Source organism: Pseudalkalibacillus hwajinpoensis, from assembly GCF_039851965.1.
GTDB classification, from domain to species: domain Bacteria; phylum Bacillota; class Bacilli; order Bacillales; family Guptibacillaceae; genus Guptibacillus; species Guptibacillus hwajinpoensis_E.
Genome location: NZ_CP156674.1, coordinates 3052591 through 3110261, shown reverse-complemented (window position 1 = coordinate 3110261; position 57671 = coordinate 3052591). Strand labels below are relative to the sequence as shown.

General features: G+C 39.8%; 64 protein-coding genes and 1 tRNA gene (2 of these 65 only partly in view). 20 read left to right on the top strand and 45 right to left on the bottom strand.

Translation table 11 applies throughout. The features are described 5' to 3' along the window. From ABFG93_RS16130 to ABFG93_RS16095, 8 genes are all read right to left on the bottom strand, one after another. Nucleotides 1–1076 carry the start of a VirD4-like conjugal transfer protein, CD1115 family gene (locus ABFG93_RS16130; protein ID WP_431522010.1) on the bottom strand. 1459 nt of this gene lie to the left of the window's left edge, so 1076 of the gene's 2535 nt are visible here — the first part of the coding sequence; it begins with the start codon at nt 1074–1076; the stop codon falls past the left edge of the window. Between the two features lie 12 nt (nt 1077–1088). Beyond that, entirely contained in the window at nt 1089–2198 is a 1110-nt protein-coding gene (locus tag ABFG93_RS16125) for a hypothetical protein (RefSeq protein ID WP_347552871.1), read from the bottom strand. Nucleotides 2199–2212: 14 nt separating this feature from the next. Then, entirely contained in the window at nt 2213–2476 is a 264-nt protein-coding gene (locus ABFG93_RS16120; protein ID WP_347549034.1) for a hypothetical protein, read from the bottom strand. A 13-nt stretch (nt 2477–2489) separates the two neighbouring features. Next, on the bottom strand, nt 2490–2663 hold the full coding sequence (locus ABFG93_RS16115; RefSeq protein ID WP_347549033.1) for a hypothetical protein: 174 nt from the start codon (nt 2661–2663) through the stop codon (nt 2490–2492). 66 nt (nt 2664–2729) lie between these two features. After that, nucleotides 2730–3167: a hypothetical protein gene (locus ABFG93_RS16110; protein ID WP_347549032.1), complete on the bottom strand. Its 438-nt coding sequence runs from the start codon at nt 3165–3167 to the stop codon at nt 2730–2732. A 404-nt stretch (nt 3168–3571) separates the two neighbouring features. Then, nucleotides 3572–3808 (bottom strand): hypothetical protein, encoded by a 237-nt coding sequence (locus ABFG93_RS16105; protein WP_347549031.1) that lies wholly within the window; start codon nt 3806–3808, stop codon nt 3572–3574. Nucleotides 3809–3843: 35 nt separating this feature from the next. Beyond that, a complete protein-coding gene (locus ABFG93_RS16100) occupies nt 3844–4860 on the bottom strand; it encodes a DnaD domain-containing protein (protein ID WP_347549030.1) in 1017 nt (338 codons plus the stop codon). Nucleotides 4861–4899: 39 nt separating this feature from the next. Continuing rightward, nucleotides 4900–5085 (bottom strand): helix-turn-helix domain-containing protein, encoded by a 186-nt coding sequence (locus tag ABFG93_RS16095; protein ID WP_098444748.1) that lies wholly within the window; start codon nt 5083–5085, stop codon nt 4900–4902. 384 nt (nt 5086–5469) lie between these two features. On the opposite strand from ABFG93_RS16095, the gene ABFG93_RS16090 reads away from it, so the two are divergent. Further along, the gene (locus tag ABFG93_RS16090; RefSeq protein ID WP_347549029.1) at nt 5470–5880 is read left to right on the top strand and encodes a helix-turn-helix domain-containing protein; all 411 of its coding nucleotides are present in this window, start codon (nt 5470–5472) and stop codon (nt 5878–5880) included. A 185-nt stretch (nt 5881–6065) separates the two neighbouring features. On the opposite strand, the gene ABFG93_RS16085 is transcribed toward ABFG93_RS16090, so the two are convergent. From ABFG93_RS16085 to ABFG93_RS16075, 3 genes are all read right to left on the bottom strand, one after another. Beyond that, complete coding sequence (locus ABFG93_RS16085; protein WP_347549028.1) at nt 6066–7376, bottom strand: hypothetical protein; 1311 nt, start codon at nt 7374–7376, stop codon at nt 6066–6068. 165 nt (nt 7377–7541) lie between these two features. After that, entirely contained in the window at nt 7542–7901 is a 360-nt protein-coding gene (locus ABFG93_RS16080) for a hypothetical protein (RefSeq protein ID WP_347549027.1), read from the bottom strand. A 120-nt stretch (nt 7902–8021) separates the two neighbouring features. Further along, nucleotides 8022–8585, bottom strand: a complete 564-nt coding sequence (locus ABFG93_RS16075; protein ID WP_347549026.1) for a hypothetical protein — start codon at nt 8583–8585, stop codon at nt 8022–8024. 317 nt (nt 8586–8902) lie between these two features. Here ABFG93_RS16075 and ABFG93_RS16070 point away from each other — a divergent pair, with 317 nt between their 5' ends. Continuing rightward, a complete protein-coding gene (locus ABFG93_RS16070; protein WP_347549025.1) occupies nt 8903–10342 on the top strand; it encodes an ATP-binding protein in 1440 nt (479 codons plus the stop codon). A gap of 763 nt (nt 10343–11105) precedes the next feature. Here ABFG93_RS16070 and ABFG93_RS16065 read toward each other — a convergent pair. From ABFG93_RS16065 to ABFG93_RS16055, 3 genes are read right to left on the bottom strand one after another with little or no spacing between them, the layout of a single operon-like run. Then, entirely contained in the window at nt 11106–13070 is a 1965-nt protein-coding gene (locus ABFG93_RS16065; RefSeq protein ID WP_347549024.1) for a DUF3732 domain-containing protein, read from the bottom strand. Next, nucleotides 13067–13555, bottom strand: coding sequence for a three component ABC system middle component (locus tag ABFG93_RS16060; protein WP_347549023.1), 489 nt, complete (start codon nt 13553–13555; stop codon nt 13067–13069). Before ABFG93_RS16060 ends, ABFG93_RS16065 begins: the two co-directional genes overlap by 4 nt. Then, complete coding sequence (locus tag ABFG93_RS16055; protein WP_347549022.1) at nt 13552–14775, bottom strand: ABC-three component system protein; 1224 nt, start codon at nt 14773–14775, stop codon at nt 13552–13554. Before ABFG93_RS16055 ends, ABFG93_RS16060 begins: the two co-directional genes overlap by 4 nt. 657 nt (nt 14776–15432) lie before the next feature. On the opposite strand from ABFG93_RS16055, the gene ABFG93_RS16050 reads away from it, so the two are divergent. Beyond that, nucleotides 15433–16659 carry a tyrosine-type recombinase/integrase gene (locus tag ABFG93_RS16050; RefSeq protein ID WP_347549021.1) on the top strand — a complete coding sequence of 409 codons (1227 nt, stop codon included), beginning with the start codon at nt 15433–15435 and terminating at the stop codon, nt 16657–16659. 66 nt (nt 16660–16725) lie between these two features. Here the strand turns inward: ABFG93_RS16050 and ABFG93_RS16045 are convergent. Both ABFG93_RS16045 and ABFG93_RS16040 read right to left on the bottom strand, forming a co-directional pair. Beyond that, nucleotides 16726–16798 (bottom strand) — tRNA-Ala (locus tag ABFG93_RS16045). Between the two features lie 237 nt (nt 16799–17035). Further along, nucleotides 17036–17347, bottom strand: a complete 312-nt coding sequence (locus tag ABFG93_RS16040) for a YggT family protein (protein ID WP_347549020.1) — start codon at nt 17345–17347, stop codon at nt 17036–17038. Between the two features lie 122 nt (nt 17348–17469). Here ABFG93_RS16040 and ABFG93_RS16035 point away from each other — a divergent pair, with 122 nt between their 5' ends. Next, nucleotides 17470–18462: a potassium channel family protein gene (locus tag ABFG93_RS16035; protein WP_347549019.1), complete on the top strand. Its 993-nt coding sequence runs from the start codon at nt 17470–17472 to the stop codon at nt 18460–18462. On the opposite strand, the gene ABFG93_RS16030 is transcribed toward ABFG93_RS16035, so the two are convergent. The 3 genes from ABFG93_RS16030 to ABFG93_RS16020 all read right to left on the bottom strand — a co-directional run bounded on the left by ABFG93_RS16030 (nt 18453) and on the right by ABFG93_RS16020 (nt 21854). Then, complete coding sequence (locus tag ABFG93_RS16030) at nt 18453–18863, bottom strand: YugN-like family protein (protein WP_347549018.1); 411 nt, start codon at nt 18861–18863, stop codon at nt 18453–18455. The genes ABFG93_RS16035 and ABFG93_RS16030 overlap by 10 nt on opposite strands. Nucleotides 18864–19094: 231 nt before the next feature. Continuing rightward, nucleotides 19095–20456: a glucose-6-phosphate isomerase gene (locus ABFG93_RS16025; RefSeq protein ID WP_347549017.1), complete on the bottom strand. Its 1362-nt coding sequence runs from the start codon at nt 20454–20456 to the stop codon at nt 19095–19097. A gap of 234 nt (nt 20457–20690) precedes the next feature. Next, nucleotides 20691–21854 (bottom strand): iron-containing alcohol dehydrogenase, encoded by a 1164-nt coding sequence (locus ABFG93_RS16020; RefSeq protein WP_347549016.1) that lies wholly within the window; start codon nt 21852–21854, stop codon nt 20691–20693. A 318-nt stretch (nt 21855–22172) separates the two neighbouring features. Here ABFG93_RS16020 and ABFG93_RS16015 point away from each other — a divergent pair, with 318 nt between their 5' ends. Beyond that, nucleotides 22173–22403, top strand: coding sequence for a DUF378 domain-containing protein (locus ABFG93_RS16015; protein WP_048312053.1), 231 nt, complete (start codon nt 22173–22175; stop codon nt 22401–22403). Between the two features lie 40 nt (nt 22404–22443). On the opposite strand, the gene yugI is transcribed toward ABFG93_RS16015, so the two are convergent. After that, entirely contained in the window at nt 22444–22863 is a 420-nt protein-coding gene (yugI, locus tag ABFG93_RS16010) for a S1 domain-containing post-transcriptional regulator GSP13 (protein ID WP_347549015.1), read from the bottom strand. A gap of 312 nt (nt 22864–23175) precedes the next feature. On the opposite strand from yugI, the gene ABFG93_RS16005 reads away from it, so the two are divergent. Both ABFG93_RS16005 and ABFG93_RS16000 read left to right on the top strand, forming a co-directional pair. Beyond that, nucleotides 23176–24516 carry a sodium-dependent transporter gene (locus ABFG93_RS16005; protein ID WP_347549014.1) on the top strand — a complete coding sequence of 447 codons (1341 nt, stop codon included), beginning with the start codon at nt 23176–23178 and terminating at the stop codon, nt 24514–24516. A gap of 301 nt (nt 24517–24817) precedes the next feature. Then, nucleotides 24818–25666 carry an alpha/beta fold hydrolase gene (locus tag ABFG93_RS16000; RefSeq protein ID WP_347549013.1) on the top strand — a complete coding sequence of 283 codons (849 nt, stop codon included), beginning with the start codon at nt 24818–24820 and terminating at the stop codon, nt 25664–25666. Nucleotides 25667–25726: 60 nt separating this feature from the next. On the opposite strand, the gene ABFG93_RS15995 is transcribed toward ABFG93_RS16000, so the two are convergent. After that, a complete protein-coding gene (locus ABFG93_RS15995) occupies nt 25727–26056 on the bottom strand; it encodes a hypothetical protein (RefSeq protein WP_347549012.1) in 330 nt (109 codons plus the stop codon). 429 nt (nt 26057–26485) lie between these two features. Here ABFG93_RS15995 and ABFG93_RS15990 point away from each other — a divergent pair, with 429 nt between their 5' ends. From ABFG93_RS15990 to modB, 6 genes are all read left to right on the top strand, one after another. Continuing rightward, nucleotides 26486–27205, top strand: coding sequence for a cell wall-active antibiotics response protein (locus tag ABFG93_RS15990; RefSeq protein ID WP_347549011.1), 720 nt, complete (start codon nt 26486–26488; stop codon nt 27203–27205). Between the two features lie 17 nt (nt 27206–27222). Continuing rightward, nucleotides 27223–28251 carry a HAMP domain-containing sensor histidine kinase gene (locus tag ABFG93_RS15985; protein WP_347549010.1) on the top strand — a complete coding sequence of 343 codons (1029 nt, stop codon included), beginning with the start codon at nt 27223–27225 and terminating at the stop codon, nt 28249–28251. Nucleotides 28252–28255: 4 nt separating this feature from the next. Then, entirely contained in the window at nt 28256–28891 is a 636-nt protein-coding gene (locus tag ABFG93_RS15980; RefSeq protein ID WP_347549009.1) for a response regulator transcription factor, read from the top strand. A gap of 98 nt (nt 28892–28989) precedes the next feature. Then, nucleotides 28990–29868, top strand: a complete 879-nt coding sequence (locus ABFG93_RS15975; protein ID WP_347549008.1) for a phosphatase PAP2 family protein — start codon at nt 28990–28992, stop codon at nt 29866–29868. Between the two features lie 139 nt (nt 29869–30007). After that, nucleotides 30008–30757, top strand: a complete 750-nt coding sequence (gene modA / locus ABFG93_RS15970) for a molybdate ABC transporter substrate-binding protein (protein WP_347549007.1) — start codon at nt 30008–30010, stop codon at nt 30755–30757. 6 nt (nt 30758–30763) lie between these two features. Next, a complete protein-coding gene (gene modB / locus ABFG93_RS15965) occupies nt 30764–31423 on the top strand; it encodes a molybdate ABC transporter permease subunit (protein WP_347549006.1) in 660 nt (219 codons plus the stop codon). A gap of 24 nt (nt 31424–31447) precedes the next feature. On the opposite strand, the gene ABFG93_RS15960 is transcribed toward modB, so the two are convergent. Then, a complete protein-coding gene (locus tag ABFG93_RS15960) occupies nt 31448–32167 on the bottom strand; it encodes a hypothetical protein (protein ID WP_347549005.1) in 720 nt (239 codons plus the stop codon). A 139-nt stretch (nt 32168–32306) separates the two neighbouring features. Here ABFG93_RS15960 and ABFG93_RS15955 point away from each other — a divergent pair, with 139 nt between their 5' ends. Together ABFG93_RS15955 and ABFG93_RS15950 are read left to right on the top strand one after the other, a co-directional pair. Then, complete coding sequence (locus tag ABFG93_RS15955; RefSeq protein ID WP_347549004.1) at nt 32307–32891, top strand: YiiX/YebB-like N1pC/P60 family cysteine hydrolase; 585 nt, start codon at nt 32307–32309, stop codon at nt 32889–32891. A gap of 102 nt (nt 32892–32993) precedes the next feature. After that, complete coding sequence (locus ABFG93_RS15950; protein WP_347549003.1) at nt 32994–34373, top strand: N-acetylmuramoyl-L-alanine amidase; 1380 nt, start codon at nt 32994–32996, stop codon at nt 34371–34373. Between the two features lie 62 nt (nt 34374–34435). Here the strand turns inward: ABFG93_RS15950 and ABFG93_RS15945 are convergent, their stop codons facing one another. From ABFG93_RS15945 to ABFG93_RS15935, 3 genes are all read right to left on the bottom strand, one after another. Then, entirely contained in the window at nt 34436–35170 is a 735-nt protein-coding gene (locus ABFG93_RS15945; protein ID WP_347549002.1) for a PAS domain-containing protein, read from the bottom strand. A 180-nt stretch (nt 35171–35350) separates the two neighbouring features. Further along, nucleotides 35351–35947 (bottom strand): sulfite oxidase-like oxidoreductase, encoded by a 597-nt coding sequence (locus tag ABFG93_RS15940; RefSeq protein WP_347549001.1) that lies wholly within the window; start codon nt 35945–35947, stop codon nt 35351–35353. A gap of 150 nt (nt 35948–36097) precedes the next feature. Then, nucleotides 36098–37417: a Na+/H+ antiporter family protein gene (locus ABFG93_RS15935; RefSeq protein WP_347549000.1), complete on the bottom strand. Its 1320-nt coding sequence runs from the start codon at nt 37415–37417 to the stop codon at nt 36098–36100. 338 nt (nt 37418–37755) lie between these two features. Here ABFG93_RS15935 and ABFG93_RS15930 point away from each other — a divergent pair, with 338 nt between their 5' ends. Next, on the top strand, nt 37756–38238 hold the full coding sequence (locus ABFG93_RS15930) for a divergent PAP2 family protein (protein WP_347548999.1): 483 nt from the start codon (nt 37756–37758) through the stop codon (nt 38236–38238). Nucleotides 38239–38251: 13 nt separating this feature from the next. Beyond that, nucleotides 38252–39052 (top strand): cobalamin-binding protein, encoded by an 801-nt coding sequence (locus ABFG93_RS15925; protein ID WP_347548998.1) that lies wholly within the window; start codon nt 38252–38254, stop codon nt 39050–39052. A 79-nt stretch (nt 39053–39131) separates the two neighbouring features. On the opposite strand, the gene ABFG93_RS15920 is transcribed toward ABFG93_RS15925, so the two are convergent. From ABFG93_RS15920 to ABFG93_RS15900, 5 genes are all read right to left on the bottom strand, one after another. Continuing rightward, a complete protein-coding gene (locus ABFG93_RS15920) occupies nt 39132–39749 on the bottom strand; it encodes a 3D domain-containing protein (RefSeq protein WP_431522009.1) in 618 nt (205 codons plus the stop codon). A 110-nt stretch (nt 39750–39859) separates the two neighbouring features. Then, complete coding sequence (locus tag ABFG93_RS15915) at nt 39860–40177, bottom strand: YuiB family protein (protein WP_347548997.1); 318 nt, start codon at nt 40175–40177, stop codon at nt 39860–39862. Between the two features lie 175 nt (nt 40178–40352). Beyond that, entirely contained in the window at nt 40353–40493 is a 141-nt protein-coding gene (locus tag ABFG93_RS15910; protein WP_347548996.1) for a YuiA family protein, read from the bottom strand. 140 nt (nt 40494–40633) lie between these two features. Next, nucleotides 40634–41104 (bottom strand): NUDIX domain-containing protein, encoded by a 471-nt coding sequence (locus ABFG93_RS15905; protein WP_347548995.1) that lies wholly within the window; start codon nt 41102–41104, stop codon nt 40634–40636. 213 nt (nt 41105–41317) lie between these two features. Then, nucleotides 41318–42520: an NAD(P)/FAD-dependent oxidoreductase gene (locus ABFG93_RS15900; protein ID WP_347548994.1), complete on the bottom strand. Its 1203-nt coding sequence runs from the start codon at nt 42518–42520 to the stop codon at nt 41318–41320. A 370-nt stretch (nt 42521–42890) separates the two neighbouring features. Between ABFG93_RS15900 and ABFG93_RS15895 the strand changes: the two genes are divergently transcribed. Then, complete coding sequence (locus ABFG93_RS15895) at nt 42891–43898, top strand: NAD(P)/FAD-dependent oxidoreductase (protein WP_347548993.1); 1008 nt, start codon at nt 42891–42893, stop codon at nt 43896–43898. A gap of 25 nt (nt 43899–43923) precedes the next feature. Then, a complete protein-coding gene (locus ABFG93_RS15890) occupies nt 43924–44052 on the top strand; it encodes a hypothetical protein (RefSeq protein ID WP_347548992.1) in 129 nt (42 codons plus the stop codon). Nucleotides 44053–44114: 62 nt separating this feature from the next. Here ABFG93_RS15890 and ABFG93_RS15885 read toward each other — a convergent pair whose 3' ends face one another. Continuing rightward, nucleotides 44115–44309: a hypothetical protein gene (locus tag ABFG93_RS15885; protein WP_347548991.1), complete on the bottom strand. Its 195-nt coding sequence runs from the start codon at nt 44307–44309 to the stop codon at nt 44115–44117. 259 nt (nt 44310–44568) lie between these two features. On the opposite strand from ABFG93_RS15885, the gene ABFG93_RS15880 reads away from it, so the two are divergent. Beyond that, complete coding sequence (locus ABFG93_RS15880; RefSeq protein ID WP_347548990.1) at nt 44569–45390, top strand: SDR family oxidoreductase; 822 nt, start codon at nt 44569–44571, stop codon at nt 45388–45390. 151 nt (nt 45391–45541) lie between these two features. Here the strand turns inward: ABFG93_RS15880 and ABFG93_RS15875 are convergent, their stop codons facing one another. From ABFG93_RS15875 to ABFG93_RS15810, 14 genes are all read right to left on the bottom strand, one after another. Continuing rightward, nucleotides 45542–46510: a sugar phosphate isomerase/epimerase family protein gene (locus tag ABFG93_RS15875; protein ID WP_347548989.1), complete on the bottom strand. Its 969-nt coding sequence runs from the start codon at nt 46508–46510 to the stop codon at nt 45542–45544. A gap of 25 nt (nt 46511–46535) precedes the next feature. Continuing rightward, a complete protein-coding gene (locus ABFG93_RS15870; protein WP_347548988.1) occupies nt 46536–47573 on the bottom strand; it encodes a Gfo/Idh/MocA family protein in 1038 nt (345 codons plus the stop codon). Nucleotides 47574–47577: 4 nt separating this feature from the next. Continuing rightward, a complete protein-coding gene (locus tag ABFG93_RS15865) occupies nt 47578–48606 on the bottom strand; it encodes a Gfo/Idh/MocA family protein (RefSeq protein ID WP_347548987.1) in 1029 nt (342 codons plus the stop codon). A gap of 24 nt (nt 48607–48630) precedes the next feature. Beyond that, nucleotides 48631–49350 (bottom strand): ThuA domain-containing protein, encoded by a 720-nt coding sequence (locus ABFG93_RS15860; RefSeq protein ID WP_347548986.1) that lies wholly within the window; start codon nt 49348–49350, stop codon nt 48631–48633. A 19-nt stretch (nt 49351–49369) separates the two neighbouring features. Next, the gene (locus tag ABFG93_RS15855; RefSeq protein WP_347548985.1) at nt 49370–50197 is read right to left on the bottom strand and encodes a carbohydrate ABC transporter permease; all 828 of its coding nucleotides are present in this window, start codon (nt 50195–50197) and stop codon (nt 49370–49372) included. A gap of 39 nt (nt 50198–50236) precedes the next feature. Beyond that, nucleotides 50237–51586: a carbohydrate ABC transporter permease gene (locus ABFG93_RS15850; protein ID WP_347548984.1), complete on the bottom strand. Its 1350-nt coding sequence runs from the start codon at nt 51584–51586 to the stop codon at nt 50237–50239. A gap of 64 nt (nt 51587–51650) precedes the next feature. Beyond that, the gene (locus tag ABFG93_RS15845; protein WP_347548983.1) at nt 51651–52973 is read right to left on the bottom strand and encodes an ABC transporter substrate-binding protein; all 1323 of its coding nucleotides are present in this window, start codon (nt 52971–52973) and stop codon (nt 51651–51653) included. Nucleotides 52974–53045: 72 nt separating this feature from the next. Next, the gene (locus tag ABFG93_RS15840) at nt 53046–54035 is read right to left on the bottom strand and encodes a LacI family DNA-binding transcriptional regulator (RefSeq protein ID WP_347548982.1); all 990 of its coding nucleotides are present in this window, start codon (nt 54033–54035) and stop codon (nt 53046–53048) included. A 122-nt stretch (nt 54036–54157) separates the two neighbouring features. Continuing rightward, nucleotides 54158–54916, bottom strand: a complete 759-nt coding sequence (locus ABFG93_RS15835; RefSeq protein WP_347548981.1) for a sugar phosphate isomerase/epimerase family protein — start codon at nt 54914–54916, stop codon at nt 54158–54160. 144 nt (nt 54917–55060) lie between these two features. Then, nucleotides 55061–55417, bottom strand: a complete 357-nt coding sequence (locus tag ABFG93_RS15830) for a HesB/IscA family protein (protein WP_347548980.1) — start codon at nt 55415–55417, stop codon at nt 55061–55063. Between the two features lie 72 nt (nt 55418–55489). Beyond that, nucleotides 55490–55690, bottom strand: coding sequence for an aspartyl-phosphate phosphatase Spo0E family protein (locus tag ABFG93_RS15825; protein ID WP_347548979.1), 201 nt, complete (start codon nt 55688–55690; stop codon nt 55490–55492). A gap of 75 nt (nt 55691–55765) precedes the next feature. Further along, nucleotides 55766–56626 carry a diaminopimelate epimerase gene (dapF, locus tag ABFG93_RS15820; protein ID WP_431522008.1) on the bottom strand — a complete coding sequence of 287 codons (861 nt, stop codon included), beginning with the start codon at nt 56624–56626 and terminating at the stop codon, nt 55766–55768. 21 nt (nt 56627–56647) lie between these two features. Next, nucleotides 56648–56887, bottom strand: a complete 240-nt coding sequence (locus ABFG93_RS15815; RefSeq protein WP_347548978.1) for a hypothetical protein — start codon at nt 56885–56887, stop codon at nt 56648–56650. A gap of 122 nt (nt 56888–57009) precedes the next feature. Further along, nucleotides 57010–57671, bottom strand: the 3' portion of a protein-coding gene (locus ABFG93_RS15810; RefSeq protein WP_347548977.1) for a NupC/NupG family nucleoside CNT transporter. 562 nt of this gene lie beyond the right edge of the window; the window shows 662 of its 1224 coding nt (coding positions 563–1224); its start codon lies beyond the right edge, outside the window — the gene reads right to left on this strand; its stop codon occupies nt 57010–57012.

The window sequence follows — 57671 nt, the reverse complement described above, 5'->3', positions numbered from 1 at the left end:
TCACTCATCGTAAATTTAGTAAGACCATTCATTGCTGTAGTAAAGATACTTGATCTCGTATTTCCTTTGGAAAAGTTACTAGTGGCATACTGTTCTTTAGCAATGTGAGATTGCGGCAACTTTTGAAAAAACTGATCTAGTGCATTGTATTCTTGACCACTTTCATCCATCTCATTTTTGATCCCCAACTCAGATAACATATTGGCAACAGTGTACATTGTGATTTTTTCCTTTGTTCCTTCCGTAATACTTTTTTCAGTTATGGCAAGAATCATGGCATTGACGAGGGACTTTGCTGAGTCATCCCACATGGGCTCCTTAGCTTGAGGGTTATGGTAAAGCATATGGGTGATGGTTTCACAAAGGGTTTGAGCAGTGGAATAGTCTCCATCTAAATAAGCCTGTTTGACAAGCTCAAGTAAATTGAAACTCATGCTTTGCATTGGATTCATTAAATTAAGAACTTCAACTTCATATCCACGTTTCACAAGAGTTTCCCGACTTGATGCAAAAAGCTCCCCTTTAGGATCATTGATCACCAGTGAAGGCTGCATTTCTGCCCGCGAATAAGCATCAATTGTAGGGATCACATACGTTTGTCCCTTCCCACTTCTTGTCGTACCGATAATTAAATTGTTCACTGGAGAAGGGTCAATGTAAGCTTTTCTGCCTTTTCTGGCTAATACTGGACCACCTTTTCCTTGATAAGCGTGCTTCCTATCTGGAATAATCTTATATTGTTTTTGAATTTCCTTTCGTGTAGCAAAACGCTGGGAGCCCTTTTCATCGGTTCCAATCGTTTTAAAGTTACTTTGCAGTTTATAAACCATCTGAGCGATACCAAGTAAACTAATAAAAGCTAGTAAGCCATAAGCTAATGGGAATTTTTTTATCTGAAACTCAGTAAAATACGAAAGCTGAACGACTAACGGTTGGCTAAATTCAGGAAACGTTTGAAGCGTATCCAACATGGCATATCCTAAATTCACTATAAACGTACCGATCAACATCATCATAATAAAAAAACAGATGCTTAATGGTATAAGCACCCGTTTTCTAGCAAGGATCGCTTTCAAAATCATCGCTCCTTAGATATTATTTTGCTCTTCTATGATCGCGTTTCTTTGCTCCTTTATTGATTTAATTTTCTCCTCGTCTTTATCCTTTGAATTTTCTTCTTCCTCTAATTGGCTGTTAAGCTGCGTTAGTTGCTGATCGAGGTCTTCATAAGTTGTGATTTTCTTATTCAATACATCACTTTTTGCTTCACTGGCCATTTTCTTAGCTTCATCTAATTTATCAAGATTCAAGTATGCCACTCCTTTTTCTTTATACCGTTCTGACGTCATTGGAACATCTTTTATCGCAATGGCCTTTTGGTAGTCTTCCGAATGATAAGCTATCTCAAATTCTCCTGCTGAACTAGGATAGGATTCTTGAAAGCTTTTCAGCTCCTCGATTCCATGGAGTTGCATAATCTGACTAGCTAGTATTGACACGTTTTCTTTTCCTGTCTCATTGACGGCTCCTTTATAGTTTTTGACCGACAAAAGAAAATGAATCAGAACTTCTTGTTCAGAGTCACTATGCTTTTCATTCGCCTGCAACTTAGTAATTGCATCATTCATGTCTCCAGTGATACCCATTTCATAGATATCTTTTATTGCTTTCACTTCAGCAACTTCTCCATTTGCTTCTTCAAGTGCGTTATTTTTACTGTTTGCAATAGCAGCTAATACAATTGATGACATCATAGCTACAACTAACAGACTTGCGAGAGTACAAGTAAAAATCTTCATGCGTTTACTTAATTGCTTCCAGCCGTTCTTTTTAACTGTATTCTGTTTTGCTAACTCAGTTAGATCCATTTGATAGGAAGCAGGAGTATTGGCATTTAAATTTTGAAGTAAAATATCACGCTCAGTTTCTTGTTGTTCATTCTCCATCGGTAGCTGCATGAGCTTCAGACAGATATGGTGATAAATATTCGTTGTATCGTCAGAACCCAATACATAAGTACCGGAATACAACTTATCCCCTTTGTCGTTTGAAATCATAAAATCTAGAGGAACTGGTTCTGAATTTTTCTTTTTCCATTTTTTATCTAAAGTAGCTGTTTTCTCTACGGCCTCTTGAAATGAGTAAGACTGAAAACTAGAAATCTCTCCATCTATTTTCGAGGTAAAAAACACTTTCATTTTTTTCACTCCCTTTAAAAAACCACCTGGCTATCAATGTATTCTGCAATTGCAGTAGCTCCCATTAAAACAACTAGCCCAGCTGCACCACCGATGAACCACACGATTGAACTTTGTCGTCCTCGAACGCCTCCCCATATCAAGTGATAGGCGCCAATACCAAAAGCGATAGCTGCAGATACAATACCGAGTAGTTGCATGGCAGTAAGAATAGCTGCACCCGTAGTTTTCAAATTACTTATTGCATCTAATAGAACCAAGTCTGTAAACATATTCATAACTAACACTCCTTTAATCATTTAATTTTTGGTAATGGATAAGAGATTTCATAACAACCTGTTGATTTTCTTGAATGTATTCCTGATGTTTATCATGTAACCAATCGTTATAGGATAGGTCCTGTATCGTAAGAAGCGTTTGAACAAGCTCTTTCGATTGTTTAAGCTCACGATTTGTTGCTCCCATGTTCATCACCTCCTGTTACTAGATGTAAGCATAAAAAAAGAAGCGATCTATAAAAGATCACTCCAATTAGGACGATTCATTAATGAATTGAGATACGGCCTTCTTTCTATCATCAAGCGATTCATACTTTTGAGTTCGTAGAGAAATACGTTTTTGTAATTCTCCATTTTTATAGTAACTTAGGGATTGAAATAGCTGTGTACCTTCAAGACCAATTTCGCTTAGTTGCATTTCGTTTTCAAGTATCTCAGAATTTTGAGCATTAATTTCATAAACAGTGTCGTTCTCAATATTCTCTTCAACTAGATCAATATATTCTTGCCTTTCTTGTTCCTCTGATGAATCGGTGACTAGAACATAGACATCGTCATTATTAGCAATTGTCTCTTTCATTTCATCTGGTGATAAAGACTCAACTTGACCCGTGGCTCCTTGCTCACCACAACTAACAAGAATGATGGCGATCATCGCAAAAAAGAAGCTGCCTATCCAACGTCTCTTCATCAGATCATTCCCTTCCAGAGTAGGATATAAAGCAATTTTAACACCTACCCATACAAAGAACCATAATTACCCAATAGATTAAGCTACTAATCATTTAATAGTAACGATTGTTTTTGGCTAGAAACAATCAACCCTATGCAGACTGCAAAAATGCTCTGCAATGCACATCGTTTTTAGCTTAAACGAAGAACTTTATGTATCTAGCAATACTAATTGAAAGCTTCATAGGTTCTTGCCTCACCCTCAAGAAGTACAACATCATCAATACAACGCTTATCTGGTCACTAGATGCGTTTTACGTCACACGCACCGAACGGTCGTCAACTGCAAGGGAAGTGCTGTGACCAATTCCTTTCCTTGCATAGATATAAAATTGTCAAAGTACAATTGGTTATTAAAAAGTGCTAATTAACAGATTTTAGTTCACAATTCGGGTTTTTACGTTTCGCAATCGTCTTAAATCCAGTGTCTTTTACAGTTCGAATACGATAATAAATCGCTGACAGTTTTTCAGCTACTCCCTCCTGATCAATCACCCATAAACCGCGTACATTGTACTTTTTTCCTTCAAAAGTTTTAACATAAGCTGCCCGAGACGAGATATCATAAAAAGCAAGATGATTTCGATTAGATTTCCTCATAGCACAAGCTCCTTTTTTGGAATTGAATTCTAAACTCAAGAATCACCAACTACTTTTAATTTGGTCTTTGATCGTAGAATTTCCTCAGCAGTCTTTAGGTCCTCTCGGATGTCCCTAATATCGTCTTTAGATAAGTTATATCCGAAACAATTTGCCTGGATGATTTCATCTGGCTCTTTTTTGTACTTGATCCTTAACTTGATCATAGTGGCAACATCTTCAAGCCTAAGTGGTTTATTCGCTGACTGCGTGGACTGAGATTCTTTTTGTTTTAACCATTCTGGCGAAGAACTTTTTGAACGCCTTCTAGAAGATGGACCTCTAAATTGGTTATGACTATGCTGAGGTTCTTCGATCTTTGCCTCCTCCAATGTGCCAACTCCTTTGTTTTTCCATGATTGGAGAATACTTTTCACATAACCCCAATTGGGTTTATTCCGATACAAAGACCTCTTCATAGCTTCTATAACCATTTCTTCCCCACTATCAGTTATATAAAATACTATTTCCTTATGAATGTGAGGTGGTACTTGCCCGAAATTCTTTTCATAAAAGCGAATGGCTTCTCTATTTGAATGCTCAGAAGTATTTGTATCTATTGATTCTTTATTATTCTTTAGTTCTTTAAGTTCTAGATCATTATTGTATGTGGCTTTTTGTTGATTTTCTGAAGGTGAAGTGCTGTCGTTTTGTTGTTCGATTGCTGGTGTTTTGTTGTCGGTTCCTTCGACATGAGATTGATAAACTCCCCAATTATTAACGGTTATAACACTAAATTTGTTGGTGGAGTTAATAGTAATCACATTATCTTCCTGCAACACCTTGAGATAATCTCGAACTGTTGATTCTTTCATATTTAACTCAGAAGAAGCTTTTTTCCTTCCGAAAACAAACTGCCCAGGTTCCAACTGAACTTTTTGCCTACCTACTCTACATTCAGTTCTTTTATGACTTGATTTCGTTAAACAGTATATAAAAATCTTTAATAACTTTTCATTCTGAAATAATTCACTATGAAGGATTTTACGATGAAGTTTTATCCAGCCCTGCATCTTTTACATCCTTTCAAACTTCGTGATGTTAAATTAAAGTCAAATCACCTGATGATTCATCTCTTGTTCTCGAACCCAAATATCTATCGTCTCTTTGGAGAAAAAAATTCTTCTTCTAATTCGAAAATGCGGAATTTCTTCAGTTCTAACCATTGTATAGATCGTGTCATTGCATACACCTAAATAATCAGCAGCTTCATTTACAGTTAAAGTTCTTCTTTCCATTAAAATCCTCTCCTAATTTAGTTTTGATAAATTTTTTATCTTTTTTGAGAAAAAAAATCCAATCAATAGACTTATTCCATTAGCATCAACTAAAATTTGTGCCATAAATAAATTCTCGATCAGGATTGGTAGTGAGTTATTATAATAGTAATTACTAGAGAATATGCTCTTGTCTCTGGGTTTAAGCAAGCTTCTTCATACGTTTTCAATATATAATCTTGTTGTTTGTATTTAGTCCCTCCCTACTGATAAATAATTTATCTAACTTAACTAAACCTTACACGATAAAAAACTTATCGTCAACGATTTTTGATAATTTTTTTATCAAAAATAGATAATGATAACTTTTTTATCTATACTAACGATAGAAGGGGTGTGAAAACCTTGTTAAGTAAACGTTTAAAAGTATTGAGAGGATCAAAGACTCAAAATGAAGTTGCTGATGCTCTTGGAATATCCAGGGCTAGATATTCTCACTATGAAAACGATCATGTTGAGCCAGATATTCAACTCCTAATAAAAATGGCTAATTATTTTAATACAACGATAGATGACCTGCTAGGGAATAAAGCGGATTTGTATTTAGGAGAAATAAAACCTCAGTATGGTACTATCCAAGAAAGTCCTGTAGATGAAATCTTGGATCTTCTGAACAAACACAATTTGAATGCTATGAGCTTCTTTGACATCAAAAAGTGGGAAGCACTAAAACCTGAACAAATTCGGGAATTAGTAAATTATTTTAATTATTTAGTTCAACAAGCTAAGGAAAACGAAAAAGAAGGAAATATGTAAACTTTTTTCTTATGAATAAAATAGACCCGCCAGTATTTCAGAAAAATACTGGCGGGTCTATTTACTCTCTGTTAATGGTTCAAATAAGTATACAGATCCTGTGGTCCTCGCAGCAGGACAGTCACATAAAACTTAGTTTGTTGTTCGAGTAAGTACCTTTAAGAAATAAATTATAATATGCAATTTTAATCTGGTGAAATTGGATAAATATTGACCAAATGGGTAAATAAACTGGATGATGAAAAATTAATATCCATCTCTGTAAAAACATTTTGATAATGATCAAGCCATTCACAAACAGATGTTGACTTATAACTTCTATCATCAACAAAGTTAACAAGGATTAGCCAGGTTGGGATATTAAACTTTATGTTTAATATATACAAATAGGCTAGACGATTTGATAACTGGTAGTAACGATTTAACCAAGTATCTAAAACTGCCTGAGATCCAACAGCTTCTTTGACATTGCCAATTGTTCTATGAATTAATTCTATGCTTCTATTATCTTTAGCTTTTATGGTTGACCTCATCTCGTGAAGATGTGCCTTAGCTTCAACTAATATCAACCCTTTTTCCCCATTTTTACCTTGAACAGTTGCGACACCATCCCACTGAGGACCTTTTTTGGGCCAATACATCTCTATTTTGCTTTTATTTGATTCCCAACTTTTATCAAGATCAAATATCTCGTTACTATATTCCCTATACCCATTTTCTAATAGTGGAGACTTCCATTGAATATCTTGACTTTTATCTGAAAAAGAAAGTAAAGACGGGGAACTCATAAAAATACTTTTATTAAGGCAATCCTCGTGTTTATTAACGTATTTTTCAATAAGGTACCTACTGCCTTTTTTCAATTTTTCAGCTCTAATTGAATTATAATTCTCTACTATCTGATTAACTATAATTTGTCTATCGCTTTGTTTTTGTGGACATACATGATAATAGTTTTTGCTACTTTCATGTTTTTTGCCAAAGATAGGAATTCCAGATTCGTTTATTAACTTTATCCAATCATCCCTAATGACTTGAAGGTTTGTCCATTTATTTTTTGGTTTAAGACCCCATCCAAGAAGTAACCATGGATGCTTTTGTAATTCACTTTTAGAAATTAAAGAACCTTTAATGTCGTATTCACCAGATTGGACTTGACTCTCAAACAATTCGATCGCATCAATTGCTCGCGTATGTTGCAAATTAAATAAATTATAGATATAAAGGCGCCCATTAATATCACCTTTACTATAAATACTCTCCACAATAGTGATCAGTTGCCGCATTGTAGGATCTACATTTTTAATGAAACCCTTCGCAGCTCCTTTCATTTCAAGAGTTGTTAATAAATCTTGGTCTAGCTTGGCGGAACCAGGATTAAGTAGTAAACATGCCCCTAAAGTTTTTTCAGACTCTCCCCATTGAATATAAGCAGTTTTTCGGTAAGTATGATTACCTTTTTTCGTGAAACTCCCGAATACTTTTACATTTACCACCAAGTTATTCACCTCACTAACTGAATTTTTCAAATCCTCGCTCTCATATGTTTAATAATAATACAAATATCTTCTTTTGCCCTCAAAAAAAGGTGGAATTTGCAAAGAATTTGATTGTCTCTAAAATCAAAATATATTTAAAACATAAGCTATTGTGAACAACTTCTAGTAATTAAAATTGTCATAAACATACCCTTGTTCAGGATCTACAGCAAACCAGCCCCAGGTTGCAGTATGACCTTCTTTTGTCTCAGGATCATCGATTACAACTTCATATACCTGATAAACCCAATCTCCATTATCATTATCATAACTGTAATCAATGTGAACGTTTGGATGGTCAGGTACCGAAGCATACACTTTCACCATTTGAACTGCCTCTTCTCTTGTTAATGAAACTGGTGGATAGTTTGCATCAGTATCAGTGTTTTCGGAGTTTGATTCTGTCATTTCTAAACTCTCTTCATCTACATCATCAGATGATTTCTGCTTTTTTTGTTCCTTTTTCTTTTCCTGCTCTGCCACCCTATTCTGTTCTTGCCTTATTTCCTCAGCAACTTTATCTTCTTCTGCCTTCCTTGCTTCTTTTTCTGCAACCCTACGCTCATTTTCTAATTTCTTTTCTTCTTCCCATTCTTTTCGTTGCTAATCTCTATGGTTTTGATACGCAAGCTTTTCTTCCAACAATTCAACCTTTAACTTATTAAAACCTTCAGAAATGATAGTTCCCCCTTCTAATTCTTCCTCGGTTTTAGCTAAAAGGTCGAATGCACTATCATATAAATGTAATTCGGCTAGGGATCTAGCACGTACTAGTCTAGTGTTATAAAGGACAACGTCCCTAGTTATTTCTGTGAGGCGAGATTGCAAAACCTTCATTTGTTTTTTGAATTCACTATTTTCATATTGGTCCGATAGCATATTTTCTGCTGTTTCAAGCCCGTATGTAGCTGCTTCTGTTTTTTGGGCATCTAATAACCCACTTACCTCGATTAACTTCCCTACAATATTTGTACTATATCTATCTTGTTCCTTTTCTGACTCTTCGTACGCTGCCTCATAAAATTTAAAAGATCCTTCAAGATCTCCTTCCGCCAAGAGTGTCTCTGCTTTTTTCCTATCCGTTACCCCTGCATTAACAGAACACCCGACTAAGACAACAATAATTACCACTAAAACATTGATATAAAAAGCCTTCCTCTTTTTCATTTGAACCCCCTCTAAAATTTTCCCCATTTTCATTCTAGCAATAAATTCCAAATAAACGTAGTTAAAAAAAGGGTTAAAAACAATTTTATCGAAAACTAAAAATTATGTAGTGGTTACCATTGAATATTAATTAGTTGAGACAGTTAAATGATTCGTTAATATTCAGGAATTCTAGTAAGATAGTTTACTGAAAAAACTCTATGTGGAATGAAATGACAAACGTTAGTACCCCTACTTTTAATCCTAGAGTTTAAAAAAGGAAGATTATAAAACTAATATCAGGTTTCTCAAAATAAAAATAGTGGAGGTTTATATACATGAAAAAATTTGATTTGAATATTGAAAAAGTATTGGAACATTGGACTGTTCCTCACGCATTAAGAGAGATAATAGCAAACGCATTGGATGAGGCAAGTCTAACTGGTAACGAAGAACCTGTTATTTTCAAGAACAAGGATGGAAATTGGCACATAAAGGACCAAGGAAGAGGATTAAGATATGAACATTTAACTCAAAATGAAAATGTTGAAAAAGTTAAAAATCCTAATAAAGTTATTGGTAAGTTTGGAGTTGGTTTAAAAGATGCTATGGCCACTTTCGATAGGAGAAAAATTGGAGTCCTTATCCAATCGAAATTCAGCGATATTACAATCGAAAAAGCACCTAAAGGGGATTTCGACGATGTAGTCACATTACATGCTATCGTAAACAGTCCTACATATCCTGATATGATTGGAACCGAATTTATCTTTACCGGTTTGTTAGATGAAGAGATAGAAAAAGCAAAAGATTTCTTTATAGTTTATTCAGGAGAACGTACAATCGAAAGCACAAAATATGGATCACTAATAGAAAATAAAAAGAACCGTTCAAGAATTTATGTAAATGGACTATGTGTTGCAGAAGAAGAGAATCTATTGTTTTCATATAATATCACTTCTACTACTAAGAAATTGCTACAGTCTTTGAATAGAGAGCGAACGAATGTAGGAAGAACAGCTTACACAGATAGAGTGAAATCTATTTTAATGGATTGCTCGAGTCCGGAGTTTGCAAGAAAGCTAGTTAATGATTTGGAAAAGATCCAAACTGGGAATGCTCATGATGAATTAGATTGGATCGATGTCCAACTACACGCTTGTAGAATTTTAAGCAGCCAGGAACAAGTAATATTTGTGAGGGCAGTGGATCTGATGGATGGTGGTAAGTTTTTAAGTTATGCTAAAAACGATGGAGAAAAAATTATAACTGTTCCCGATTTATTAGCAAGTAAGTTAGAAAGCAATCATGATCTTAAAGGTAACAATTTTAGAAATTTAAATACCTATGCTGAAGAATGGAATGAAAAATTTGAGTTCGAGTTCATTGATGTTAAAAATTTAACTAAAAAAGAGAGGGCAGTATTCGATACTAAGGATATTATTATGAACTGGTTTCCTAAGAAAAGCAGAATAATTAAAAGTATAAAGGTTTCTGAAAAAATGAGACCAGACGATCATACTGGTGGTGATGCCCTAGGCTTATGGGAACCTTCTAACCAGCGGATTATTATTAAACGTAGTCAATTAAAAGATTTGCAGTCCTTTTCCGGAACCTTTTTGCATGAACTTGTACACGCCTTCACTGGAACAGACGATAATACCTTAGAGTTTGAACACGCCTTGACTGAGATGTTAGGTGAATTGGCTGAAACAAGTTTAAATAGCTCAAGTAGTACAAAAGGTAAACTTGGTTTAAGATGGTTGCTAAAGGTATAGATAATAAGCATTAGATAATCTAGTTTTATCTATTCTGGACGCCGTCTTAATTCCCATTTTTTTCTTCTTATGAACTTAATAATTTTCTGTTTCATCCTTCTCAAAAGAATTGGATGTGAAGTAAAGTTACTAAAAACCAGGATATGACCTCTATCAAGGTTTTTAGTAGTTACTGGTGAATTATTTTACTATATATATGTTTTCTACAACATAAGAGACCTCACTCTTAGAGCGAAGTTCTTGTTGAAATATCTCTTCTCATGCCATTCCATTTGTATTGAATAGCTTAACCAAACCGATAATTGTCATATCAAATTCAATTTCCGAAAAATTTGATAAGTTCCTTTTCCTTCAAGATTCTTCTTAATAGCACTTACATTATAATCAGGGTGGTAAGTAACTGTTCGATCGCAAACCTTCTCTACATTAAAGTTTGTTTCTAGTTGTCTTATTTGAGTTCATTAAAAAATTTTTACACATAAAGCATAACCTCGCTCCAATTTTCACTCTGATGATAAAGGGATTCGTTGGCTCATTAATCACAAATCCCTTAATAATGGATTTAGGTGTCGCTTTTATTATTATTGGACTTATTCCATAACTGCTACTATTTGTTAGAGGTCTTACCGTTTTAGTTCACGTGTCAAACATTAAGTAGAATTTCTTCTTGCAGTTTAGATTCAGAACCCATAGTACTAATCACAATATCTTTAATGATTGCTTGATATTTTTTAATATTATGTGATCAAAGTTTTGACCATCTTTATTTGATTTTTTCTGGCCAATCTTTAGGAATAAGGCCAGATTCGTTTTTTTTCCATCTATATTTAACAGACTTTTTGTATCGATCATGATTCTTAAAAAAAGCATGTTCAATAATAATAATTTGTAGAGACTCATTTCTATCTACTTCATTAAATAATGCTTCAAAATATTTAATGAGTGAACTTCTTTCGCTATCTTCGTTCACCTCATCATCTATTTCCACTTCATTCGGTTCTTCATCAGGTGGAAAATATGGTCTACTAAGTTGGTCAAATAGTAAAACTCCTGGAACTGGTCTTTCCAAATTTGCAAAGTGTCTGTGCAAAGCCAACATTAATGATACATGTAAACTTAAATAGTTTTCATCTGAACCAACATCACGCATACTTTCACTGTGTGTTGGTAAGGAAACACCAACATCAAGGTTTTTTAAATTTATATAAACTGGACAATCCTTATAACGTTCCTCAAATGGCAAATTTGATATTATATTAGTTGCAATAGAAGAGATTCTACGCTCTGCGTTTTCCAATTTATTAACTTTACTCTCAAAATTAATCTCTTCCTTTAATTCCTCCAACCTATAATATAGTTCCTCTAGGATATTCTGGTCTTTAAGCTGTTTATCAGAATTAAGTGCATCTTTACTTTCTAAATATAGACTTATGCGACCGATAGTTCTAAACCTTCTTTGGAAGATATCTAAATTATTTTCAATTTGTTCATTTTCATTAACTAAAGTTGCTATTTCATCTTTGGTATTCTCAATTTCAAATTCTTTAATCTCTAGTTCTGTTCTTAATTTGTTAATATGACTATCCAATCTTGGTCTATCTTTCTCTATACTTTTCAAATCGTCTTGAACTTTTGTCATTAGATTTTTTATCGTACTCACTGGCTTTGAAGGAGACGTTAACTCATTGCTGCAAAGTGGACATGTACTAGGGTCGTGTGGATTTTTAAAGAGGTTAACAACCTCTAATTTTCTTTTTTGCCTATTTACTGTTCCATCAAATTCATCAACCGTTAAAATTTGTTGTTTAGCCTTTCTCAACTGATTCTTTATTTCAATAGCTTTAATTTGCTCATTAGCTAATTTTTCATATAAATGAGGAAGTTGATCTTCATTAACTTTATTTTGATCTGTTATATCCCAATTGGATACCTTTGTTAATTTAGTAAAAAGTTCATCATTACTACACTTTTCTAAATCGTCATCATTGTCTATCAAACCTAATTGTATTGCCTCTTGAATTAAACTCAAAGCTTTATTAGGTTCACCATAGATGATAGTTTTATTTGTATTAACCTTCTTTTCAATTCTAGAAATTTGTTTAGTGATCTTCTTAAACTCCAGTTCTTTGCCTAAAGTATCTTCATCTACAATTCCCAGAAAATATGGTAATGATTCAATAATGCTCTGCTTCCGTTCATCATTAGCACCTCGTAGTAATGTATTTTTACTAATGATTACATCATCATCTTGTAAAAGATAAGGCATTGTATTTCTAACCGATATTCTTTTGGACTCAAACTTCTTCCCAAAAGATTCTGTTCTTGCATCACCTATCCCTAATAATCTTTCAAACTGTGATAATCCACCTTCAAGATTGGTTTTTTTACTGAGTAATGATGATTTAGCTGGAATTCTAACATTTTTCCCAATTTCAAAGTATATATCTTGGCTAGATTTCTTTCCAATATTGGGTATCCTCCTATATAAAGAGAATTCAGTATCATCTTTCACCCATAATATCCCTACCCAACTCAAGCATGCCCTTGCAAAAGAAGGGATATGACATTCCCCAGCTCCCAATACATAATCAATAATCTCAGGTATAGCAGACTTTCCAGTTCGTGAGCCCCCTGTAATAATCGTAACATCCTCGAGATTAAACTCTAATTCTTTCATCTGTTCGTTATGACTATATAATAGTAATTTTTTAATATTCCATCGTTTCATAGTGACACTCCTAGTACATTAAATATTGTTTTTGTAGATTCTAATTGGCCACACCAACCACCTAACCTTCTTGCTGTTAGTAGCATTTCATTTCCTTCTTCAACATGATCCACTGAATATACCTTACTAACTTTAATTCCGCTTTTATTAGAGAAGATGAGCCCTTCATCATTAAAAGAAAAAATTTTATTAGGAACCCCGAATAAAATTGCTTCTTTAGTAATATCTTGGGTTACTTCTATTCTTTGACCTACATTAATCAAAACTGAAGGGTTTCGTGCTATCCATGTAAGTAAACCAGTTGTAGTATTACTCCCTGAAAAATTATTCCTTATACTTTTTGATAATATTAAAGGCAAGGGTAGAAATAATATTGGAAGTTCACATCCATCTTTCTTCACTTTTTCAAATCCATTAAGAAAAGACCATAATACTAATGAACAAAGGACAGGATTTGTTGACGTATAAGTATCTGCCGAAATCATTTTTCTCCCTCCTGATTAGATGAATTTTTTTTAAGAATTTCATCAAATTCTGGATGCCAGCCAACTACTAAATCTTCTGCAAGTTGCTGGTACGATCCCTGTACTAGATAAGGCTGTCTCCATCCTTCTCGAACTGGAATAACTTCCTGAAAAGCCTTTCTATGGGACCAATCTAAAAGTGAACGTCCATTTTCAGCAAGTACATTTTCGTCCTCATCCTCTAAATCATATTTCATTGTTTGAAAATAATCATCCCAAACATTAATTAACCTTTTATCTAATTTTTTTAATTCTATTCCATTAATTAAATCATCATCCAGCCATCTTTCTCTTTGATTTCTTGCTTGCCATCTAGCCACCGCCGCTCTTTTTTTTCTTGACTTCCCTCCATTTACTAGATCTATCTGAGCTTCCATATTCCCACCAAGTTCACCTAATATATCAGCTTCCTCGTTTCGGTCTCCATAATCATCTGTTAAATTTTCTTCAGATAATTCGTTAACTAGTGTTACTATGTACTGTATTAATTCATGTTTACTAATGTCCCTTGATGCCTCGTTTAACAACCCTAATACTACCCGTCTATCCCACCATTCAATTAGTCGTTCAACTAACTTTGGCCGAATTCCTAATGGTACCGTATTTTTAATTTTCAATGTTACTTCATTATGGATATCTTTTATATTAAAATTATTTGGGTGTATAGTAATTTTATTAACCAAATCGACTCTTTGTTCCGGGCACAAAGATAAATAAGCCTCACAACCAGGCCATCTTGTTTTATAAGGTAAGGCTTCTTGTTTACTTTTTGCTATTTTCCTCTTACCAGCAACACGTTTGGCTTCCATTAGAAGATCATCAACCACTCGACTCCTATTAGAATCATTTTTAGACAGTTCAGTAAGTGAACAATTTTCATCGATTAGAAGTGGAGTTACAAATATAAAAAAAGTGGCTTCGTCTACTTCTTCTTTCTCCACCATCTTTGCCCAAATTCTTATCGTCTTCCATAAGCCATCATTTTTTTCATTTAAATTCCCACCACTATTAAGACTATGTTTTAATTGATATAATGTTTTAACATCCCCATCAAGATAAACATCATCAAAAGTCTCTATACTAATTCTATCGTAATCATTTGCATCTAATAACTTTACCAAGGCGTACATACCTTGAAAATAATAACCTAAAAGCGAAGCATCTGCTGAGTGTTGACTCATATATTTCACCTACCAACCAACCAATTATTTGGTAAAATTACCTATTATCATAGTACCATTAAATATCAACAAGAGTCGCAAAATACTGAAAATTATTGGAATAACTGTTTTTTAAAAAGAGAGCGATAAGTCCAATCCTCACCTCTATGATCTAAAATATCTTCCTCAACAATTTGCGCCCTTTTATGGATTAAATATTACAATTACTCTTCCAAGAATCCGCTTTTCATTGGAATAAATTAGAAATTATATGTTTAGACTTTAATCCTCCTTCCTTTCTAAGCTTCTATCGTGCGTTACTTTTCTTTTTAAAGCTTTATTTTCGCAACTTTTTGAGTTTAATTTAATCTTAATTGATACCAAGAACTTTCGTTCGTATAATGATATAAAGAATGTTAAAAGTAACAAAGTCCCTCATAATACAACAACTGTTTTAGAAAATTGAAATTTTTAATCGTAACATAAGCTAAAAAAAGATAGCAATGAATCACAATTTGATGAATCGTCAAGGAATCTTTCACCTTTAGGAACTAGACCTAAAGGATTTTGAGCTAATTAAAAAGCGTTTTGCACAGTTTAATAAAATATTAAACCAACACATAGTACCGATCATATTACTCATTTCTATTATTAAAATTTTAATGGGAGGTATTTAATATGGGAAGTTACCAAAGACGGGGAGAGAATTCTTTTCTGTTGGTGGTAGAAGCAGGATATGATGCTAAAGGTAAGCGTAAAAAACGTACCAAGACAATACGGGTCACTGATCCACCTTTATTAAAAACGAAACGCAAATTAGAAAATTTCTTACAACAGGAGCTGGCAAAATTCCAGATTGAAATTGAGGCGGGTGAATATATTGCTCCTAACAAAAACTTGTTTAGTGACTTCGTTCAGGAATGGTACAAGCGTTATGCAATTAAAGAATTATCCCCCACTGTTGTTAAAAACTATATGAGCTCTCTACGTAGTCACATCCTCCCTGTGTTTGGAGCTAAAAGAATTGGAGATATTAAAACAATTCAAATCATACGGTTTTTAGATGATAAAGCAACCGGCGAGAATGAAAGAAAAGACGGACGTCCAGGTAAACTCTCATCTGATTCTATTCGGAAATTTTATGATGCGCTTTGTAATGTATTTAACAGAGCATACGAGTGGCGTATTATTAAAGATAATCCGATGACTGGCATTAAAAAGCCAGCAGTCAAACAAAGAGAAATGAGGTATTACACTAGTGAAGATCTTGGAGAAGTATTTGAAGCTTTGAACCAGGAATCACTGATGTGGCGTGTGTATTTTTTAGGAGCTTTATTTGGCGGATTTAGACGAGGAGAATTAACAGCTCTTGAGTGGTCTAACATCTTATTTGATACTAATGAAATAGAAATTATAAATAACATTGTAGGTAGCGAAAACGGTCAACCTATTATAAAGGATCCCAAAACGAAATCATCTAAAGCATCAGTCGTTATGCCTGAGTGGTACATGGATTTATTGAAAGAGTATAAAGTTGAGTGGCTAAATGAAAAAGAAAGTGCAGCTGAATATTGGGAAGGGAACGATCACCAGTATCTTTTTCATAAAGGATTAGGAAGTCCTCTCTATTTTACAACGCCTACAACAAAATGGAGTCGAATAGTTGAGAAATACAAATTGAAAAAAATTCGTCTTCATGACTTACGCCATAGCATGGTCGCTCTTTTAATGGAAGAAGACAACGTGAATTTACCAGCCATTCAGAAACGTGCTCGTCATTCAAGTTCGAAAATCACTTCAGATATCTATGGACATATTTCTAAAAAAAGAGCTACGCAAACTGCAAGTCAATTTGATAAATATGCTCCAAATAAAAATTTGGTCAACAAATCGTCAACAACCTAATAATTGTGGTGTGTATACAAAATTGCACACACAAGAAAAACCCTTGATACACAAGGGTTTTTAAGATGGAGCATAGCGGGCTCGAACCGCTGACCTCTACACTGCCAGTGTAGCGCTCTCCCAGCTGAGCTAATGCCCCGTATAATGACAGCGATTTCCTGTCGACAAGATTTATTTTATCACAGCAATTATGTGAACGGCAACTATTTTTTACAAGAAATACGGAAGTGACCGTTTAGATCCTAAAAGCGCTGGAACCATCTAAACTGAACACTGTCTTTGTATTCCGATTGATTGGTGAAGTGTCTCGTGGGCCTGGTTATTGAAGCTAGACACACAAAAGTAAGAAACGCTGTCCCCAGCGTCTCTCCTCTTCCTATCTTCTCTCCTTACCTGAACCTAACCCCATCGCCACAAACCTTACAATCAATGACCCAATAATACTATACACAATCAGTGCAAAGACCGCCGAGAATTCGACGACAAATCCACCGCTGAATTCAGTTGTTGGGAAGATGTTTCGAAACGGATATAGTAGTGGTGCTGATGTGTCGTAGATCCATTGCACGAATGGCGCAGCAGAGTTTGCGCTGAATAGTTTCAGCAATATACGAATTCCGAGAATCGCTTCGATGATGCCGAAGATCAGGCGTACGAGCGATACGAGGAATGATGATAGTGCTCTCATGTTTCTTCACCCTTTTTAAACAGTCATATCCTTTCTATACCCTGCTGTCTTTGATCACACACGTGGTGGTTTTTTCCAATCATTCGTGGGCATAATGGGAATGGAGAAAGGAGCGGTTTGTTTTGAGATTACGGGACGTAGTTTATTATATATCGCGCTACCCACCAGTATTACAACTTGGCGTATTAATTGTACTGATCCTTATCGCAATGGGGTTTGTGATGCATACGGTTGAGCCAAAAGTGTTTCCAAGCGTTTTTGAAGGAATCTGGTTTGCGATAGTGACGGCTTCTACAATCGGCTATGGGGATGTATCCCCTGAGACAACGGCAGGAAAAGCGCTGGCAATGGTCTATATTATGTTCGGTGCTGGTTTTATGACTTTTTATATGGCAAGGCTCGCTTCCACCTTTGTTATGACACAAGGGGCACTCGGCCGGGGCGAGCGTCGGTATGATCGTAGTAATCATGTGGTTGTCGTAGGCTGGAATTCTAGAAGCAGACATACCATTAAGGCTCTCCTTTCCAATCAACCGGAACGGTCTGTTGTGCTAATCGACAACTCGCTTACTGAGAATCCCCTTCAAAAAGAAGGGATCCATTTTATCAAAGGAAGCCCAGGTGAGGACAGTACATTAAGAAGTGCGAATGTCAGAGACGCTCAGACAGTTCTGATTACTGCTGATCAATATAAAAGTGAGATTGAAGTGGATATGCAATCGATTCTGACGCTTTTAACGATAAAAGGAATTAATCCTTCCGTCTACACAATTGTGGAGATCCTCTCCCCTGAACAAATTGTGAACGCTAAACGTGCAGGTGCAGATGAGATTATAGAGAGTGCTCATCTACTCAGTACGGTGATGACCAATAGTGTTTTCTCGCATGGGCTTTCAACGACGCTTCTAGAAATGCTGACACATTTAAAGCCAAATCAGCTGGATTTTATGAGTGCAGAAACGTTTAGTGAGGTTTCTTTTTGTGATGTAGCACAGCGACTGAACGAAAAAGACATTCTGATGATTGGTGTAAAAAGAGGGAATGACCTCGTGATGAATCCATCCCCATCGTTTACGATTCAATCAGATGATCGATTGCTTGTGATTCACACATAAGGAGTGAGCGCTGCGTCAAGATGTTTCACATGGCGTTCACCGAACTTCAACCACTTTTCATCGATTTCGGCATCCTTATTTGTAGGTTCCTGGAACTGATTAAATGACGCTGAAATATTGCCGATATTACCTTCTGGATCAACACCCGACTGATACATATGAGAGAGCAAGAACGGCTGACCGATTTTAACGATTGCGCCATCCGCATCAAGCTCTTTTTTCACGGCTTTAATTGGCACCCTAAGAAAGAGGTATCCATCTTCGTCGTCAATTTTATAGTCAAAATAACCGTGGTCATATTCCCAACCGCCGCCATAGCTGTATCCTAATTGACGGAGCTTGTCTTCCATAATGCTTAGTTCGATCGTTTTACCTTTGAGCACAGAGTCCATTGGAATCATAGGTGCTTCCTCCCTGTTTACGTAGTTCTACGCTTATCGTGTCCAATCAGGGAGATTTCATGATAAGAAAAGCGTAAGCGCCTTGTTCACCCGCGTCAAGCTTAAGACGAGCCACAATGAGGCTTGGCTTAAGACCTCGAGCGGGTAGGCGCTGGAGCTAGACTTCACTGAATTTTATACTTTCTTATCTTTAAATAGAAAAGAGAGTGCCGCAGCACTCTCTTTGAACTTCTATTCGTGAGATTTAAGGCGATCCTCAAGCTCAGCTTTTTCTTTTTCGAATCCTGGTTTACCTAGAAGCGCGAACATGTTCGTCTTGTAAGCTTCAACACCAGGCTGATCGAATGGATTCACACCAAGGAGGTAACCTGATACCGCACATGCTTTTTCAAAGAAGAAAGCAAGGTAACCGAAGTGGTATGGTGTCATTTCTGGAATGTTAACGATCAAGTTTGGAACATCACCGTCTGTATGGGCAAGCATTGTTCCTTCGAACGCTTTCTGGTTTACAAAGTCCATTGTTTCGCCAGCAAGGTAGTTTAGCTTGTCGAGATTCTTGTCGTCTTCTTCAATCGTGATTTCATGACGTGCTTTCTCAACGTTCAATACGGTTTCAAACAGGCTGCGACGTCCGTCTTGGACGTATTGACCCATTGAGTGAAGATCTGTTGAGAAGTCAACAGCAGCAGGGAATAGCCCTTTATTGTCTTTTCCTTCACTTTCACCGAAGAGCTGCTTCCACCATTCAGAGAAATAGTGAAGTGATGGCTCATAGTTCACAAGAAGCTCGATGTTCTTACCTTTATTGTATAGAGCATTACGAACAGCTGCATACTGATATGCCTGGTTTGAAGCAAGGTCAGATGTGTTTAAATCGTCTTGAGCATCCTGAGCACCCTTCATCATCTCTTCAATTGAAATTCCGCTCGCTGCGATAGGAAGAAGTCCAACGGCTGTAAGAACGGAATAACGTCCACCAACATCATCAGGAATCACGAAGCTTTCGTATCCTTCTTCGTCTGCAAGTGTTTTCAGTGCACCTTTTGATTTGTCTGTTGTTGCATAGATGCGTCTTCTTGCTTCTTCAACACCGTATTTTTCTTCAAGGAACTTTCTGAAGATACGGAATGCGATCGCAGGCTCAGTAGTTGTACCTGATTTCGAAATCACATTAACAGAAACGTCTTTTCCTTCAAGTACGCTGAAAAGATCTTTCACGTAAGTGGAACTAATGTTATTCCCGACGAAGAAGACCTGTGGTGTTTTGCGCTCTTCTTTCGTTAATACGTTGTAGAAGGAGTGGTTCAGCATTTCAATCGCTGCTCGAGCTCCTAAATAAGATCCACCAATACCTACAACAAGAAGAACGTCAGAATCTGACTTGATTTTCTCAGCAGATTTCTGAATGCGTGAGAATTCTTCTTTGTCATAGTCATGCGGAAGCGTTAGCCAGCCGAGAAAATCGCTGCCTGCTCCTGTTTGATTATGTAATGCCTCGTGTGCAGCTTTTACTGCGTCTGCCATGTATGTTACTTCATGCTCGCCAATAAACGACAATGCTTTTGAATAGTCAAAACTTACTTTTGAAGTCATAATTAGCCTCCAATTATCATTTTTTGTTCTTCACTCTAGTTTAACTTTAGCCGAAGAAGTATTCGAAATCAAGAACGCCGATCCATGTAAGCGTATACCTGACGATATTTCTTTTTAAAATCCATCAGATCAAAGTAAAATTCCTTTGACTGTTTAAACCGTTCTGTCATCCATTGCGTAAACACCCCAGGTTCATCTAAAAAAAGACCGCTCCAAAGGAACGGTCCTCACTTCTTATAGAGAAGCTTTCAAAATTGCGATTACATCGTCACGCTCAAGTGACTTAAAGTTACCGAATGCGCCATTAGCCATTGCACGGTCAGCCATAAGGTCAATCTGGCTTTCGTCAATGTCGTAATCAGCAAGGCGTTTTGGTGCACCAAGACTGCTCCAGAACGCACTTAGCTTGTCGATCCCTTCAAGCGCGATGTCGCGATCTGTTTTACCTTCTTCACTTACAGCGAAAACCTTAACTGCAAGACGCTTAAATTTATCAATGTTCACCTCAAGGTTGTGTCTCATCCAGTTCGGGAAGATGATCGCAAGACCACCAGCATGCGGGATATCATAGATAGCTGATACCGCGTGCTCGATGTTGTGAGATGCCCAGTCACCGCGAACGCCCATCTGTAGGGATTGGTTAAGAGCTACAGTACCGCTTAGCATGATTGTCGCACGGTGATCGTAGTTCTCCATGTCTTCAATAAGCTTTGGAGCTGTGTTCATCACTGTTTCAAGCACAGAGAATTGCATGTTTTCTTGTAGCTCTGTATTTGTTTCCGGATGAAAATATTGTTCAAGAACGTGAGTCATCATGTCAACCATACCGTAGACTGTATGATTTTTAGGAACAGTGTACGTATTCTCTGGATCAAGAATAGAGAATTTTGGGTGTACAAGCGGGTGCCCCCAGCCGTACTTCTCTTTTGTTTCCCAATTAGTGATAACAGAACCAGGATTCATTTCAGAACCGGTGGCTGCTAGAGTTAGAACTGTACCGAATGGAACAGCTGCTTTTGGTGCTGCTTTCTTCGTTACGAAGTCCCATACATCTCCGTCGTATTTAGCACCTGCAGAAATAGCTTTCGTGCAGTCAATGACACTGCCACCACCTACTGCAAGAATGAAATCAATATCGTTTTCTTTACAAATATCGACACCTTTATGAACGGTGGTTAAGCGAGGATTCGGTTCTACTCCGCCAAGTTCAAATACTTCTGCGTCGATTTCTTTTAATGTGTTCATAACGCTATCATAAACACCGTTTTTCTTAATGCTGCCTCCGCCATATACTACGAGGACTTTTTTTCCGTATTGTGGAATTTCATTCTTCAGCGCTTCGAGTTGTCCTTTGCCGAAGATCAATTTAGTTGGATTTTGGAAAGTGAAATTATTCATTGTAATGTCCCCTTTCATTTCAAATCACGTTTATTCCACCCTTAAGGCGCAGTTAAAAACCTCACCTTATAACGTAAGTAAATCAAGACGTTCAGGTGGGGGTTAACTGCCCCTAAAGGTCCGATTGGTTCAACCAACCATCAGAGAGGATAAAAAGACCTCTCTGACTGGAAGTTTCACTTTATTATGCCTCATTCTTTTTTTAAAATAAAGTAATCTGTTTGGACAAACTTTTTTGCCTTAAAATGTATAATGCATTGCTCGTAGAGTTATCTTATGAATGAATCGCTATGTTTCCTAATAAAAGGAGGTAGTTTCATGAGTACATTACAACGTGTTGCACTTGCACTTGTAATTATTGGTGCAATCAACTGGGGCCTCATTGGATTTTTCCAATTTGACCTTGTAGCTGCTATTTTCGGCGGGCAAAATGCTGCGCTTGCTCGAATTGTATATGGTCTTGTTGGGTTAAGCGGCCTTTATTGCCTAACGTTACTTTTCAAGCCTACTGAAGAGCTTTCACATGAACCCGATCGCGCAACAACTTAAAAAAAAGAAGGCAGCCATGTGGCTGCCTTCTCTCGTCTTATTACTTCTTAAGACGTTTGTTCAACTGAGCTTGACGGTCGTTAGACTCTTTCAACCAATCTTTAAGCTTGTCTTCAAGCGTGTTGAAGCCCTGTGGAGAAGAAGTTTGTTGTTGCTTCTTGTTGCCACCGCCACTTGGTGCAGCTGGACGTGGTTTTCTTTCCGGTCTTTCAGGTTTTGGCTGAGTAGCACGGATTGAAAGAGAGATCTTACCTGAACCTTCTTCAATGTTAAGGATTTTGACCTTTACTTCGTCTCCTACAGTAAGTTGATCTTCGATATTTTTTACGTAGCCGTGAGAGATTTCAGAAATGTGAACTAGACCTTGCTTTTGGTCGTCAATTGCAACGAAAGCGCCAAAAGGCTTAATACCAGTTACCTTCCCTTCTACGATATCACCGACGTTATATTGTTCTGCCATGAAAACACTCCTAACAAATTTTTTCAACTTAACTAGTATAACATAAATGTCGTATCAAGACAAAAAATCATACTGCTCTTCCTAAGAATCATACCTCTCTCCCTGAGGAATAGCAAGATTAGATATTTCCATAATACTAGCGTTTACTTTACAAATAAAAATAATGCCACTAATTCATTTAAAAGTCAGTCATAACAAGGCATACAACTGGTGGTAAATAAATACATGAATATTTGATATTGACTGAATACTTTCCGCTCGCTATAGTGATAAAATGCAATCCATAGGACTTATTACGTATGAGGTGACAATATGAAATCAAATGATCAATGGTCGTCCAGGTTCGGGTTTATTTTGGCTTCTGCCGGATCAGCTATCGGACTTGGGGCATTGTGGAAATTCCCATATATGGCTGGCACAAACGGCGGAGGCGCTTTTTTCCTTATATTTCTCCTCTTCACCTTCCTCGTTGGAGCGCCGATGCTACTAGCTGAGTTCGTTATTGGGAGACATTCGCAACAAAATGCAGTTTCTTCTTATGAAAAGATTTCAGGTAATCCAAGCTGGAAGTGGCTTGGTTATCTTGGGGTAATCGCTTCTTTTATTATCCTTTCTTTCTACAGTGTCATCGGAGGTTGGGTGATTACTTATCTCGTTCGAAGCTTTTCGGGTTCACTCACAGGGCTCCCTAACAGCAGGTATGAACAATTATTCGGGGATATCATTGGCAGCCCTGCTACATCATTACTGACGCAGGCTCTTTTCCTGGCCATTACAGTTGCTATTGTGCAATTCGGAATCCAGAAAGGTATTGAAACAGCAAGTCGATATATGATGCCGGCGCTCTTCGTGCTTTTTCTTGTACTCGTTGTTCGTTCCCTATCGCTGGATGGTGCGATGGAGGGCGTCGCCTTCTTCCTTCAACCCGATTTATCGAAACTAACGGCTGAAGGCGTACTTGATGCTTTGGGACAATCCTTCTTTGCTTTAAGTGTCGGCATATCCTTAATGGTTACGTACAGCTCGTACCTCGATAAAAGTGCCAACCTAACAGGATCTGTGATTTCCGTAGTCGGCTTGAATGTCTTGATATCATTCCTTGCAGGACTTGCGATCTTTCCAGCCGTCTTCGCGTTTGGCTTCGAACCAACTGAAGGACCCGGCCTCATTTTTACAGTTCTACCCGCCGTTTTTAACCAGATGGCTCTTGGTGGACTATTCTTCACTGTATTTATGGCGCTCTTGTTATTCGCTACGCTAACGTCGGCATTCTCCCTTATGGAGATTATCGTCTCCACCGTCACACGCGGAGCAGATAACCGGAAGAAAGTCTCATGGATTGCTGGCTTATTTGTCTTTGTACTTGGTATTCCATCAGCTCTCTCATTCGGTGTTCTAGCTGACGTTTCGGTCTTCGGACGTTCCATCTTTGATATGATGGATTTTCTGGCGAGTAACCTGTTAATGCCGATTGGCGCTCTTCTCATCTCCATTTTCGTATCGAAGAAGATGAAGCGTACTATTCTTGAAAGCGAGGTTATGATGTCTTCGAAAGCAGGACAGGTTATTTTCCCGCTCTGGTACGGTTTGATTCGTTTCGTCGTCCCAGCTGCAATTATCATTGTCTTGATTACATCATTACTTTCTTATTAATTTTTATTTTTCGTGTATATTTTTATGTTTTTCCGGGAATAAATGTAGTAGTAAGCTATCTATATTCCCCCTTTGATAGACGAGGCATGTGCCTCGTCTCTTTTTTTTGCCCATATAGTGAAACTTCCATCAGAGGGCTCTTAGCTATTTCCCTCTGATGGTTAGTTGAACCAATCGGACCTTTAAGGGTAGTTGATTCCCACCTAAACGTCTTTGATTGACCTACATTTGAAGCGGGATAAACGGCATGATTTTAAGCCACACTCTAAATACCAACGTTACGCGAGAGGAGCTTTGAATTATGTTTGCCAGAGTTCAGAAAAAGAAAAAAATCGCCAATGTCATTCTTTCCTATGAATACTACAAGCATGCGTTACCAAATCGGCAAACGCTCGTTTTTATTCACGGTTTCCTCTCATCGTCGTTTAGTTTCCGTAAGCTATTTCCCTTACTTTCCAAAGACTTCAATTTATTATGCTTTGATTTACCAGGATTTGGTGAAAGCGAGAAGAACTGTGATATCCACTATTCTCTTCATGACCATGGCGCTCTCACAAATGCACTACTTGAAGAGATGAACATTCAAAAAGCTGTGCTTGTCGGACACTCTATGGGAGGCCAGATCGCGCTACGAACATGCATTCAGCATCCTGAACGCATTGAGAAGCTCGTTCTTCTTTGTAGCTCGAGCTACATTAAATCCTCATCCCCTGCCCTCAGGATGTGTTCGTACTTCCCTTTCTTTCCTTATTGCTTGAGTATCTCAATGAGTGCCATTAACCTGCGGAAGAATTTTGAACACCTCGTTTATGACCATAAGCTTCTAACTAAGGAAGTCATTGATGGCTACACCACCAGCTTTAACGAGAAAGGCTTTTATCTAGCTCTTTGTCGATTGATCCGAGATCGAGAAGAAGATCTCTCCACAAGTGCATTAAATAAAATTAACTTTCCAGCCCTGTTAATCTGGGGGTCTGATGATCGTCTCGTTCCTCTTAGAGTAGGTGAACGAATGAAAAAAGACCTACCTGATGCAGATCTTCTCGTCTTTCCACATACCGGTCATTTAATTCCTGAAGAAAGACCAGAAGAAACAAGTTATGCCATCCGACAGTTTCTCATGAATCGATCTCACAGTCAGTCAGAATGAAAGATACCTCCTATAGATGTTTCTTTCCAATATAAAACCGCTCCCTAAAATCGGAGCGGTTTATTTGTTCGTAATAAGCTGTGTTTCTTCTTTCAAAAGAATGCTTAAAAATCCCGAGGTGACCAGAAATACAGCAGGAATAATATAGAAAATAGACAAGAAAATAATGCCACCCGCTGCCGAGACAAGCAAACTAAACCCACCAACAATAGGGCGGGATTTCACAAAATAACATCCTACTATCGCAATAAATGGAAAAATAAAAGCAGTTAGAAATGGGATATCTTTTACTTGAATTAGAGGTACCACATTAAACCTGGAGAGCACAGCCGCGATGATACCGAGAGCACTTCCGGCGAGTGCCAGTTTAAACATGCGTTTTTGTGTCATTCTATTCCCTCTCTCATATAAAGTGAAACTTCCTTCAGAGGGGGTTTTGTTTCTTCCCCTTTGATGGTTAGTGGAATCAATCGGACCTTTAGGGTGGGATAAACCTTATATTAGTTATTCGAGTTACAAACCATTCATCCTTCTCACTACGTTGACTTTATATTATTCCACTACATTCTAACATGAAATATCCGTCCCGAGACGGAGAAAACGTCAATCGTTAGCTACATGTCACTCATCGTCTTGTACCCTATAATTGGACTATATCAAACAATTTGTGGGATAGTCCTTCATCTTTATTCCAGAAATAACTCCCCCCGAAACTTCACGAAATAAGAATTAATCGTCATCACCTTGTTAAGCAGGATTCACCAATATAATTGTCAAATATGTTCAAACATAGGAGACAGAATGAATTGAGGAGATACCATGAAGCAAATACAAACAGGGCGATTTCTTGCTGCCATTTCATTCGTAGCACTGGGCATTTTTCTTCTTCTTATAAATATCGGCATTATTTCCATGGAAATGACGGAAGCGATTGTCTTTTTATATCCCATCCTGTTGGTTTTACTCGGCGGAAAGTATTTGGTCGAAGCGCTCCTTCCGTCCGTCCGACGAAAAAAATGGTTTACTGGCATTTTACTTCTGACACTCGGTCTTTTACTCGTTCTGGATCGCTTCTCCATTCTCTCGTTCAGTCTATGGAGTTTCTGGAAGCTATGGCCACTTATCTTCGTTTTATTTGGAGTAAAGTTATTGAGTAAATTTCGAAAAAACCAGGGGTTTAGCCTTGTTCGTAGTAACTCCTATAAGAAACCAAATTGGAAGGTTGAGTCAGTAAACGACTGGAGCTTCGTATGTGATTATGATTTTGATTTCTCCACCACGCTCATCCCTGAAGAAGAAACTATCATCAAACTGTCTGGATTCGTGGGTGACATTAATATTATTCTTCCAGATGATTTGCCATTTAAAGTTGAAGGAAGCGGGCATGTCGTATCTGCCAAGATTGATAAACACAATCAAGACTATGTAGGCAGGGGGCACTCCCTTTCGTACCAAACAGATGATTTCGATGACTCTCTTCAACGCCTTGTATTTTATCTTGATTTCTCTGTTCTAGATTTGCGAGTGGACCGGATTTAAAGGGAGGTGCAACAAGTGTGAATAGGACTACGTTACGATCAAAATTAATTAAATCGACGCTCTATACATCCATTTTCTCCGGAATCATCTTTTTTCTCGGCTTACAGATCTGGCTTTTCTTTCTTCCAGCTGCTAGCCCTCTAGCCTTTAGCTTATTCTTACCACTCATTGTTATTCTAATTGTGTTTACTACAGGGAATTATTTCACCTACAAAGATACCGGTTCATTGCTAAACCGCCTAGAAGACCTATCGACACATATTAAAGTACTCTCTAGAGGAAAATTCTCAGAACGAATGGAAATGAGCGATCAGGACGAAATAGGGAAAATCTGTTCAGAACTGAATGAACTCGCAGAAAAGCTTCAAAACCAGGTTGCTTCCTTACAAAATTTAGCAAACCAAAAAGCGGAACTAGCCGATAAAGCACGCGGCGCTGCCATTATCGAAGAACGCCAGCGTCTTGCCCGTGATCTCCATGACGCTGTTAGCCAGCAGCTTTTCGCATTAAATATGATGTCATCTGCTTCCATCAAGCTAATGGACAGAGATATGGAAACTGCAAAAGCTCAGATGATCGATGTGGCAGATTTAGCTAGCAAAGCTCAAGTTGAAATGCGAGCGCTCCTACTTCACCTGCGTCCTATACAGCTTTCAGATGATTCGTTGTGTGCAGGGATCGAAAAACTTGTGGAGGAGCTCGAAAAGAAATCTGGAGTCCACTTTCACCTTACCTTTGAAGAACTTCCGGAATTACCCAGTGGAATTGAAGAGAATCTGTTCCGAATTGTACAGGAAAGCCTCGGTAACGCGCTCCGTCATGCGGATTCATCTGATATTCGGATGACCATTAAAATGAAACAAAACCAGATTTTATTACATATCAAAGATAACGGAACAGGTTTTGAAGCAAATCAACAGAAAAAAGGCGCATACGGACTGAGTACGATGCAGGAACGCTGTGATGAAATTGGTGGTCAGCTACGGATCGCATCACGTACCGGAGAAGGAACATTAGTTGAGGTTCGTGTGCCATTAGGGGGATGAAAACATGAGCATTAAAATGATGATTGTGGATGACCATGACATGGTAAGAAAAGGATTAAAAGCCTATCTTCTAACAGAACCAAATTTTCAAATCGCAGGGGAAGCATCGAACGGCAAGGAAGCGGTCGCCCTTGCAGGCGAAATCAAGCCAGACGTCATCTTGATGGATCTCATTATGCCTGAAATGACCGGGATCGAAGCAACGAAGGAAATCATGACCGTTCTCCCTTCTACTAAAATCATTATTATTACGAGCTTTTATGATGACGAACAAGTATTTCCTGCGATTGAAGCAGGCGCTTTCAGCTACCTTCTCAAAACAGCTTCAGCAGATGAAATCATTGCTACTGTTCGTAAAGCCCTTCTTGAAGAAAGCGTCATTGAACAAAAAGTCGCTCAGAAAATGATGAATCAACTACGCTCAAAACCAAAAAAAGTCCTGCATGACGACCTAACGAAACGAGAAAAAGAAGTTCTGCTTCTGATTGGAGAAGGAAAAACAAATAGTCAGATTGCAGAAGAGTTGTTTATCGGGCTCAAAACAGTCAAAACACATGTAAGCAACATTTTAAGCAAGCTTGATGTTAGTGATCGTACCCAGGCTGCCGTGTATGCAATTCATAATGGTATCGTGCGCTAAAGCCTTCACTACAAAGGCGTTCCCTCCTCTTTCTTATGCACCTTACCCTTCTATAGAGCATTTATTAAAGGAAGTAGGAATAAAGGAGGTACAACGCTATGGCAGACAGCTATGAAAAGTGGTCAGAGCTTCCTTACGCTGGTGAAAAAGAGCCACCACATAACCCAGAGGAACCTTTAGCAGGGTCTTGGCCGGATTATTACTTACGAAATAGCCCGCCTGGACGTTTTGAAACGCTAAATGGAAGACCACTGCGCTTAGAAATCAAGCCGCCCTCGTCGATCGATTGGGAAAAGGAACTTAAGAAAGTCCAGCGTACACTGGAGCAAATTACGCCAGAACAGGTAAAGTTAGCTGAATACTGGGGGACTGGAGTAGCGAGTAAACAATGGACACCGATTATTGATCGGCTGATCGATACGTATGGCGTTACTGCCCCTCGTGCAGCGCGAATCCTGGCAGCGGTCGCAGCAGGAATGAACGACGCATTTACGACAGTCTGGTATTTAAAATATCGCTGGAATGTAGCAAGACCAAATCAATTGGATCACGACCTGGCTACAATCGTCTGTACGCCACGTCACCCTACCTATCCATCAGGGCATGCGACAATCTCTGCTTCAACAGCAGAAATATTGTCCTATTTCTTCCCAACTGAATCAAAGCGACTTCATGAGCTTGCAAATGAATGTGCAGATTCAAGACTTTATGCGGGTGTCCATTTTCCAGTGGATAATGAGCAGGGACTTCGTCTCGGTAAGCAGATGGGGTCACTTGTTGTAAACGAGTTAATTAAGGAAGAGAATATTCGCGGTCAGATGATTGACATCCCTTACCGTGAAGACTATCATGCAAATCTAACTCCACCACCATATAAACAAGTTATTGATTACAATTTTGATAATAAATGTGATTCTACAATAGAAGAACCATTTCAGAGGCACAAATCCCATTCAAAGCCGAAGTTGTTTTTTTAAGCAATCATGCGCATTCACATAAGGGTAGCTCCCCTATTTCATCAGGGAATTACCCGATTTTTGTGTGTAATGATTTCGTGCAAAAATCTCATACTTCGTTATAATAGATGGAGAAATTGCCTATGAAAGGAACATACATATGAAGCATTTCCTGATCTCTATCACACTACTCATCTTTCTTTTCGGCTGTCAGACCGGTGAGGAAGATACAGCCATTACCATTGCAGCTGCTGCAAGCTTGAGTGACGCTATGAAAGAGGTTAACGCTATGTACCTTGAGAAGCATCCGGAATCAGACCTCTCCCTGCACCTCGCTTCGTCAGGGGTACTTGCCAACCAGATCAAGCAGGGTGCTCCTATTGATGTTTTCCTATCAGCATCAGAGAAGCATTTTAAAGAGGTAGAGAAAGAGAATTTCATTGATCCAGACTATCAAACGGATTTGCTAACCAATAAGCTTGTTTTGATCGCTAGTGAGGACGCTTCCGTTAGAAGCTGGGATGATCTTCTTTCAACTAACATTAATCGTATTACAATAGGTATGCCAAAAACAGTACCTGCGGGTGCTTACGCAAAGGAAGCCTTAACCAGCTTACAATTATGGAGCAAACTTGAAGAAAAATTCGTATTCGGAAAAGACGTTCGTCAAGTGCTTACCTATGTTGAAACTGGAAATGCAGATGCCGGGCTTGTATACGAAACAGATTTTCGCACTTCATCCAAAGTTACTCTTGTTGATGAGGCTCCAGAAGATAGCTATAGTCCGATTGTTTATCCCTCCGGTGTTATAGATGGAGCGTCTGATGAAGCAAAAGCCTATTTTGCTTTTTTACAAAGTGACGAGGCGATTACAATTTTTGAGAAATATGGATTTCAACGAAAGAAGTGAGGACCGATGACTACTTTTCTTGACCCCATCTGGATATCGTTAAAAATCGCCCTTGTGGCAAGTGTCATCGTAACCGTTCTCGGAATCTCTGTTAGCAGATTGATGGCAGGTAGAACGTTCAGGGGAAAAAGCATTATCGATACGGTAATTATGCTCCCGCTTGTTCTCCCCCCTTCCGTTGTCGGCTTTATCCTTCTCGTACTATTTGGAGCCTCTAGTCCAATCGGCAAATGGATCGAAGCTGTTTTTAATCACCCTCTGGTTTTCACATGGCAGGCAGGTGTTATCGCTGCAAGTGTGGTAGCCTTCCCGTTAATGTACCAATCTGCGAAAGTCGGATTCGAAGCGGTGGATCGTGATATTGAAGACGCAGCTCGTGTGGATGGCGCCGGAAAGTGGATGGTGCTAAAGCGCGTCTCGATCCCGCTCGCTTCGAATGCTCTCATTTCAGGGATTATTTTAAGCTTTGCAAGAGCACTCGGAGAATTCGGGGCAACGCTAATGTTCGCAGGTAACCTTCCTGGGAAAACACAGACGATGCCAACCGCCATCTATGTTGCGATCGATTCAGGTCAAATGACGCTCGCCTGGTCCTGGGTCGTTATTACAATCGTTCTTTCGATGGTGATGTTATTACTGTCATACCGCGCTACCATTAGAACATGAAAAAACTCGCATCTGCGAGTTTTTCTATTCCTCCCCTTCCGCCTCTTCTTCATCGGTTACAGGTGTCGGGTAGAATTCTTTTTTAATATAAATTCTTTCGATTGCCTTTTTCTCTTCGGGGCCCTCACTACCGTAAATGGTGACTTCAGAATATCCCTCTATTAAATAAAAAGTAACGGGCGTCTCGAACGGATTAGATCCCTTTCTAAGTTCTTCAATATCGAACCCGAGACTCGAAAGGAGAAGGCGATTATCTTCAGGATAATGCATCGCTTCTGGATAATAAGTCATTGAACTAGCCTTGTTGTCTTTGAACGTGACTTCTCCGTTCTCAAATACCATTTTCGTTGGACTCTCTCCATCAGGGTCAATCGCTTTTGGAAAATTGGTTTTAAATTCTTCACGCTCCATTCCCATTAGCTCAGAAGCATTTACGATTATCTCAATTGAAGCGGGATCGAAAGTTACTTCTTCTTCGACCTTGGCCTCTTCCTGTTTCTCTTCAACAGGTACTTCATCTTCATCAATCTCAGTACCCGATACCGTTTCTTCGCCACTTGTCTTCGCCCCATCAGATGACGTATTTAGAAATGAAGGAACGTCCCAGACCAGGATATATAGGACAAGCCAGAAACTAGCAAACATCACTGCTCGCTTTCTAGTAAGAGACGCAACGAATGGCTTTATTGTGTTTGCAATCATAACAAGAAAAGATAATACCACAACCATTTTCAGAAAATCCATCAATTATCCCCCCCACTCTTACTATAGAGCCACTTTTACTCACTGCACAACATTTTTCTTCCATGGATCGGATAAATGCAGAAGGAGAATTGGCTTTTTCATCTAACTACAAGAATAGCCACACAGTTAGGAGGATGTAATGTTGGATGATCGGTATACAAACCTGGACGTGAAAAATTATCAGCACATTCGTAATCATATTCAAACAGGAGACCTTCTCCTTTGTAGCGGCTCTTATCCGGTCAGCAAAATAATCCAGAAAGTCTCGAACTCACACTTCAGTCATGTGGCCCTCCTATTTCGATGGGTTGATCGAATCATGTTATTTGAGAGTGTTGAAAGTTATGGCGTCAGAATGGTACCGCTGTCTCACTATTTTAATGACTATCGAAACTCTGGGTCCGCATACGTAGGAGACCTTTATCTCTCAAGACACGCTAAGGTACAGCATCTCACTTCAAGTAAATTAAACGACATGTTAAGACGCGGTGCAGACTTAACCGGAAAGATGTATGATATTGAAGAGATCCTTAAAATTCTTGCAAGTGTCGTGATTGACGATCTTAAATCGATTCCAAACGATCGATACATTTGCTCAGAATTTATTCAGGAGTGTTTTCAAAAAGCGGGAATTTCATTTTCGGATGACGGCCGAGGTTTTATTTACCCTCAACATATTGCCAGTGATCCAAACGTTCACCCGCTGGCTAAATTGGTACCCTGAAGGTCTATTTCCTGACCTTTCCCTCTAACTTGTACTCTTTGTCCAAACCATTTCACCTGGTAAAAATATACTATACTAATCCTACTAATTGGAGGGAAAAAGGTGAAGCTAATTGTAATCGATCCGGGGCATGGTGGCGCTGACCCTGGAGCAATGTTTAAAAACTATCAGGAAAAGAATTTCAATTTCGCCATTGCTCGTATGATACGAGATCGTCTTGTATCGAAATACGATGTAGAAGTTATTATGACTCGAGAGACTGACAAAAACGTAGATCTAAAGTCGAGGACAGATCTCGCAAATGTCATTAAGGCAGATTTCTTCCTCAGTATCCATCACAATGCTGCTGGCGGCAGTGGATTTGAAAGCTACATTTTCAATGGCTCTATTCCATCTGAAACGGTTCAGTTGCAAGCAAACATTCATGACAAACTAGCAAGCACCGTTCTGCAAAAATACAGCATTAGAAATAGAGGAAAAAAGAGAGCGGATTTTCATGTTCTCCGTGAAACAAAAATGAGTGCTTTATTGCTCGAAGTGTTATTTATCGATAATGAAGCAGATCTTAAACTTATGACAAATCCCACATTCTTGATGGAAATGGCAACAGGAATTGCTGATGCAACTGCTACAGCATTAAATCTTCCAGTTGCTCCTGTGCCAACTGAAGGACTATTTAAAGTAATTGTAGGATCATTTAGTAAAATGGAAAATGCAGAAGAACAGTTAAAAATCCTTATCCAAAAGGGTTTTAATGCCTTTATCGCAACAGCTACTATCACGAATTCAACCGTATACCGTGTTCAGGCAGGCGCTTTCAAAGAAAAAGAAAACGCTGAAGCTTTAGCAGTCAGTTTGAACAAAGCAGGCTTTGAAACGTTCATCCTATATGAAGGTTCAGTGCCCGATCCACCAGAAGAACCTCCTGAACCAGACAAAGGCTACAAGATCGAAGGCAAAACTGTTCTGACAACAGAGCAAATGGACTCTTACGTTCGTTCCATTAATCCAAATGCCCCTCTTCTTGGTGCTTTGTACGCATCCTACAGTCAACGATACGGCATTCGTGGGGACGTAGCATTTGCACAGGCGATCCATGAAACAAACTTTTTCCGTTTTACAGGTGATGTTCGTCCTGAACAAAATAACTTTGCTGGTATTGGTGCAACAGGAGGCGGTACGAGGGGGGCTACGTTCTCTTCACCAGCAACGGGAGTGCTTGCACACATCCAACATCTCTATGCCTACTCCTCTACTGCTTCACTACCTAAAGGCGATGAGAAAGCTGATCCCCGCTTTGGACTTGTTAAACGCGGCTCTGCAACAACCTGGCAGGCTTTAAATGGAAAATGGGCTGTTCCTGGCACTAACTACGGACAACTCGTTTTAACACAGTACAAAAAAATGGTCCAGAATTCTCTTATTTCACTGAACATGGAACGTGAAAAGCTCCAGAATACGCTCAACACGATTGATATATAGATTGTTATCATGAGATTGATGAAGAAAAGCGTTCGGTCCAAAGCTCCGAACGTTTCCTGTCATTACATCTCTTTTTTGTATGCTTTGATGGCTGCTTGTACATGAGGGTAATAGGTAGTCCTTATATAATCATTACCCGAGGACACCCATTTGAGGGCCGTTTCTGCCCTCACGCCCGTGATCATAATATCTATACCAAGCAGGTTTAATGAACTGCATAACTTTTCGACCATCTCCGAGAATTCATCGTTTAAACATGAGATTGCTGATAAATCAATGATTAAGGTATTCACCTTTCGATCAGCCACCTTTTGAAGACCGATATCAAGGATATACCTAAAACCTACTTCCTCCACTACCGGTTGAATTGGAAGCAATCCTAATTGGTCCATAAGCGGAATAACGTTAACAGCCATGTCTTCCATCCGATTAACTAACTCGACCTGCTTTTCATATGAATGAGTAATGTCAGTAAATTCAACCATCGCTCCATACATAACCTCACCGTTTCTAAGCACGCTCGTCTTAATGGATAAATATAGATTGTAATTTCCCCAGCGATATGACATCGACTTGACGTGATACTCTTCCCCGGTTTTCACTGTTCGTTCCACGTGACGAACCTCTTCAGGTGCTGAAGGAAACAGTTCATAAACACATTTCCCCATAATTTCCTCACGTTTCACTTCAAGAAGTTTCTCACCGATTTCATTTATGTGAATTACTTTATAATTAAGATCAATGGCTAAAATACCAGTGGAGAGGTGATTAACGATTTGATAGTGTAATTCTTTCAATTTATCACTCCTAGCAATATGAATACAAGCAAAATACGATTTCAGTTAAAATGGTAGTCTTTTATTATTCTTCATTTATTTCCATTTCCCTTTTTTTCCAGATGAAATCCACATCTCTATTCCAACTAAGACCTTTATTGAACCAAAAAAGACCGCCATATTTGACAGTCTCTGTTAGGATCAATCCCATGCGAAACGCTGTTCCTTCCACGGATCACCATACATATGATACCCATTTCGTTCCCAGAACCCTTGCTGGTCTTCTGATCTGAACTTAATCGCTCTGATCCACTTTGCACTTTTCCAAAAGTAAAGATGTGGCATCACCATTCTTAACGGATAGCCATGTTCTGGCGTCAGAACCTCTCCGTTATGTTTGTGTGCCAGTATACTTGTTTCCTTTAGAAAATCAGCAAGTGGGGTATTAGTTGTCCACCCTTCTTCCGCTTCTAACATGACAAATTTAGCTTCTTTACGAATCCCAACATACTCTGCCACCTGTTGTGTAGAGATCCCTTCCCATTCATTGTCAAATTTGGACCACCCGGTAACGCAGTGAATGTCGTTAACTTGGGAGGTTTCTGGAAGCGAAAGTATTTGCTCAAAAGTAAGAACAGTTGGACGATCGACAAGCCCTCCGATTCTCAAATCCCAGTTCGATAAATCTTTCTCATAATAAGGAACATCCCCTACATGTAACACTGGCCAGCCAGTCGTTACCTTCTGATTAGGCGGAATGCGATCGTGGTTTTCTTGCTTTTCTTTTCCAAAATACATAAAGCACCTCTTTTGATAGCTTTCCTTCATCTTACCAAAGAAGGCTTAGTATGCAAAAAAACACGGGGAAGGACCCCGTATTTAATTTCTGAAAATTATACTGGTCATGATCCGTGTTGATAGAGACACATTTAAGATAATCAACAGACCCTAAAAGATAAGTGCTGCAATCCAGCCAAACAAAATCAGCGGAATATTGTAGTGAAGAAATGTCGGTACGACGGTATCCCAGATATGATTGTGCTGCCCATCCGCATTCAACCCTGCGGTTGGACCAAGGGTACTATCGGATGCTGGTGAACCTGCGTCACCAAGCGCAGCAGCCGTTCCTACAAGCGCGATCGTAGCCATCGGGCTAAATCCAAGCTCCATCGCAAGCGGAACATAGATTGCTGCGATAATCGGAATGGTTGAGAAGGAAGAACCAATGCCCATCGTAATAAACAAACCGACGATCAGCATGAGAAGTGCTGCGAGGGGCTTATTATCGCCAATTAGTCCTGAAGCCTGGGTAACAAGTGCTTCGACTTCTCCTGTTTCTCTAAGGACTTCTGCGAAGCCGTTTGCAGCAAGCATCACAAAGCCTATAAAAGCCATCATTTTCATACCTTCCGTTAAAACAGCTTCCGACTCAGTTAAACGAATGCTTCCGGTCACATACAATACAATAATACCTGACAGCGCACCTAGAATCATAGATTCAGTAGGGAGCTGAACTGCCAGCGTGACGATAACCGAAAGAACAGCAAACATAATAGAACGTTTTGAATAACTTTGCTTCTCAGGAATTTCTTGAGAAATGGACAGCTGCTTGTATGTTCTTGATCCTCGATAAGTAAAGAACACTGCAATTAAAAGCCCTACTACAAGTCCTGCTGTTGGTAAAAGCATCGCTGTTGGGATCGAAGACAATTTAATCTCCAATCCACTATCAGCCATGTTCGACTGCAGAATTTCATGGAAAATTTTCCCAAAACCTGCAGGAAGTAAGATATAAGGCGCTGTTAGTCCAAAGGTAAGAACAGATGCTACTGCTCTTCGGTCGATTCCAAGTTCATTTAATACCTGCAAAATTGGTGGAATTAGAATTGGAATAAAAGCAATATGCACGGGAACTAGATTTTGTGAAAAGCAGGAAATCGATAGAATAATGAAAAGAATCAGTACTTTTGCAAGTCCCTTCTTTCGATCATCTCCACGACGATTCAATATTTTCAGTGCTTGATCGACAATTAATTCAGGTAACCCGGTCCGCGAAAGACCAACGGCAAAGCTTCCAAGCAAGGCATAGCTTAATGCCACAGTAGCCCCGCCTCCGAGTCCTGAGCTAAACGCGGCAATCGTATCATCGAGAGAAAGCCCTCCAAGAAGACCACCCACTATAGCACCGATGACGAGTGCAATAACAACATGTATGCGAAAAAGGCTAAGCCCTAGCATGATAAGAACAGCAATAATGACGGCATTCATTTCGTAACAACCCTTCAACAAATCCTTTAGTTTGGTAAATCACTAATAAGGTAACATGAAAGAGTAATTCGTGTCAATGGAAGTTGTTGATTTAAACCTCCATAAAGAAAACCTGCAAGATATGGTATAATAGACTGACAATTTCCGCTTGAATTAGAACGTATTACATAAGGCTGTTACCCATATTTCCCCAGAAGATCATTGAGATAACAACCATCTCCATTTTGACCTTTGTTGCTCACAAAAAATCATTCGAACATTTTCCGGTCGATTGAAACGAAGAAACTTCGGGTAAATCATTATGTAGGATTAGTTTAGAAAGGAAGATGTTGTCACTCATGGATATTTTGTTAAATTTCCCGCTCTTGGCAGCGCTATTCGGTGTTGTCTTTGCCCAATTTCTTAAAGTACCTATTTATTTTATTGCAACGAAACAAATCAATTGGTCGTTGTTCAATGCAACGGGCGGAATGCCAAGTTCGCACTCGGCAGCTACAACTTCGCTCGCTACAGGAGTTGCCCTCGAAACTGGACTTGACTCACCAATTTTTGCGGTAGCTGCTATGTTCAGTATCATTGTTATGTTTGATTCAACAGGAGTTAGAAGGCAAACTGGAGAACAGGCAATTGTTTTGAACCAGCTTGTTCTAAATTTCAATAGATTCGTTTCGGAAGCGAAGAACTGGCAACAAAAGCAAGAACGCGAGAAAATTGAAGAACTGAAAGAGCTTCTCGGACATAAACCGATCGAAGTTCTTGTTGGAGGTTTAATCGGAATCATTGCAACGATTATACTTTACTACACACTTAAACTTGCCTAGAAAGGAGTTGCCTATGCGAATCGTTTCGTTATGTCCAAGTAACACAGAACTCTGTGCCTACCTTGGCATTACAGATCAACTTGTCGGCGTTGACGATTTCTCTGATTGGCCAGAATCCATTCAGGAACTCCCGCGTCTTGGACCTGACCTCTCCATCGATATGAAGAAAGTTGTCGAGTTAAAGCCAGATCTCATCCTTGCTTCATTAAGTGTTCCGGGGATGGAGAAGAATGTTGAGGCTCTTCAGGAACTTGGTCTTACCTATACCGTTCTAAACCCCCAGTCGCTTGAGGATATAGCAAATGACTTGACCACACTTGGAGAGTTAACAAACTTGGAGGACGAGGCTCGCTCGATAGCTACCAAATTCACAAAGACCATTCAAGAATATAAAGAAATAAGTGACGCCATTTCAGACAAGCCAGAAATTTATTGGGAATGGTGGCCAAAACCCATATTCACCCCCGGTAAAACAAACTGGTTAACCGAGATTAGCGAACTGGCTGGGGCCAGGAACGTATTTCGGGATGTTGAACTGGCTTCAGTTCAAACGGACTGGCCCGATGTTGTAAGCCGTAAGCCAGATCAAATTTGTCTTGCCTGGGTTGGTGTAAGGCAGAATAAAGTGAATCCCGCTATTGTACAGAAACGCCCGGGCTGGGATCAACTAGACGATCCTCCCATTCATGTGCTTGAGGAATGGCTATACTGCAGGCCATCCCCAAGATTATTAACGGGCCTCATCAAACTTGCCGCAATCCTTCACCCGGATCATTATCCGAAATATAAGGAGGAAGATTTCCTTCTACAATAGCTTACGTACAACAAACGACGGAGTGGGACTGCCCTCCGTCGTTTGTTTTTTCTATTCTTAAGGTCACATACGTTCGTCACTATTCTTCCTTTTTCAAAAGCTCCTGTCTAAACACTTGCATCGATTCTTCTTCATTCATCGATTGCAATGCATCTTCCGTAAGCGTTCCTGCTCCTTTTTGAATGAGGTAGACGTCGAGTGTCTTCTTCCCCCACTCATTATAGACTTCACTAACCGTATCGTAATAAAGGTCAATTCGATTGCCTGTTATCGCACTTCCTGTATCGGCAACAACTCCAAACCCATAATCAGGAATATACAGGACACTCCCAATTGGGAAAACAGTAGGGTCTGCTGCGATCGTGGAGTAGAGATCCCTTGTCACTTTGACGCCGGAGTACGTTACACCATATGCAGGGTGGTCAGGACTTTTGCCAGTAGACTCCTCCCCCGCTGTATAGCCTGTTGCCGTTACCTTATGAACAGGATACTGATCCCAGTCCTGAGACGTATCAAGCGTTGCAGACTCCCCCTTGCTTAACACGACTTTCTCTGGAAAAATCCACTTCGTCACTTCATTGATTGAAACTCCTGATAATAATAAATAAGTTGATAGCAAAGCTGCTGCAAATAGACCTGTGAAAAACAGCCCTTTAGTCATCAGCATTAAAACACGCACTTTCTTCACTCCTCTCATGGTCTATTCATTTCCAGAGATCAGTAAAGCTATTCATTATTCAAGTACGAGATACAAAACATTGTTTTATAGAAAATAAAAAAAGCTCCTGCCAGCTACTGGCGAAGCTTTTAGAACATTTGATATCCTCTAACGCGGAGCATACGAATTGCAACACCTGCAAAAACGGCTCCAACTAATCCGGCTGATAAGATAATGGCATCTGCGCTTCCAAGGGATAGGAGATCTGTTCCTAGTGATTTAAAGGCAGAGCCTGGTGTTGAGAAGTATTGAAAAAATGAAACGTTATCAATAATCATAATGACGATAATTGGATATACAACCGCCATGATCCATGTCGAACGAAGCAGCATATTGAGCAGGAATCCAATCCCAAAGAAAAGCACAATAAACAGCAGCATCGAAATGATCAGCTGTGGAATTGCCATATGTTCACCCCCGAGTAATCATTGTAAGTTTACTGGATTGTGAACGGATAGTCAATGAACAGAGAGTGAACACGACGATGTAGATTGATAAAAAAAGAGAGAAGGATCTTTATTTGGATTTCAGCTTTTTCTCTACCATGATCAGCTCGCATAAAAAAACCAGGTGCAGTTGCACCTAGTTTGTTGGATTATTCTTTGCTCCGCTTCCTGAACAGTTATCGCAAGTTTCCGATCCACCAAGAAGCAGTTGAAAGTACCCCTTTCCCTGGCAATAAGGACAGTCTGTTGCTTTCCCCTTACTCTGCTGTCGTTTCAAATCAACCACTCCTTTATTGTAATTTTCTGATAATATACCAAGAATGGTTGGAAAAGAAAAACCCTAAATAAGCTCTTAATAGCTCGTGTAAGCGAATACATGTTCAGTTATCAGATAATTTCGACTTCAATCTAATTATTTCATTTATTTTGAAAAAGCTTATAGGTTGTGTAGCCAAAGTGATCTCCTGGATTCATGGTTGTTTCGAATTGACTGGTTCCTTTAAGAAAATACGGAATCATAGAAGATGTGTCTGGATCAGTTAATAGCTCCTCTTCGGACATAAATCGAGTTTCAGCGATTTCTGCTGTTTCAGAAGTTAATATTCCACCAGTTATCTCCATATTAAATACAATTAAGTTATCACTTATATCGTATTGAATCACACCAGATCGTAAACCCACCATACTAATAGGTTTGGTCCGTATCCCTGTCTCTTCAAATACTTCACGCATGGCTGCTTCATCAACTGTTTCACCAGGATCAACGAATCCTGCTGGAAAGGACCACTTTCCTTTTAGGCCCCCATATTTCTTTTTTACAACGAGATACTTGCCGTCAGCTTCTACAATTCCTGCTGCAGCAAGCCAGACTTTTCCTCTCTCACCCACTACTTATTCCTCCCCGGCATATTTAGAAGCATGTCATCATAAGCTGTACCATAGCCCCTATTCCTTTGAATAGATAAGAAAAACCTGGCTTATCGCCAAATCCTTTATGGCGAAAGCCTTCGTTTTTCTTATGCTTTATCCTTCTAAAAATCATATTATCCTAACGTATAAAAAAGGCAAAGACGTCATGTCTTTGCCCTCTTTATCTGATATTTAAAATAACTTGAGTTTCCCTTTTTTCCAGACAAGTCCTGGTCCACCCAGCATGAATAAATAACGGTTATCGATCACTTTCTTCATTGCAGAAGCTGTATTACCATAAAGCTTCTTGTTCCCTACTTTACCAATCGCTTCGCCTTTACCAAGTGATGCAACTGTTCCTTTGATATCTGGTGTAAAGCTTTCAGTTTCCTTACCGCGTACAAGGTTTAGCAAGTTCTTAGATACTGTACCAGCTGCTTGAATCGCTACCTGTGCAGTTGGAGGGAATGGACGATTGATTTCTTCGTTAATTAGAAGAGCACAGTCACCTACAACAAAAACATTGTCGTAATCAGGAGTACGCTGATCTTTACGAACAGGTACACGGCCACGGTTTGTTTCGAAGCCCGAATTTGCAACGATTGAGTTCCCTTGAACCCCACCAGTCCAGACAACAGTTGCTGATTTAACTACTTCGTCCTCACCAAGGACCACGCCGTCTTCCATTACTTCTTTAATCATTGTGTTCGTACGGAATTCAACGCCTTTACGCTCAAGAAGGTTCATCGCATACTCCACAAGCTCTTCATCAAAGCCTGGTAGTACAGTTGGAGAAGCTTCAACGTTGATAATCTTAACACGATCACGGTCGATATCGAATTCTTTACAAAGCTCTGGAACTCGCTCTGCAAGTTCACCAACGAACTCGATACCAGTAAATCCTGCACCACCAACGATGATTGTTAGAAGGTCATCACGACGTTCTGGCTCGTTGTTGTAGCTTGCGAATTGGTATTCAATGTGCTCGCGGATTTTACGAACAGAGTTAACGCTGCGAATGCTGAATGCATTCTCTTTTAGTCCCTTAATACCGAATGTTGCCGGTTCGAAACCAAGTGCAAGAACAAGGTAGTCATACACTAGCTCACCATTAGCGAGAATGACACGCTTCTCTTCAGGCTTCACTTCTACTACAGTGTCTTTAATAAACTTAATTTTGTTCATATCAATAACGTCTTTAATCATAATACGTGTTTTGTCGTGATGCATTGTTCCTGCAGCTGGCTCATGAAGCCATGTTGTTTGATAGTGATAGTCATGCTTGTTCACAAGTGTAACTTCTACTTCGTTCGTACCCATTTCCTTTTGAAGACGCGCTGCTGTCATAATACCGCCGTACCCTGCACCTAAGATCGCAATTTTTGGCTTACTCACTTGTATCACATCCACCTTTATACCGATATTTTTTGGACACAATTAAGAAATTCCTGTTTCGTCCAATCGTGAAACGTCATTAAACGTTAAGAATAAAAATATTATTCCTCATAAAATAAAAAATAATAGAAAGAATGAGAGACATTGTTAAGGATTTCACGTTCTAGAACAAAAAAAATGAAACTCTAGCCCGTACTTTGTCATAAATAGTTCAAATCTGACGCTCAATTTTAATCATATTCTTTTTTATTTTGTTTTTCAACCCTTATAATGAAACTTCTAGACGTGTTTTTACGTTTGGGGTTTAGTTCCGTTTTTATTATGATTATAATAATGAAAGCACATCGATTAAATTTAAGGGGGACTGATTATGACAGACCAACAAGAACTTTATGATATTACGATAATTGGCGGAGGTCCTGTCGGCTTATTCACTGCTTTCTATGGTGGAATGCGCCAGCTTCGCGTTAAAATCATTGAAAGTATGCCACAGCTTGGAGGGCAACTCTCTGCTCTCTATCCTGAAAAATATATTTATGACGTTGCTGGCTTTCCGAAAGTACTTGCTCAGGATCTCGTTGATAACTTGAAAGAACAGGCAAACCAGTTTAATCCGGAAGTTGTGTTGGAACAATCAGTAGAAGAAGTAACGAAGCTTGAAGACGGTACTCTCTACCTGCGTTCTAATACAGGTGAAGAGCATTATACGCGTGCGGTCATTATTACTGCTGGCGTTGGCGCGTTCCAACCTCGCCGTCTTAAAGTAGAAGGCGCAGATCACTACGAAGGTAAGAACCTGCACTATTTCGTTAATGACTTAACAGCATTCGCCGGGCAAAAAGTGCTCATTGCAGGTGGGGGAGATTCTGCAGTTGACTGGGCCAATATGCTTGAGCCGATTGCGGAAGAAGTAACGTTGATTCACCGTCGTGATAAGTTCAGAGCACATGAACATAGCGTAGAGCAGTTGATGAATTCAAGTGTAGAGATTCAGACGCCTTATAATATCAGCGAATTTATAGGTGACGGCGAGCGGATTAACCAGGTCGTTCTTGCACCTGTTAAAGGCGAAGAAACCATTACGAAAGATGTGGATGCGGTAATTGTAAACTACGGTTTCATTTCTTCTCTTGGACCGATTAAGGAATGGGGTCTTGAAATTGAAAAGAACTCCATCGTTGTGAATTCCAAGATGGAGACGAATGTGCCAGGGATTTATGCAGCTGGTGACGTTGCTACATACGATGGGAAGGTAAAACTCATTGCTTCTGGTTTTGGAGAAGCGCCAACGGCTGTTAATAACGCTAAATCTTATATGGATCCCGATGCGAAAGTACAGCCGCTTCACAGTACTAGCCTATTTGATAAGAAAAAGTAAGTTCAATTGAAGGGATGAGATGAGCATGACTGAAATCATTTTTATAGTAGTGATGGCTGCAGGACTTGGCTACTCCCTTTTCCGCAGCTTACAAGACACACCGAAACCGGATTGGAAAGCGGTTAAGGAAAATCTGTTTCACTCTTCTCATTAGCAATAGCAATCGTCAAAAACCCCCAAACAACTTGTACGGGGGTTTTTGATATGTATTTAGAACTACCAGCCAAGCCCAACTTTTGTAGTCATAATGGATTCGCCTGATTCTTGAAGCAATGAGATTTCATAGCGACCAGGCCGATTGGAGTAAGTAAGCGTTTGTTTTTTAAATTCCACATTTGCACGATACCGCACCTCGATGCTCTCCGTCTCGAGATGACCTGAGTCTTCTTCTCGTATCCTTAATATGTACATTTGAATCCCCCACTTTCTAAGCTAATAGTTTAAGTTTATCACCAGCAAATGAGATGAGATATGAAAAATAGTTTACATTACGACCATGTTTTTCCATCAGTAAAACTTCCATCATAAGGGGGATTGAGGTAAGAGGTTTCACTGCCACTTAACGGTGTGATGAAAATTAAATTCATCATAGTGATGTCCTCATGATTACTTTTTCAATTCATAGGGAAACAGATGAACAGGATGAAGAAAAGATGGAGGAGGATCATTAATGAATAGACTTCAAAATAAAACGTCTGTCATAACAGGTGCGGCCACCGGTATTGGAAAAGCAACAGTAGAACTCTTTGCCAAAGAAGGCGCAACGGTACTATGCGCAGACATCAATACGGAAGAGATGGAAAAGACAGCAAACGAACTAAACAAAAATGGCGGAAACGTTAAATCATATCACGTTGACGTATCAGATGAAGAAAGCGTAACAAACTTTGCTAATCAGGTTAAAGAAGAATTTGGCACAATTGATGTTTTATTTAACAATGCCGGGACTGATCAAGAAGGCGGCAAAGTTCACGAATACCCCGTTGAATTATTTGATAAAATTATTGCCGTCGACTTAAGAGGTACGTTCTTATCAAGCAAATACTTAATTCCGCTCATGCTTGATAATGGTGGCTCAATCATCAACACATCTTCCATGTCGGGTAGAGCCGCTGACTTAGATCGTTCAGGGTACAACGCAGCAAAAGGCGGTATCACGAACTTTACAAAAGCCATGGCGATTGACTATGCGAGACAGGGCATCAGAGTGAACTCACTGTCACCAGGTACAATTGAAACGCCTTTAATTGATAAGCTCGCTGGATCAAAGGACGAAGAAATGGGCCATAAATTCAGGGATGCGAATAAATGGATTACCCCACTTGGACGTCTGGGAAGACCAGATGAAATGGCGAAGGTAGCTCTCTTCCTCGCTTCTGATGATAGCTCCTACGTTACTGGTGAAGACATTACCGCTGATGGCGGGATTATGGCTTATACATGGCCTGGTAAGATGTTAATAGATAATGAATGGAAAGAGGATACGGAGTAAAGTGAAACTTCCATCATAATGGGTCCCTATGATGGTTAGTTGAACCAATCGGATAGGAACAGTTGACCATTACGCTTCGATTAATCCCTAAAGGGTCAATAAAACAAAACCCCGATTTCCATTAAAGGAACCGGGGTTTTGTTTGCGGTTATTAAGCCCACCACATCTCGCCTGGTTGTTCTTCAATTAATACAGACTGTAAATTCCTTACTGCACGCTGGAAGCCTTCTTCAATCGACATGAGCGGATCTTCATGTTCAATACTCACCACATGATCATATCCATACGTACGAAGTGCACTCATCATGTTCGACCATTCCTGGTTACTGTGGCCGCAACCGACAGAACGGAACGTCCATGCACGAGATTTTACTTCTCCATATGGCTGCATATCTGTTAATCCATGCATGTTCACGTTATCCTGATCGATGTACGTGTCTTTCGCATGGAAGTGATGAATCGCATTTTCTTTGCCAAGAATTTTGATTGCTGCAACCGGATCAATGCCCTGCCACCACATATGACTTGGATCAAGGTTCGCCCCTACAGCATCACACGTAAGCTCACGAAGCTTCAACATCGTATACGGTGTATGGACAAGGAACCCTCCATGGAGCTCGAGACCGATTTTTACATTGTGATTTTTTGCGAACTGCCCCCACTCTTTCCAGTATGGAACAAGCTTTTCTTCCCACTGCCACGTCAGGACATCAGAGTACTCAGCAGGCCACGGTGTTACTGGCCAGTTCGGGAATTTAGCATCCTCATGATCTCCGGGCGTTCCAGAGAAGCAATTGACGACTGGCACGTTCATTAGTGATGCAAGTTTCACTGTTTTTACGAACGCTTCATGACATTCATCTGCAAATGCCTTATCAGGCGAAAGGGGATTGCCATGACAGCTGAAGGCACTAATTTCAAGTCCTCTTGCTTGTACCTTTTCAAGGTATTCTGTTCGCTTCGCTTCACTATCCAGCAATTCATCGAGATTACAATGAGCACCACCTGGATAGCCCCCTGTTCCGATTTCTACTGCCTTTAATCCGGAAGCTTTTGCATGGTCGAGCATCTCTTCAAAAGATTTATCTGCAAATAGAACGGTAAATACGCCTAGTTTCATCGTCTCACTCCTATTGATATTAAAATTAGATCCGAATGCTTCTTCCAGTCGCACAGCTTTCATAGATTGCTTCAATGACCTGTGAAACTGTCCGTGCTTCTTCTGCTTTTACAATCGGTTCTTCTAGCCCGAGGCAACTGTTCACAAAGTTAGCAGCCTGAGGTAATCCGGGGTCATCTTCTCCTGGCACCCATTGACTGCTGCTGTTTAACAGCATCCCATATTGTGCTTTATTAAGCTGGAACGGAAACACATCAAGCCCGCCATCGCTACCCGAGATGCTAACGGATTCTTTATCTTCGGCAATGTTTGCCGACCAGGATGTTTCAAAAAGCATCGAAACATCGTTATCAAATTTAATATACGCAGTCACATGGTCGTCTACGTTGAACGTTTCATGATCAAACCCACCCCACAGGTTAACCTGTTCAGGGGTTTTACTTAGTCTGTTATAAGTTGTTCCTGATACTTCAACAGGCTTAGGGCTCCCCATCAGCCACATACTTAAATCAAGAAAATGACAGCCATAGTCAATCAAACTCCCACCGCCCTGAAGCTGTTTATTCGTAAATACACCCCAACTTGGTACTTTGCGACGGCGAAGGGCCTGAATTCTAGCAACCATCGGATCGCCAATTTCTTTTTCCTGAATTACCTGACGGGCAGCGCGAGGCTCCTTCATAAAGCGATAGTGGTAGGCAATTGATAGGATCTTACCTGACTCCTTCTCCGCCGCGATCATGCGGTCACACTCTTCAACCGTCATGGCCATTGGCTTTTCACAAAGTACGTGAACTCCGGCCTTTAGTGCTTCAACAGCAAGCTCAGCGTGGAATTTATTTGGTGTACAAATCGTTACCGCATCTACTTCTTTCAGCATATCTGCAACGTGTTCATACACATTTGTAATGTTAAATAAAAGCGCAGCTTGCTTCGCTCTCTCATAGTCAACGTCATATACACCAAACAACTTTACCTGTTCGGCGAGTTGCTGGTACGCAGGGATATGACGGGACTGAGCGATGCCGCCAGACCCTATAATACCCATTCTTAATTTAGTCATGATATCACCTCAGATTAATGATTTTCTTTGTTTCATTCGATTCAAGTGCAGCAAGTACAACTTGAAGCGAGTTCATTCCTTCAGTCCCACTTACAGGAACTTCTTTACCTGAAATGATACTGTCCACAAAGCGATCAATAACCTGTGAACTTGATTGACCGTCATTATCATTTGTCTGTATGCCGCCAAGCTCATATTTGACCACTTCACCTGTCTGGTACTGAACAACGAGTGAATTTACTGGATCATCTTCAAGGCGAAGGATCGCTTTTTCTGCATAGATGATTGTAGAGTTGTCTTCTTTGGCAGTATAAGCCCAACTTGCAGCAAGCGTACCGATAATACCGCTCTCAGATTTCAGAATACAAACCGCATTATCATCCACTGTTGCAAATTCCTTTGCGCTTGTTTCTACAAATGAGCCAACTTCAACGATTTCCTCACCAAGCAAATAGCGGATGAGGTCTGTTTTATGCACACCAAGATCTCCCATTGCTCCAATAAATGCTTTATCCTTCTCAAAGAACCAGCTCTCTGTGCCATCAACACTCCATGTCTCAGGGCCTGGATGGCCGAAAGCTGTTCTGAAGCTGTACACTTTGCCGATCTCGCCGCTAGCAAGAATTTCTCTTGCCTTAGCATGAGAAGGAACAAAACGTTGATTATGAGCAATCATTAATTTCTTACCGCTAGCGCGGGCTGTTTCAATCATCTTTTCTGCATCTAATCGTGACGTTGCCATTGGCTTTTCACAAAGTACATGCTTTCCCGCTTTTAATGCAGCAATGGAAATCGGGGCGTGAAGGTAGTTAGGCGTACACACGCTTACTGCATCTATCTCACTATTTTGAAGCAATTCTTCAAAACTTTCGTATGAACGTGCACCATAAAGTGCTGCAATTTCATCAGCCCTCGTCTTGACAATGTCGCATACCGCAGCAATTTCTATTTGTGTGTTTGCCGCGTATTCTGGAAGATGACGATGCTTCGCAATACTTCCACATCCGATAACACCAATTTGTAATTTTCTCATGGTTTCTCCTCCTCTATCTTTCTGTTATTTAGACGTAATGGTTTCGAGTGGCTGTGCGTTTCCGTAGGCTGGCTTTGCAATTGTAGTTGGTTTAGCCCAGCTAACTGCATTCTTCAAGACACGTTGAACATCCTCATGATAGTACGTCGGATAGGTTTCATGCCCCGGTCTAAAGTAAAACACTTTCCCCTGACCACGCTTATATGTACAGCCGCTTCTGAAGACCTCTCCACCTTCAAACCAGCTAACAAATACAAGCTCATCCGGAGCAGGAATATCGAAATGCTCTCCATACATTTCCTCTCGCTCAAGCTCAATCGTTTCACCAAGCCCTTCCGCAATTGGATGCGTTGGATCAATAACCCACATGCGTTCTTTCTCATCCGCTTCACGCCACTTCAAATCACAGCCTGTTCCCATCAGCTTCTTGAAAATTTTCGAAAAGTGACCGGAATGAAGCACAATGAGTCCCATACCATCAAGGACGCGTTGATGAACGCGGTTTACTACTTCATCAGAAACTTCCTCATGTGCAATGTGGCCCCACCACAGTAGAACATCCGTGCCGTTTAGTACTTCCTCTGATAATCCATGTTCAGGCTCATCAAGCTTCGCTGTTCTAACTTCGAAATCGTCTTTCAAAAAATCAGCAATCGCTCCATGGATTCCGTTCGGATAGACATTTCTTACTTCTTCACTCTTTTGTTCGTGTCGATTTTCGTTCCATACGGTTACGTTAATCAAGTAGATCCACTCCTATTTTCTATTCTTTTACTGAACCAGATGTTAAACCAGATACAATTCTTCTTTGGAAAACTAGTACCATGATGACAAGCGGAACGGTAACAACAACTGTAGCTGCTGAAATCTCTCCCCATGGGATTGTGAACTGTCCCTGGAATAAGGCAATTCCGACTGGAACAGTTTTAAACTTATCTGCCGTGTTAATCGTAAGGGCAAATAGAAATTCATTCCACGCTGCGATAAACACGAGTATAGCTGTCGTGAAAATCCCAGGTACGGCAAGCGGCATAATAACTTTCCAGTAGGTTTGCCATAGTGAAGCACCATCGATTTTGGCAGCTTCTTCAAGATCAAACGGGATTTTCCGGAAGAACGTCACGAGTAACCAGATCGATAACGGAAGCGTGATCGTTGTATACGGAATGATTAATCCAAGATAGCTATTTGTAAGACCAAGATTCTTCAAGAAAATGTAGATTGGTGAAATGGTTGCGATCTGCGGAAACATCGATACAGATAGCACGACACCTAAAATAATGGGCTTTCCGCGAAAATTCAGACGCGCAATGGCATAGGCAGCGAATGACGCGACAAGAACTGTATAAACAGTTGTAATTGTTGCCACAACCGTACTATTCCAGAGATAACGCATAAACGGATAATCTACGAAAACGGATACATAGTTTTGCAATGTTGGATTCGATGTAAATGGATTGAACGCTTCTTTACCAAATAGCTCGGACAGCGGCTTAATCGAACTCGCAAGCATCCATAGAAATGGAAACATGACGATAAAGACAAATACGACTAGAAAGACATAAAACATCGGTCCCGCTTTCTTATTCATCTGGTTGGCCCTCCTTCTTCATCTTAAAATAAATATTCATTATTTTCCAGAACCATCATTGAGTAGTTCAGATCCAAGGAGCTTAATAAAGATTCCTGAAATGATGGCAACACAGATAAAGACGATTACTGAAAGTGCTGATCCTTCACCAAAGTTGGTTTGAGAGAACATAACCGTATATGCAAGGATCGAGATTGTTTCAGTTGAGTTCGCTGGTCCACCACCAGTTAAAACGTAAATTAAGTCAAACACTCGGAAGGCATCCAGAGTACGGAACAATAGCGCAACAAGAATGCTTGTTTTAAGAAGTGGTAATGTGATCGTTACGAACTGCTTCCACTTGTTCGCCCCATCAATCGATGCTGCTTCGTAAAGGGATGATGGGATCGTTTGAAGTCCTGCAAGAAGTAGCAATGCCATGTAAGGTGTTGTTTTCCATACATCGGCAAAAATAACCGAGAACATAGCGCCTGTATCCGTTGTCAAAAGCATAGCCATACTATCTATGAGTCCAACGTCTTCAAATAATTTTGCTACAATACCATTCTGACCATCGTAGAGAAATTTCCACATGAGTGCAGCAACGGCTGTTGGTACCGCCCAGGGGATTAGAATACTTGCGCGAATAAGTCCTCTTCCTATGAAAGCTTTGTTAATAAGCAATGCGATTGCAAGACCAAGAATAAGTTCAGCTAAGACGGAAATAAACGTAAATACACTCGTGTTCCAGAGCGACTTCCACATTCTTTGATCGGTTAAATTGTCTTGATAATGATCGAATCCTATAAAGTTCGGTTCAACGATAATGTCATCGAGAGAAGAAGATAACCCAACGATTTTATCTCCCTGTTCCAAATTACCAGCCTCGTTGATCCCTTTTAATTCGGTATTGATTTCATTGACAGAGGTTATAAAATCCTCAGCGACACTTTTTTCGATTTCAACATACTTCATATCCTCAGGTATATTCTCAAAGTTATCAAGCTTATCATTGATTTCATCGTAATTCTCTGCTGCTTTTGGATTCTCTTTAATACCAGCATCAAGTTCTTCAAGCGTAGATTTCATTTCAGTAAGTTCTTCACTTGAATTCCCTTTATTAATTTCAGAGTCGATTGCCCCGATCAAGAATGGATAATTCTGCAAATAACGATCAAGGTCAATTTGGTAATCCAGATGGACAGCTGATTTCGTTGGTTCATTCAAACGAAGATCGAATAGACTGAAGTAAAAAGATTGAAATACTGGCCAGATTGAAATCGCAAGAATTAGAATAAGTGCCGGTGCAACAAGTAAGTACCCAACTAACGCATCTTTATTTTTCTTCTTTCTCTTCTTAGGCTGTTTATCTATTTTAATAGGCTGATTCGGATCGATATCTGTTTGCATACCACCGCTCCTCTCATTTAGGAAGAACATTAGCCTTCAGATTGAAGGCTAATGTTCCTTACATTTACTTCACTAGTTTTTCATTCATTTCTTTTTCCATTGCTGCCGCAGCTTCTTCAGGAGTTTCTTCTCCTGCAATGGCCTTAGAAACATGGATTTGAATGATTTCAGAGATTTCAGGGTAGTTAGGAGCTACAGGACGGGAAACAGCTGCTTCAAGTGCAGTCTGGAATCCTTCTTCACCGAAGAATGGGTTAGCATCAATAATCTCTTGATCATCGAATAGGGCTGGAAGTGTAGGAGCATGTGAACCTTCAATCGCATCGATTTTCTGTCCTTCTTTACCAGTCATGAACTTTAGGAATTCCCATGCTTCTTGAGGATGCTCAGAGTAATTATTGATAGCTGCCATCCAGCCGCCAAGAGCTGCTGCAGATCCAGCATCGCCTTCCGGAAGTGGAGCTACTTCTACATTTCCAACGATTTTGGACTGCTCTTCGTCGTTAGCAAGTGCGTACTGATAAGGCCAGTTACGAATAAATGGAGCTTGTCCTTCAATAAATGCAGTGTGAGATTCAACCTCAGTAAATGTTGTCACGTTATCTGGCACAATGTCCGAGTTCGCAACTTCAACAAGCTTGCTTAAACCCTTGATTGCTTCAGGGCTATTAATAACAACTTCACCGTTCTCATCAATAAATGCACCGCCGTATGAAGCTACGAATTCAACTGCATTACATACAAGACCTTCGTATTGCTTCCCTTGCATCAAATATCCAAATTTCGTTCCTTCTTGACCTTGAATTTCAGAAGCCTGAGTCATAAGGTCATCCCATGTTTTTGGAGCTTCTGAAACTAGATCAGAACGATAGAAAAGCATTCCAGCATCAATGAACTTTGGCATTGCCCATTGCTTACCATTAAATGTTGCGGCAGAAACTGGACCCTGGTTGTAATCTTCCATGTTAATGCCATCTTTTTGAATAAAGCGATCTAGAGGCATAACATATCCTGCCTGCGCAAATTCAGCTGGCCAGATAACGTCGACATCAAAGACATCGATCTCAGACGATTCTGCGTTCAGCATTGTAACGTATGCATCGTGCTGTGCACCTGTATCAGTCGGCATTTCTCGGAATTCTACCTCAATGTTAGGATTCTGTTTCTCAAATTCCTCAACCAATACATCTGTTGCGCCAGTTGCATCTTTACCACGTGCATAGACAATCGTTACCTTTTCACCGTCACCTGAGCTTGCATTTTCATCACCTGAATTGCTATTACTGCTGTTGTTTGTAGAGGAATTGTTTGAAGAGCTACATGCAGATAGGACAAGGATAAGGGCCAAAACGATAGTAAGTAGCTTACTATTCTTCAAAATTCTCATAATAATAAAGTCCCCCTTAGGATTTATTGTAATCGATTTCAATTAACACAAGATAACGCTTTCATTTATTGCCTATGTGGATTGACGAACAACCAGTGATAAAGGAAGCATTTTAACAGTTGCCCTGTTTCGTTCCTGAGTGCCATTTAAACAATCAATGAAAATATCCATTGCTCGAGCGCCAATTTCGTCACCAGGTTGATAAATGGTTGATAGTTCTGGTTCGATTAAGCTTGCGATCGGCTGATCATCAAAACCGAGTATCGCGAGATCTTTCGGTACATCGAGCCCGTTTCGTCTAGCTTCTTTAACCATTGCTGATGCAACCTCATCACCACCAGTAAAAATGGCAGTTGGTCGTTCTGAAAGCTTAAGCAGCTCAATAAATACTCGTTTTCCATCTTCCATTGTGTATGTATCTCGGAAGATCCATTCTGGTTTGACCTCAAGGCCTGCTTCTTCGATTGCATTAAAGAATCCACGACGCCGGTCAGTTGATAATCCGCTCGTTGAACCCATGCAATACGCAATTCGAGTGTGGCCTTTTCTAATCAAATGCTGAGTACCTAAATAGCTTCCCTGTACCTGGTCCAGCCGAACCATTGGTACGGTGGCGTTATGATGATATTCATTACACAATATGATCGGTCCATGTGCTGTAAATGGCTCAATTTCTTCCCACTCGTTTTCGATTGACGTGAAGATCACACCATCGACCTGCTTTGTTTGTAACAAATTTAGAAAATCAAGTTCTTTCTTCTTACTAGATTTCGTCTGACAGATTATCAACTGAAACCCATTTGCTTCTGCTACCTTCTCGATTCCGTCCAGAATCAATGTAAAGAATGGATTCGTCAATCTCGGAATCAAAACTGCCACAAGATTTGTTTTTCGATTACGTAAATTTCTGGCAGATGTGTTAGGAAAATATCCGAGCTCTTTCATTGCATCATGGACGAGTTTGCGCTTGTCTTTAGATACGTGTGGATAATTATTGATGACGCGTGAAACCGTAGCACTTGATAGCCCCGTGTACTGCGCGACATCTGCAATTGTAGCCATATTACATCCTCCCCAGAAAGTTCAAATGCCCCTCCCTTCTTTTGTAATCGATTTCATGAAATCGATTACATTCATCTTACATCAGGTTCACAGAATGTTCAACACTATTTTTAGAATATTTTCTACATTTTATTTTCGAGCTGAACTTTCCTTAAATACTGATAGCTTTGCGTTACACTTTCGATTGGATCATAATCACATTCATCCTGTTCAACAACCCACCATTTCACGCCACTAGTAGGGCCCTGTTGAATGACTTCTTCTATGTGAATATTTCCAGTTCCTAAAATAACGGTTGCTTCTCTTTCATCATCCGATCGATCTTTCAAATGAACGATAGGCGTTCTTCCAGCAAACTGATTCATCCATTCAACCGGATCATGTCCACCTTGATTTAGCCAATAAATATCAAACTCTGCTTGAATAGATGAATCAGCTTGGAGAATCGTATACAATTCACTAGTTTCTAATGTATGACCAAGTTCAAAATCATGATGGTGGTAGCAAATCTGAAGATCGGATTGAGCACAAACTGCAGCTACGTGCTTTAGAACACTTGCTACTTGCGCGAAATCCTCTGAACTTCTTCTCTCAGGAGGTAACCACGGACATACAATACGTGTATTACCAAGCGCCTTCTGCTCACCGATGACAGCATCAAGTTCACGCTCCATTCGTTCGATTGGCACATGATGGCCGATCACCGATAACCCGAGCTCATCCAATTTTTCTTTCACAGCCTCTGGCTCATGCCCATATAATCCAGCTAATTCAACCCCTTCATACCCGATGCCCGCGACTCTCACTAACGTTTCAAAGAAATCTTTCTCACACTCATTGCGCAGCGTATATAGCTGTACGCCAACTCCAATTTCATCCATAAGGTGCACTCCTCTCGACTATAGCGAAAAAATTAAGAAGCAATTGCATTGTCTCCTTCTCCAAAAGGTTTCGATAAAACGACTGGAATCCCTTTTTTTTGACAACAAAAAAACCTTCCCAATCAGGGAAGGTTCCATAATGAGTTAACAATTCTCCGGCGTACCAGCGTTCGTCGCTGTCTTAAACGAAGAACCACAGCCACATGATGCGATGGCATTTGGATTGTCAATCGTAAATCCGCCGCCCATCATGTTTTGTTTATAATCAATTTTCACACCGTCTAATACAGGTGCACTTTCATTGTCCATAATAATCGTCACGCCATGCTGTGGATCAAGTGACTTGTCGTCGTCTTTCATCTCGATGTCAAAGCCCATACCATAGCTTAAGCCTGTACAGCCTCCGCCTTTTACACCTACACGAAGATAAAGGCTATCGCCTTCTTCTTGCTTCATCATTTCTTTTACCTGTGCTGCTGCAGCTTCAGATAAATGGATCATTTAAATCCCTCCAATCACCGTATTGCTACTATTAGTATACCGCGCCTCGGAATTGAGCTCAACAATTGACCCTTATCTTACGCCAGGTATACTCAGTTCTTTAGCTTTGTATTTATATTTTAACTGCAATATCAGATTATGCGTTTCATCAAGTTTTTGACTATACTCGAGCACTTCTGGATGATTTAAACCGAGGGCTATAGCCGATTGTGTCATTTTTGCTCGAAGAATTTCAATCTCCTCGTTGTATTGCTGCATCTTTTCACAGTTCAAGGCTTGAGTCCCCTCTCTATTCACTACCTCCTATTATTCTACATGATTATCCTTTTATTTACAAACCTTTAACTTTCAATTATGTGAATAATAAGTTCCTGTCGCGATCGTAACAGCGGGTCCAGTCATCCAGACGTGCTCGTCGATGTCCCATGTAATGTGAAGGTCGCCTCCTGCCAGGTGAACGGTTACCTCAGTACCTTTAGACGTTCTTCCATTGAGGACGCCAGCCACAACAGCAGCACATGCACCCGTACCACAGGCTTGGGTAATTCCAGATCCTCTCTCCCAGACGCGGAAGTGGTACTCCGCTTCAGATACACATTCTACAAATTCAACATTGATACTCTCAGGAAACATCTTATGATCAGTGAAATATGGTCCTGCGGTAGTGAGAGGCGCTTCCTCTATATCATCCACAAACATAACCATGTGAGGGTTTCCCATTGAAACGCCTGTCATGACTAACGGCTGGCTTTCATATAGGACCTCTTCTTGAATGACTTCGCCTTCTGGATCGCCTACCATCGGGAGACTTTCTCTCGTCCATTTTGGCTTTCCCATATCAATTGTAACGGTTTCGACGACACGGTGTTGATGATGAACCTCAGCCTGAACGAGGCCAGCAAGTGTTTCAATTGCAAATGATTCTGAATCAACCAAACCATGTTCAAACGCATATTTAGCAACACAGCGCAAACCATTTCCGCAATTCCTGCCTTCAGATCCGTCCTTATTGAAGATTCTCATCTTCACCTCTGCTTGTTCAGAAGGACAAATTAAAATCATACCATCAGATCCAATGCCTGTATGAACATTCGACACCTCAACCGCGTAGTGAGTAAGTTTATCTTCAGGTAGATCCTGCTCAAACAGATTAATATAGATGTAATTGTTGCCGAGGCCATGCATCTTTGTATAAGTTATTTCACGCAATGATTTCACTCTTCCTTTACGTTAATAATTCTTCCGTACTGCTTCACTTGTCCAGAAATAGTCACTATCTATCTTTTCGATCACAAGCTTACCATTGCAACAAGGCATTACAAGCCTGGTTTTTATTTCTTCACAACCCTGCTTATAATCTCGATCCGTCATAGGTGTTAGTACATTCTCGCTATGGCAAAACGGACATTGTGGGATGTAGATGTCACCCATCATTCGATCATATGGCAGCGTATGTTCAAAGCTACTCAACAGTGATTCCCCCCTGTCTTTTATTTAGCAAGTATACCTTAATGCTGTTAAAATTCAACAATCCTTTGCCTGTTTTTAACGCAATAGAAACAAAAAAAGCCCCCTATAAAAGAGGCTTCCAATTAGAAAATAAGCATACCAGCAATTGCTGCGTTCAATAAGTTAGCAAGCGTACCAGCGAGAATCGCACGCATTCCGAATTTAGCAATTTCGGGACGACGTTTCGGTGCAAGTCCACCCAGTCCACCTAGTAGGATGGCAAGAGATGAGAAGTTTGCAAATCCACAAAGAGCGAAACTGATGATCGCAACGGATTTGTCAGTTAGCGATCCAGATCCAATTTCAGGACCAAAAGATGAAAATGCTACGAATTCGTTAAGAATAAGTTTCTGTCCGATATAGTTACCGGCTTGAACAGCATCCTGCCACGGTACACCGATCACAAATGCAAGTGGTGAGAAAACATAGCCAAGAATTTGTTCAATGGTAATGTTTCCATATCCAAACAGTCCACCGATTCCACCAAGTAAACCATTTAACAGAGCGATAAGTGCGATGAAAGAAAGAAGCATTGCACCAACATTAAGTGCTAGCTTAAGACCATCTGAAGCACCATGTGCTGCAGCATCAATTACGTTAACATGATCTTCGTTTCGTTCCATTTTGATCTCACTTGCCGTTTCAGGCGTTTCCGTTTCAGGCATAATGAGTTTCGCCATAAGTAAACCTGCAGGAGCAGCCATGAAACTTGCTGCAAGCAAGTACTCAAGCGGTACACCTAGAA

Coding starts and splice junctions, on each gene's coding strand:
- ABFG93_RS16125 (WP_347552871.1), bottom strand. CDS start 2,198: ATGAAAGTGTTTTTTACCTCGAAAATAGATGGAGAGATTTCTAGTTTT.
- ABFG93_RS16120 (WP_347549034.1), bottom strand. CDS start 2,476: ATGAATATGTTTACAGACTTGGTTCTATTAGATGCAATAAGTAATTTG.
- ABFG93_RS16115 (WP_347549033.1), bottom strand. CDS start 2,663: ATGGGAGCAACAAATCGTGAGCTTAAACAATCGAAAGAGCTTGTTCAA.
- ABFG93_RS16110 (WP_347549032.1), bottom strand. CDS start 3,167: ATGAAGAGACGTTGGATAGGCAGCTTCTTTTTTGCGATGATCGCCATC.
- ABFG93_RS16105 (WP_347549031.1), bottom strand. CDS start 3,808: ATGAGGAAATCTAATCGAAATCATCTTGCTTTTTATGATATCTCGTCT.
- ABFG93_RS16100 (WP_347549030.1), bottom strand. CDS start 4,860: ATGCAGGGCTGGATAAAACTTCATCGTAAAATCCTTCATAGTGAATTA.
- ABFG93_RS16095 (WP_098444748.1), bottom strand. CDS start 5,085: ATGGAAAGAAGAACTTTAACTGTAAATGAAGCTGCTGATTATTTAGGT.
- ABFG93_RS16075 (WP_347549026.1), bottom strand. CDS start 8,585: ATGAAAAAGAGGAAGGCTTTTTATATCAATGTTTTAGTGGTAATTATT.
- ABFG93_RS16070 (WP_347549025.1), top strand. CDS start 8,903: ATGAAAAAATTTGATTTGAATATTGAAAAAGTATTGGAACATTGGACT.
- ABFG93_RS16065 (WP_347549024.1), bottom strand. CDS start 13,070: ATGAAACGATGGAATATTAAAAAATTACTATTATATAGTCATAACGAA.
- ABFG93_RS16060 (WP_347549023.1), bottom strand. CDS start 13,555: ATGATTTCGGCAGATACTTATACGTCAACAAATCCTGTCCTTTGTTCA.
- ABFG93_RS16055 (WP_347549022.1), bottom strand. CDS start 14,775: ATGAGTCAACACTCAGCAGATGCTTCGCTTTTAGGTTATTATTTTCAA.
- ABFG93_RS16050 (WP_347549021.1), top strand. CDS start 15,433: ATGGGAAGTTACCAAAGACGGGGAGAGAATTCTTTTCTGTTGGTGGTA.
- ABFG93_RS16040 (WP_347549020.1), bottom strand. CDS start 17,347: ATGAGAGCACTATCATCATTCCTCGTATCGCTCGTACGCCTGATCTTC.
- ABFG93_RS16030 (WP_347549018.1), bottom strand. CDS start 18,863: ATGATTCCAATGGACTCTGTGCTCAAAGGTAAAACGATCGAACTAAGC.
- ABFG93_RS16025 (WP_347549017.1), bottom strand. CDS start 20,456: ATGACTTCAAAAGTAAGTTTTGACTATTCAAAAGCATTGTCGTTTATT.
- ABFG93_RS16020 (WP_347549016.1), bottom strand. CDS start 21,854: ATGAATAATTTCACTTTCCAAAATCCAACTAAATTGATCTTCGGCAAA.
- ABFG93_RS16015 (WP_048312053.1), top strand. CDS start 22,173: ATGAGTACATTACAACGTGTTGCACTTGCACTTGTAATTATTGGTGCA.
- yugI (WP_347549015.1), bottom strand. CDS start 22,863: ATGGCAGAACAATATAACGTCGGTGATATCGTAGAAGGGAAGGTAACT.
- ABFG93_RS16005 (WP_347549014.1), top strand. CDS start 23,176: ATGAAATCAAATGATCAATGGTCGTCCAGGTTCGGGTTTATTTTGGCT.
- ABFG93_RS16000 (WP_347549013.1), top strand. CDS start 24,818: ATGTTTGCCAGAGTTCAGAAAAAGAAAAAAATCGCCAATGTCATTCTT.
- ABFG93_RS15995 (WP_347549012.1), bottom strand. CDS start 26,056: ATGACACAAAAACGCATGTTTAAACTGGCACTCGCCGGAAGTGCTCTC.
- ABFG93_RS15990 (WP_347549011.1), top strand. CDS start 26,486: ATGAAGCAAATACAAACAGGGCGATTTCTTGCTGCCATTTCATTCGTA.
- ABFG93_RS15980 (WP_347549009.1), top strand. CDS start 28,256: ATGAGCATTAAAATGATGATTGTGGATGACCATGACATGGTAAGAAAA.
- ABFG93_RS15975 (WP_347549008.1), top strand. CDS start 28,990: ATGGCAGACAGCTATGAAAAGTGGTCAGAGCTTCCTTACGCTGGTGAA.
- modA (WP_347549007.1), top strand. CDS start 30,008: ATGAAGCATTTCCTGATCTCTATCACACTACTCATCTTTCTTTTCGGC.
- modB (WP_347549006.1), top strand. CDS start 30,764: ATGACTACTTTTCTTGACCCCATCTGGATATCGTTAAAAATCGCCCTT.
- ABFG93_RS15960 (WP_347549005.1), bottom strand. CDS start 32,167: ATGGATTTTCTGAAAATGGTTGTGGTATTATCTTTTCTTGTTATGATT.
- ABFG93_RS15955 (WP_347549004.1), top strand. CDS start 32,307: ATGTTGGATGATCGGTATACAAACCTGGACGTGAAAAATTATCAGCAC.
- ABFG93_RS15940 (WP_347549001.1), bottom strand. CDS start 35,947: ATGTATTTTGGAAAAGAAAAGCAAGAAAACCACGATCGCATTCCGCCT.
- ABFG93_RS15935 (WP_347549000.1), bottom strand. CDS start 37,417: ATGAATGCCGTCATTATTGCTGTTCTTATCATGCTAGGGCTTAGCCTT.
- ABFG93_RS15930 (WP_347548999.1), top strand. CDS start 37,756: ATGGATATTTTGTTAAATTTCCCGCTCTTGGCAGCGCTATTCGGTGTT.
- ABFG93_RS15925 (WP_347548998.1), top strand. CDS start 38,252: ATGCGAATCGTTTCGTTATGTCCAAGTAACACAGAACTCTGTGCCTAC.
- ABFG93_RS15920 (WP_431522009.1), bottom strand. CDS start 39,749: ATGAGAGGAGTGAAGAAAGTGCGTGTTTTAATGCTGATGACTAAAGGG.
- ABFG93_RS15915 (WP_347548997.1), bottom strand. CDS start 40,177: ATGGCAATTCCACAGCTGATCATTTCGATGCTGCTGTTTATTGTGCTT.
- ABFG93_RS15895 (WP_347548993.1), top strand. CDS start 42,891: ATGACAGACCAACAAGAACTTTATGATATTACGATAATTGGCGGAGGT.
- ABFG93_RS15890 (WP_347548992.1), top strand. CDS start 43,924: ATGACTGAAATCATTTTTATAGTAGTGATGGCTGCAGGACTTGGCTAC.
- ABFG93_RS15885 (WP_347548991.1), bottom strand. CDS start 44,309: ATGTACATATTAAGGATACGAGAAGAAGACTCAGGTCATCTCGAGACG.
- ABFG93_RS15880 (WP_347548990.1), top strand. CDS start 44,569: ATGAATAGACTTCAAAATAAAACGTCTGTCATAACAGGTGCGGCCACC.
- ABFG93_RS15875 (WP_347548989.1), bottom strand. CDS start 46,510: ATGAAACTAGGCGTATTTACCGTTCTATTTGCAGATAAATCTTTTGAA.
- ABFG93_RS15870 (WP_347548988.1), bottom strand. CDS start 47,573: ATGACTAAATTAAGAATGGGTATTATAGGGTCTGGCGGCATCGCTCAG.
- ABFG93_RS15865 (WP_347548987.1), bottom strand. CDS start 48,606: ATGAGAAAATTACAAATTGGTGTTATCGGATGTGGAAGTATTGCGAAG.
- ABFG93_RS15855 (WP_347548985.1), bottom strand. CDS start 50,197: ATGAATAAGAAAGCGGGACCGATGTTTTATGTCTTTCTAGTCGTATTT.
- ABFG93_RS15850 (WP_347548984.1), bottom strand. CDS start 51,586: ATGCAAACAGATATCGATCCGAATCAGCCTATTAAAATAGATAAACAG.
- ABFG93_RS15845 (WP_347548983.1), bottom strand. CDS start 52,973: ATGAGAATTTTGAAGAATAGTAAGCTACTTACTATCGTTTTGGCCCTT.
- ABFG93_RS15840 (WP_347548982.1), bottom strand. CDS start 54,035: ATGGCTACAATTGCAGATGTCGCGCAGTACACGGGGCTATCAAGTGCT.
- ABFG93_RS15835 (WP_347548981.1), bottom strand. CDS start 54,916: ATGGATGAAATTGGAGTTGGCGTACAGCTATATACGCTGCGCAATGAG.
- ABFG93_RS15830 (WP_347548980.1), bottom strand. CDS start 55,417: ATGATCCATTTATCTGAAGCTGCAGCAGCACAGGTAAAAGAAATGATG.